43 protein-coding genes and 2 tRNA genes (1 of these 45 running past the window's edge) are annotated in these 57,671 nt (G+C 56.3%); 27 read left to right on the forward strand and 18 right to left on the reverse strand.

Going from position 1 to position 57,671, the window contains the following annotated elements; genetic code table 11:
* Positions 1 to 277: 277 nt before the first annotated feature.
* The 8 genes from QRX41_RS07865 to ptsP are packed head-to-tail and all read left to right on the forward strand — an operon-like array spanning position 278 to position 6,905.
* Positions 278 to 1,780 carry a BglG family transcription antiterminator gene (locus QRX41_RS07865; protein ID WP_313839825.1) on the forward strand — a complete coding sequence of 501 codons (1,503 nt, stop codon included), beginning with the start codon at positions 278 to 280 and terminating at the stop codon, positions 1,778 to 1,780.
* A complete protein-coding gene (locus QRX41_RS07870; RefSeq protein ID WP_313839827.1) occupies positions 1,777 to 2,277 on the forward strand; it encodes a PTS sugar transporter subunit IIA in 501 nt (166 codons plus the stop codon). The genes QRX41_RS07865 and QRX41_RS07870 overlap by 4 nt, the downstream gene beginning before the upstream one ends.
* Positions 2,277 to 2,741, forward strand: coding sequence for a PTS sugar transporter subunit IIA (locus tag QRX41_RS07875; RefSeq protein ID WP_313839829.1), 465 nt, complete (start codon positions 2,277 to 2,279; stop codon positions 2,739 to 2,741). The genes QRX41_RS07870 and QRX41_RS07875 overlap by 1 nt, the downstream gene beginning before the upstream one ends.
* A 39-nt stretch (positions 2,742 to 2,780) precedes the next feature.
* Positions 2,781 to 3,092 carry a PTS fructose transporter subunit IIB gene (locus QRX41_RS07880; RefSeq protein ID WP_121913850.1) on the forward strand — a complete coding sequence of 104 codons (312 nt, stop codon included), beginning with the start codon at positions 2,781 to 2,783 and terminating at the stop codon, positions 3,090 to 3,092.
* Positions 3,093 to 3,129: 37 nt separating this feature from the next.
* Positions 3,130 to 4,248 carry a PTS fructose transporter subunit IIC gene (locus QRX41_RS07885; RefSeq protein ID WP_313837654.1) on the forward strand — a complete coding sequence of 373 codons (1,119 nt, stop codon included), beginning with the start codon at positions 3,130 to 3,132 and terminating at the stop codon, positions 4,246 to 4,248.
* 26 nt (positions 4,249 to 4,274) lie between these two features.
* On the forward strand, positions 4,275 to 5,024 hold the full coding sequence (gene alsE, locus QRX41_RS07890; RefSeq protein ID WP_313839832.1) for a D-allulose 6-phosphate 3-epimerase: 750 nt from the start codon (positions 4,275 to 4,277) through the stop codon (positions 5,022 to 5,024).
* 10 nt (positions 5,025 to 5,034) lie between these two features.
* Positions 5,035 to 5,295 (forward strand): HPr family phosphocarrier protein, encoded by a 261-nt coding sequence (locus tag QRX41_RS07895; RefSeq protein WP_313837651.1) that lies wholly within the window; start codon positions 5,035 to 5,037, stop codon positions 5,293 to 5,295.
* Positions 5,292 to 6,905 (forward strand): phosphoenolpyruvate--protein phosphotransferase, encoded by a 1,614-nt coding sequence (ptsP, locus tag QRX41_RS07900; RefSeq protein ID WP_313837649.1) that lies wholly within the window; start codon positions 5,292 to 5,294, stop codon positions 6,903 to 6,905. The genes QRX41_RS07895 and ptsP overlap by 4 nt, the downstream gene beginning before the upstream one ends.
* Positions 6,906 to 6,986: 81 nt before the next feature.
* On the opposite strand, the gene QRX41_RS07905 is transcribed toward ptsP, so the two are convergent.
* The gene (locus tag QRX41_RS07905) at positions 6,987 to 7,157 is read right to left on the reverse strand and encodes a hypothetical protein (protein WP_313839835.1); all 171 of its coding nucleotides are present in this window, start codon (positions 7,155 to 7,157) and stop codon (positions 6,987 to 6,989) included.
* A 602-nt stretch (positions 7,158 to 7,759) separates the two neighbouring features.
* On the opposite strand from QRX41_RS07905, the gene QRX41_RS07910 reads away from it, so the two are divergent.
* The 5 genes from QRX41_RS07910 to QRX41_RS07930 all read left to right on the forward strand — a co-directional run bounded on the left by QRX41_RS07910 (position 7,760) and on the right by QRX41_RS07930 (position 14,612).
* The gene (locus QRX41_RS07910; RefSeq protein ID WP_313839837.1) at positions 7,760 to 9,964 is read left to right on the forward strand and encodes a glycoside hydrolase family 36 protein; all 2,205 of its coding nucleotides are present in this window, start codon (positions 7,760 to 7,762) and stop codon (positions 9,962 to 9,964) included.
* Positions 9,965 to 10,052: 88 nt separating this feature from the next.
* Positions 10,053 to 11,432, forward strand: coding sequence for an ABC transporter substrate-binding protein (locus QRX41_RS07915; RefSeq protein ID WP_313839839.1), 1,380 nt, complete (start codon positions 10,053 to 10,055; stop codon positions 11,430 to 11,432).
* 190 nt (positions 11,433 to 11,622) lie between these two features.
* Positions 11,623 to 12,489: a carbohydrate ABC transporter permease gene (locus tag QRX41_RS07920; RefSeq protein WP_396176806.1), complete on the forward strand. Its 867-nt coding sequence runs from the start codon at positions 11,623 to 11,625 to the stop codon at positions 12,487 to 12,489.
* Positions 12,486 to 13,370: a carbohydrate ABC transporter permease gene (locus QRX41_RS07925; RefSeq protein ID WP_313837639.1), complete on the forward strand. Its 885-nt coding sequence runs from the start codon at positions 12,486 to 12,488 to the stop codon at positions 13,368 to 13,370. The genes QRX41_RS07920 and QRX41_RS07925 overlap by 4 nt, the downstream gene beginning before the upstream one ends.
* Positions 13,371 to 13,505: 135 nt before the next feature.
* A complete protein-coding gene (locus tag QRX41_RS07930) occupies positions 13,506 to 14,612 on the forward strand; it encodes a LacI family DNA-binding transcriptional regulator (RefSeq protein ID WP_313839843.1) in 1,107 nt (368 codons plus the stop codon).
* A 35-nt stretch (positions 14,613 to 14,647) separates the two neighbouring features.
* Here the strand turns inward: QRX41_RS07930 and QRX41_RS07935 are convergent, their stop codons facing one another.
* The 7 genes from QRX41_RS07935 to QRX41_RS07965 form a co-directional block, all read right to left on the reverse strand.
* Positions 14,648 to 15,490, reverse strand: coding sequence for a formate/nitrite transporter family protein (locus tag QRX41_RS07935; protein ID WP_045923830.1), 843 nt, complete (start codon positions 15,488 to 15,490; stop codon positions 14,648 to 14,650).
* Positions 15,491 to 15,611: 121 nt separating this feature from the next.
* The gene (locus QRX41_RS07940; protein WP_313839844.1) at positions 15,612 to 18,449 is read right to left on the reverse strand and encodes an ABC transporter ATP-binding protein/permease; all 2,838 of its coding nucleotides are present in this window, start codon (positions 18,447 to 18,449) and stop codon (positions 15,612 to 15,614) included.
* Between the two features lie 95 nt (positions 18,450 to 18,544).
* A complete protein-coding gene (locus QRX41_RS07945; protein ID WP_313839845.1) occupies positions 18,545 to 22,003 on the reverse strand; it encodes an FtsX-like permease family protein in 3,459 nt (1,152 codons plus the stop codon).
* Positions 22,004 to 22,005: 2 nt separating this feature from the next.
* Positions 22,006 to 22,707, reverse strand: a complete 702-nt coding sequence (locus QRX41_RS07950; RefSeq protein ID WP_313839890.1) for an ABC transporter ATP-binding protein — start codon at positions 22,705 to 22,707, stop codon at positions 22,006 to 22,008.
* A 155-nt stretch (positions 22,708 to 22,862) separates the two neighbouring features.
* The gene (locus tag QRX41_RS07955) at positions 22,863 to 24,314 is read right to left on the reverse strand and encodes an ABC transporter ATP-binding protein (protein ID WP_313839846.1); all 1,452 of its coding nucleotides are present in this window, start codon (positions 24,312 to 24,314) and stop codon (positions 22,863 to 22,865) included.
* Positions 24,292 to 24,990, reverse strand: coding sequence for an energy-coupling factor transporter transmembrane component T (locus QRX41_RS07960; protein WP_313839847.1), 699 nt, complete (start codon positions 24,988 to 24,990; stop codon positions 24,292 to 24,294). Before QRX41_RS07960 ends, QRX41_RS07955 begins: the two co-directional genes overlap by 23 nt.
* A complete protein-coding gene (locus tag QRX41_RS07965; protein WP_198216721.1) occupies positions 24,987 to 25,595 on the reverse strand; it encodes an MptD family putative ECF transporter S component in 609 nt (202 codons plus the stop codon). The genes QRX41_RS07960 and QRX41_RS07965 overlap by 4 nt, the downstream gene beginning before the upstream one ends.
* A 219-nt stretch (positions 25,596 to 25,814) precedes the next feature.
* Between QRX41_RS07965 and QRX41_RS07970 the strand changes: the two genes are divergently transcribed.
* From QRX41_RS07970 to QRX41_RS08010, 9 genes are all read left to right on the forward strand, one after another.
* Positions 25,815 to 27,695 carry an ABC transporter ATP-binding protein/permease gene (locus QRX41_RS07970; protein ID WP_313839853.1) on the forward strand — a complete coding sequence of 627 codons (1,881 nt, stop codon included), beginning with the start codon at positions 25,815 to 25,817 and terminating at the stop codon, positions 27,693 to 27,695.
* Positions 27,679 to 29,427, forward strand: a complete 1,749-nt coding sequence (locus tag QRX41_RS07975; protein ID WP_313839855.1) for an amino acid ABC transporter ATP-binding/permease protein — start codon at positions 27,679 to 27,681, stop codon at positions 29,425 to 29,427. The genes QRX41_RS07970 and QRX41_RS07975 overlap by 17 nt, the downstream gene beginning before the upstream one ends.
* A gap of 751 nt (positions 29,428 to 30,178) precedes the next feature.
* Complete coding sequence (locus tag QRX41_RS07980; protein WP_313839857.1) at positions 30,179 to 31,003, forward strand: helix-turn-helix transcriptional regulator; 825 nt, start codon at positions 30,179 to 30,181, stop codon at positions 31,001 to 31,003.
* Between the two features lie 101 nt (positions 31,004 to 31,104).
* Positions 31,105 to 32,289, forward strand: coding sequence for a MalY/PatB family protein (locus QRX41_RS07985; RefSeq protein WP_313839859.1), 1,185 nt, complete (start codon positions 31,105 to 31,107; stop codon positions 32,287 to 32,289).
* Positions 32,286 to 33,767 carry a Na+/H+ antiporter NhaC gene (gene nhaC / locus QRX41_RS07990; protein ID WP_313839860.1) on the forward strand — a complete coding sequence of 494 codons (1,482 nt, stop codon included), beginning with the start codon at positions 32,286 to 32,288 and terminating at the stop codon, positions 33,765 to 33,767. Before QRX41_RS07985 ends, nhaC begins: the two co-directional genes overlap by 4 nt.
* 1,571 nt (positions 33,768 to 35,338) lie before the next feature.
* Complete coding sequence (locus QRX41_RS07995; RefSeq protein WP_313839862.1) at positions 35,339 to 37,186, forward strand: site-specific DNA-methyltransferase; 1,848 nt, start codon at positions 35,339 to 35,341, stop codon at positions 37,184 to 37,186.
* Positions 37,186 to 39,783, forward strand: coding sequence for a DEAD/DEAH box helicase (locus tag QRX41_RS08000; RefSeq protein WP_313839863.1), 2,598 nt, complete (start codon positions 37,186 to 37,188; stop codon positions 39,781 to 39,783). Before QRX41_RS07995 ends, QRX41_RS08000 begins: the two co-directional genes overlap by 1 nt.
* Positions 39,784 to 40,197: 414 nt before the next feature.
* Entirely contained in the window at positions 40,198 to 42,198 is a 2,001-nt protein-coding gene (locus QRX41_RS08005; RefSeq protein WP_313839865.1) for a site-specific DNA-methyltransferase, read from the forward strand.
* Positions 42,199 to 42,909: 711 nt separating this feature from the next.
* Positions 42,910 to 43,230 (forward strand): ABC transporter ATP-binding protein, encoded by a 321-nt coding sequence (locus QRX41_RS08010; protein WP_313839867.1) that lies wholly within the window; start codon positions 42,910 to 42,912, stop codon positions 43,228 to 43,230.
* Between the two features lie 97 nt (positions 43,231 to 43,327).
* Here the strand turns inward: QRX41_RS08010 and QRX41_RS08015 are convergent, their stop codons facing one another.
* The 6 genes from QRX41_RS08015 to QRX41_RS08035 form a co-directional block, all read right to left on the reverse strand.
* A complete protein-coding gene (locus QRX41_RS08015; protein WP_313839892.1) occupies positions 43,328 to 44,083 on the reverse strand; it encodes a GmrSD restriction endonuclease domain-containing protein in 756 nt (251 codons plus the stop codon).
* Positions 43,975 to 44,502: a hypothetical protein gene (locus QRX41_RS08020; RefSeq protein ID WP_313839869.1), complete on the reverse strand. Its 528-nt coding sequence runs from the start codon at positions 44,500 to 44,502 to the stop codon at positions 43,975 to 43,977. The genes QRX41_RS08015 and QRX41_RS08020 overlap by 109 nt, the downstream gene beginning before the upstream one ends.
* 764 nt (positions 44,503 to 45,266) lie before the next feature.
* The gene (locus QRX41_RS08510; protein ID WP_396176804.1) at positions 45,267 to 45,551 is read right to left on the reverse strand and encodes a DUF262 domain-containing protein; all 285 of its coding nucleotides are present in this window, start codon (positions 45,549 to 45,551) and stop codon (positions 45,267 to 45,269) included.
* A complete protein-coding gene (locus QRX41_RS08025) occupies positions 45,479 to 45,766 on the reverse strand; it encodes a hypothetical protein (protein ID WP_313839871.1) in 288 nt (95 codons plus the stop codon). The genes QRX41_RS08510 and QRX41_RS08025 overlap by 73 nt, the downstream gene beginning before the upstream one ends.
* A gap of 1,338 nt (positions 45,767 to 47,104) precedes the next feature.
* Positions 47,105 to 47,177: transfer RNA gene (locus QRX41_RS08030), tRNA-Ala, on the reverse strand.
* 38 nt (positions 47,178 to 47,215) lie between these two features.
* A tRNA-Ile gene (locus QRX41_RS08035) sits at positions 47,216 to 47,289 on the reverse strand.
* A 104-nt stretch (positions 47,290 to 47,393) separates the two neighbouring features.
* Between QRX41_RS08035 and QRX41_RS08040 the strand changes: the two genes are divergently transcribed.
* Together QRX41_RS08040 and QRX41_RS08045 are read left to right on the forward strand one after the other, a co-directional pair.
* Entirely contained in the window at positions 47,394 to 48,002 is a 609-nt protein-coding gene (locus QRX41_RS08040) for a M48 family metallopeptidase (RefSeq protein ID WP_313839872.1), read from the forward strand.
* 497 nt (positions 48,003 to 48,499) lie between these two features.
* Positions 48,500 to 49,267, forward strand: a complete 768-nt coding sequence (locus QRX41_RS08045; RefSeq protein WP_313839874.1) for an SDR family oxidoreductase — start codon at positions 48,500 to 48,502, stop codon at positions 49,265 to 49,267.
* A 107-nt stretch (positions 49,268 to 49,374) separates the two neighbouring features.
* On the opposite strand, the gene QRX41_RS08050 is transcribed toward QRX41_RS08045, so the two are convergent.
* The 3 genes from QRX41_RS08050 to QRX41_RS08060 all read right to left on the reverse strand — a co-directional run bounded on the left by QRX41_RS08050 (position 49,375) and on the right by QRX41_RS08060 (position 53,366).
* On the reverse strand, positions 49,375 to 51,021 hold the full coding sequence (locus QRX41_RS08050) for a Na+/H+ antiporter NhaA (protein ID WP_313839876.1): 1,647 nt from the start codon (positions 51,019 to 51,021) through the stop codon (positions 49,375 to 49,377).
* A 233-nt stretch (positions 51,022 to 51,254) separates the two neighbouring features.
* Positions 51,255 to 51,734, reverse strand: a complete 480-nt coding sequence (locus tag QRX41_RS08055; protein WP_015021094.1) for a Dps family protein — start codon at positions 51,732 to 51,734, stop codon at positions 51,255 to 51,257.
* Between the two features lie 261 nt (positions 51,735 to 51,995).
* Positions 51,996 to 53,366 (reverse strand): hemolysin family protein, encoded by a 1,371-nt coding sequence (locus QRX41_RS08060; protein WP_313839877.1) that lies wholly within the window; start codon positions 53,364 to 53,366, stop codon positions 51,996 to 51,998.
* 156 nt (positions 53,367 to 53,522) lie between these two features.
* Between QRX41_RS08060 and QRX41_RS08065 the strand changes: the two genes are divergently transcribed.
* Together QRX41_RS08065 and QRX41_RS08070 are read left to right on the forward strand one after the other, a co-directional pair.
* Positions 53,523 to 54,086 (forward strand): peroxiredoxin, encoded by a 564-nt coding sequence (locus QRX41_RS08065; RefSeq protein WP_015021096.1) that lies wholly within the window; start codon positions 53,523 to 53,525, stop codon positions 54,084 to 54,086.
* 121 nt (positions 54,087 to 54,207) lie between these two features.
* Positions 54,208 to 55,959: an FAD-dependent oxidoreductase gene (locus QRX41_RS08070; protein ID WP_313839879.1), complete on the forward strand. Its 1,752-nt coding sequence runs from the start codon at positions 54,208 to 54,210 to the stop codon at positions 55,957 to 55,959.
* Positions 55,960 to 56,107: 148 nt separating this feature from the next.
* Here the strand turns inward: QRX41_RS08070 and QRX41_RS08075 are convergent, their stop codons facing one another.
* Entirely contained in the window at positions 56,108 to 57,121 is a 1,014-nt protein-coding gene (locus QRX41_RS08075; RefSeq protein ID WP_313839881.1) for a LacI family DNA-binding transcriptional regulator, read from the reverse strand.
* Between the two features lie 325 nt (positions 57,122 to 57,446).
* Here QRX41_RS08075 and QRX41_RS08080 point away from each other — a divergent pair, with 325 nt between their 5' ends.
* Positions 57,447 to 57,671 carry the 5' portion of an ABC transporter substrate-binding protein gene (locus tag QRX41_RS08080; RefSeq protein WP_313839882.1) on the forward strand. The gene runs 1,038 nt beyond the window's last position, so the window shows 225 of its 1,263 coding nt (coding positions 1–225); it begins with the start codon at positions 57,447 to 57,449; its stop codon lies beyond the right edge, outside the window.

Here is a 57,671-nt window from a genome sequence, read left to right on the forward strand (position 1 = left end):
CACGGCAATGGTACTGCACCCGGAAGAGTGTGGGAGAGTAGCACACCGCCGCCACAACACTTTGAAAGGCCTCTGATGACATCAGTCATCAGAGGCCTTTTCTTTTCTCAAATCATCGATGACGACGCATCTCATCAGCCTCTCAGACTCTTTTGGTCTTATAGGTTTCCTGACACTCAGTGCATAGTCCGCAGACAAGGGACAATGCTGAATACTACACACCGTCCGATGCCGAAAGTGGCCACATTACCCTAAACATAAAGGAGGTTCAAGGGCAATGGAGACCGGGTTCAAGAAGTCGTTGATCGGCTATCTGCTCAACAGGCGCGATTATGTGCGCGGTTCCGAATTGTCCGATGCACTCAAAGTCTCGACCAAAACGATTACCAGAGCGGTCCAGCAGATCAACGAGCAATATCGGCCCGTGACCATTATCGAATCCAAGAGAGGGCGCGGGTATCGGCTTAAAAACCCTGAGACGATGTCGTTCGGGGATTCAGGATTTGTAATCGGCCGGGCCAACGTCGATGTCAGTCGTCTGACATCTATAGAGCGGCGGGATGAGATCGTCAAGCGCCTGTTGTTTACGGCGCCACAGCGGTACAGAGTGACCGAGCTTTGGGGCAAATACTTCATCGGTGACTCTGCCGTGGCGACCGATCTTCGTTCCCTGAGGCTAATGCTGGGCCGCTTCCAGCTTTCCATCGAACATGTCAGCGGGTTCGTTTGGATCGACGGTGAGGAGGCAGACATCCGCCGGGCGATCAGCAGCTTGTTTGTCGATGAAGGCCAGCCTGGCAACCGACGGTTCATGCAGCCTGACCAGGACATTGAGCAGCGTGACGCGGCTTTTGTTGACAAACAGCTGGATCTGATCGAGGAACTGCTTCATACCGAAATCCCCTATCCATACCGGGTCAACATCTTCACCCATTTGTACATCCTCATCGAACGGTTCCGCAGCGTCGGTGCCCTCATGGAGGATAGAGCCGGCGAGCAGCAGGCCACTATTGCCGATGAAGGCTCCAAGGTCATGAGTGTCTGCCGAGCTGTCATAGCCGACGTGAACATGTATTTGGATGCGCAGCTGCCCGATGCTGAAGTTTACGATCTCTACCAATATCTGGCCTCCTCAAGGATCGAGGATGATCTTCCGGCCGCCAACGACATGCCTGGTCCGGTTCGGCGGGCCACGCGCTATCTGATCGACCAGGTTGCTCTGAACCCTCGTTACGCGCAAATCGATCAGTCCGAGCTCTTTGCCAGGCTCTCCAAGCATATGAAGCCCCTGCTTAACAGACTGAAAAACGGCATCAGAGTCAACAACAACCTTCTTGAGCAGATCAGGCTCGAGTATCCAAATCTGTTTAGCACGGTGAAAGAGGCCACGCGCCAGCTCGAGGAGCACGAGCATCTCCCCATCATCGACGATGAGGAAATCGGCTTCATCACTGTGTATTTCGCTCAGGCTGTGGAAAATCTCAGCAGGCCCTTGAACATCCTGCTGGTCTGCACGACCGGGCTGGGCACGGCGCAGCTGCTGAAATCAAAGATTGAACGGCGGTTCTCCGATATGGACGTCATAGGGACCGTGGCTGCCCGAGATGTAGAGAAGGCCTTGGAGCGGTATCCGATGACTGATCTTGTGGTCTCTACAGTTGCCCTGTCCGAAGAGATGAAGCGGCCGACGCTGGTGGTCAGCGCCATGCTGACCATTGAGGATCAGGAGAGGCTGGAACGGATGGCCGACCATATCCATAACGGGGAGGTCGGACGATGAAAATCCTGATTGAGCAGGAGCCTTCTGGCGGCTTCGGAATCCAGGACTCAGCAATCTTGCCTCATCACACCGCCACTGCAGCAGCAATGCCTTCGCGCAAAAATCCAGTGCATGCCCTGTTCGTCTGTATATGCACTTATTTACAGTCCAAGGGCGTCATCAGGTCTGCCGATCTCCTGGTCAAGGACCTGCTTGCCCGTGAGGCGTCGGGCAGCACAGTCATTGCAGACCAGCTGGCCAATCCGCATGCACAGGGACCTTTCGTTGATGAATGCCTGCTCCTCTACTTGAAGCTCTCACGACCCATGCCACAGTGGGACGGATCGCATGACGTATCCAGACTCTTGCTGATCCTTATCCCGCAGGACCCTTCGATGAAGGATCTACGGTACCTGCGTGATCTTTATCGGCGAATGGGTGACGAGAAGGTTTTGGGCCTGCTGGGAACAGGCTCGATCACGGATGTTCGACAGATATTGACGACAGAAGGGAAATGATGGTGGACGCAGCATCACTTGGCGCGGCGATCGATAAGAGCACCGTGGTGACAGGGCTCAAAGCGAAGACCAAGGACGAGGTCTTCACTGAGCTCACCCGCAGGCTTCATGACGCAGGCTACATCGATTCGCCGGAGGTCTTCATGAAAGCCCTGTACGAGCGTGAAGGCCAGGGTGCGACGGGCATCGGCGAACATGTGGCCATCCCTCATGGCCGCAGCGACACTGTTCGCAGGAACGGCATCGCCATAGCCGTGCTGGACCATGAAATCCCCTGGGAATCCCTGGACGACACCGGAGCGAAAGTTGTGGTGCTGTTTGCCGTCGGTGCCGATGATGAGGGATCCAAGCAGCACCTGCAGCTGCTTTCGGAATTTGCTAGGAAGCTGGCCAAGGCCGATGTGGTGCACGATCTCCTTCAGGCCGAGAACACCGACCAGGTCGTGGCTGCTCTGACCAGATGATTTGTCACTTAACCGAATAACGACAAAGGAGAAGCAATCATGAAAATCGTAGGAGTGACTGCCTGCACCATTGGCATCGCACACACTTATCTGGCCCAGCAGAAGCTGGAGGATGCGGCCAAGGCGGCCGGAGACGATATCAAGATCGAAACCCAGGGCACCATCGGCATCGAGAATGCCCTGACCGAGGAGGATATCAAGCAGGCAGACGTGGTCATTCTGGCCATTGACATCAAGATAGCCGATGAAGAGCGGTTCAAGGGCAAGAAGACCGTCAAGGTCTCCACCGAGACGGCGATCAAGTCTCCCAACAAACTGATCGCCAAACTGCACGAAATCGTCGGCAAGTAGTAACCATGCAATCAACCATGCGGACAAGGAAGTCATCATGAAACAATTTTGGAAGCAAGCCAATTTCAAGGGCCATCTGCTGACGGCCATCTCCTATATGATCCCCATCGTCTGCGGTGCGGGCTTCATTATCGCTATCGGCATGGCCTTCGGCGGCAAGGCCCAGGACACCTTGGTCATGGGGAAGTTCGACTTCTTCCAGGCCCTGGCCACCTTGGGCGGCAAAGCACTGGGGCTGCTCCCGGTCATCATCGCCACCGGCATCGCCTTCTCGATTGCGGGCAAGCCCGGGATCGCGCCCGGCTTCGTGACCGGCCTGGCGGCCGTAGCCATCAGCGCCGGCTTCATCGGCGGCATCATAGGCGGATATATCGGCGGCTGGCTGGCCTACGCGGTACTGCGCTACGTCAAAGTTCCCAGCTGGGCCAAGGGGCTTATGCCCACCTTGATCGTGCCTTTCCTTGCCTCCCTGGCCAGCGGGCTGATTATGGTCTACATCATCGGCACCCCGGTGGCCTGGTTCACCACCTGGCTGACCAACCTGCTGACAAGCATGAATGGGGCCTCCAACCTCATCTTCGGCGCCGTACTGGGAGCGTTGAGCATCGTCGACTTCGGCGGCCCCATCAACAAGACCGCCTTCGCCTTTGCGCTGACGCTGCAGGCCCAGGGCATCAACGGTCCTGTCACCGCCTTGCAGCTGACCAACACGGCCACCCCCATCGGCTTTGGCTTCGCCTATCTGGTCGCCAAGCTCCTGCGCAAGCGGATCTACACCCGTGAGGAGGTGGAGACCCTCAAGTCCGCAGTGCCCATGGGCGTTGTGAACATTGTCGAGGGATCAATCCCCATCGTCATGAACGATCTGGTGAGGGGAATCGTCGCCGCTGGTCTGGGCGGCATGTGCGAGGGCGCCATCCTGATGAGCCTTTCCAACGGCAAGGGTGCCACCGTGCCTTTCGGCGGCTTCCTGATGCTCCCCACCATGGGTGCCAAGTGGTGGGTGGGACTGTTGGCCATCGCCGCCAACGTCCTAGTGACCGGCGTTGTCTATGCGCTGATCAAGAAGTCAATTCCTGAAGACGCCGCCGAGCCTGCTGCAGCAGCAACAGACGACGAAGAGGACCTTGACCTGGACGATATCCAGGTCATCTAAACCAACAGAAGGACAATCATTCCACAATGACAGCAACAAGCACACCAACGTTGACTAAACGCCCGCGGCAAATCCAGCTGGCCCCCTCGCTGATGACCATGGATCTGGACCAGTTCAAGGAGCAGATCAGCTTCCTGAACGAGAGAGCCAACCTCTACCACATCGACATCATGGACGGCCATTTCGTGCCCAACATCACCCTGTCGCCTTGGTTTATCGAGCAGACGCGCAAGATCTCCGACCTGCCCATGTCGGCCCACCTTATGGTGACCGACGCCCCCTTCTGGGTCCAGCAGCTGATCGACATCAAGTGCGAGATGATCTGCATGCCAGCAGAGGTGTCCAACGGGGTTGCCTTCCGATTGATCGATCAGATCCACGATGCGGGCCTTAAGGCGGGCATGGTGCTCAATCCGGAGACGCCGGTTGACACCATCCTTCCCTACATCGATCTGCTGGACAAGGTCACCATCATGACCATCGATCCGGGCTTCGCCGGCCAGCGTTTCCTGTCGGTCTGCCTGGACAAGATCGTCCATCTGCGCAAGCTGCGCGATGAGCACGGCTATGGCTATCAGATCGAGATGGACGGATCCACCAATCTGGCTCACTGGAAGCTAATCTCAGATGCCGATCCTGACATCTATGTGATTGGCCGTTCCGGGCTATTCGGACTGACCGACAGGATCGAGGATTCCTGGGACCAGATGGTTCACGAGTATGAACAGTCCACTGGATACCGGTTCGACAACGGCCGTTACATCAGCAAGGACTGAGGAGGCAGCTATGGCAAGCGCATTCACCGTCACTATTTCCGACCCTGAGGGCATGCATGCAAGACCTGCAGGCAGGCTTGTCGAGCAGGCGCAGAAGTATCAGTCCGCCATCACCCTCGACGACAAGGGCAACAAGGCGGATGCCAAACGCATCTTCGCGGTCATGGGCCTGGGAGCCAAGCAGGGCGACACGATCACTGTGAACGTGGATGGCCCGGACCAAGACAAGGCCGTCGAGGAGCTGCAGAGCTTCTTCAAGGAGAATCTATGAGGGAGCTGAGAGGCACCGGCGTCTCGGCAGGCATTGCCATAGGGCCCGTTAAGGTCCTGGAAGAGGCCAGGCAGGCGGTGCGGCGCACCGTTGATGATCCTCGTGCCGAGATCGATCGCTTCCGCCAGGCCCAGCAGGTCTCTATGGACCAGCTGGCCAAGCTCAGGGAGGATACCGCTGCTAGGCTCGGCGAGGACAAGGCCGAGCTATTCGACACCCACCGGCTCATGCTCAAAGACCCGGACTATGTGGAAGGGGTCGAAGGGCTGATCCAATCGGACAAGGTCAACGCCGAGTACGCGGTGGATGCCACCGCACAGAGATTCGCCGCCATGTTCGCTGGCATGGACTCCCCTTATATGCAGGCGCGGGCTGCCGATGTGCAGGATGTTTCCCGGCGTCTGATCGACAACCTTGGCTCGGGTGCACAGGCGGGCCAGGATGGTCGGCCGGCCATCGTCATGGCCTCCGACCTGGCTCCCAGCCAGACAGCTCAGATGGATCCCACACAAGTGCTGGGCTTCGCCACCAGCCAGGGATCGGCCAATTCCCATACGGCTATATTGGCCAGGACCATGGGGCTGCCTGCCGTCATCGGTCTTGGTCAGGATCCCAGACCGGAGGACCAGGGCCTGACAGCCATCGTGGATGGCAGCCAGGGCCTGGTGCTGATCGATCCGGACCAGAAGACCCTTGAGTCCTATAAAATCCGCCAGCGGGAGTTCCGGGAACGTGTGCAGCTGCTCCAGGAACTCAAGGGCAAGCCCACCAAAACCAAGGAAGGCCAGGAGGTTCATCTCTATGCCAATATCGGCAGGCCTTCGGACTTGGATGCGGTCGAAGCCAACGATGCTGAAGGGATCGGACTCTTCCGCAGCGAGTTCCTCTACCTGGAGAGCGAGGACTTCCCCACCGAGGAGTCGCAATTCCAGGCCTACAAAGAGGTCGCCCAGAGAATGGGCGGCAAGCCGGTCATCATCCGGACTTTGGATATCGGGGCTGACAAGCAGGTCGGCTACTTCGGTCTGGAGCATGAGGCCAATCCCGCCTTGGGATACCGGGCCATCCGTATCTGCCTGACCAGGCCGGAGGTCTTCAAGGTGCAGCTCAGGGCCATCCTGCGAGCATCAGCCTTTGGGAACATCTCCATCATGCTGCCCATGATCACCTCCACCAAAGAGGTTGATCAGGCCAGGGCCATCATCGACCAGGTCATGGAAGAGCTCCGTGGCAGGGGCGAGGACTTCAAGGAGGACATCCAGGTGGGCATCATGGTCGAAACTCCGGCCTCGGTTGTCATGGCGCCGGAGTTGGCCCGGAAGGTGGACTTCTTCTCCATCGGAACCAATGACCTGACCCAGTACACTTTGGCCTGCGACCGACAGAACCCCAACCTGGGACAGTTCGCTGACCCTCATTCGCCTGCCGTCCTACGCATGATTCGCATGGCCGTTGATGCCGCCCACCAGGCTGGCATCTGGTGCGGGATCTGCGGCGAGCTGGGTGCCGACAGGGATCTTACGGCCACCTTCCTGGATTACGGCCTGGATGAGCTTTCGGTCTCGCCTGCGAGCGTGCTGCCGGTCAGAGAGGCCATTCGCGCTCGCTGAAGCCTCCTGGTTCTCTTGTTGTTGGACCAGGTCAGGCAGCAAGAGAACCCCGGCCCGGTCGGTGGCGAGATTGGGTAAGGGTCAGAAGAGACCGTTGCCGTTGCAGGACTGTACATCTTCCACATTGTGCTCGACGATGTCCCGGTACTCAGCCAGCTGACCGTCCTGCAGCCGGTGGATGTCACAGACTTTGTTGACATGGCTGTTCTTCAGCGTGCACTTGAAGAAGACATAGACTACGTCGTCCGGCATGAACCTGTCAATGTTGCTGGTATCTCCTCGGCTGAAGACCTGATCGTAGAACTCCTATACCAGCGACTGACTGGCTGCCGTTTCAGCCTCGCTTATCATGAACTTCCGCTGTCTGCCTGTTCATAGGCTCCGGGTTTCTTCATGATAGGTAGTGTCCGATCAGTCTCGTAAGCGCGTCCACTGCCATGATGTCCAGTGTCTGGTGGAAAGAGATGCAAGATGCGCTGATCAGCTCACATTACTGAGTGTAGCCAATGATGAAGGTCGCTCCTAGATAATTATTTAGCACGCGGTGATCTCCACGGAAATTGATGTGAGATCTTGAAGGGTTCATGCGTACAGAGCTCTTGAAGTCCAGGAAAAGGCCTATTCGTCTATCGAGTGATTGGTTCACATGGGGTAAGAACAGACACGAATTTTGATTGCGACTTGCATTGGGAACGGTACCAGTTATACTGAGAGAGTCGGTTCGTTAAGCAATGTCGCTGTTAGGAGATTCAATGCAGAGCGAGGATGGTTCTGAGATCTTTGAATTGGTAACGATACCAAAAGGAGATTCAACTATATCTTCACCCTTACGATGGGGGAACGATTGTATACAAATGGAGTTCGATGTCGGGGAGGATGGGCCTGTTGCTCTAGTCTCTATGACCTTTAGCCCGCGCCACGAGGTGTATTCATCCCTGCCACAATCAGCCGGGACATCGTCCAATCGTGTGCCTGCTGACCCCACCGAGTCGAAGACACAACGCATCACTTTTCTGGGTCGGTTGCCCATGGTGCAGATAGAAGCCTCTGGTCGCGGTACGGGTCATACGATTTGTGGTCGTAGGCTTATTGAGACATCACTTGGCCAGGCCCTGCGATTCGCATCTTGGAAAACGTGGCATACGAATGGAGTCAGCAACCTGGAAATACGCCAGGAGAGCCAAGAGCATGGGATTGAATGCAGCCAGTTGTTCCAGGTAGCTGACGGTGACCTGATGTTCAAGGTCACGACAAGCATTAAAAACACCTTGGAAGATGACCTGGTCCTTGAATCTCTCCCTACGTATTGTCAGCTTTTCGGGCAAACGGATGGTCCTGGCGAGCCTAAGGACGGGCTGGAAGATTGGCGGCTGGCTGAATGTCGGAATGACTGGCTAGGCGAGGGGCGTTGGTCTTGGAAATCGCTTCGTGAAATATGTCCCCTGCTCAAGAACGATATGGTGGGCCGAACCCCACAAGGTGCATACTCCTGTATATCGGAGGGAACCTTCTCCACAGGGCAAGCCCTGCCGATGAGTGTGCTGGCTTCGCCGACGCAGGGCATCACCTGGCTCTTTCAGATCGAGCACAACGGACCATGGCGCTGGGAAGTGGGCGAAAGCGAAAAAAGCGAGGGTTACTTTGCGCTCAGTGGGCCGACTTACAAAAATCATGATTGGTCTGTGGTGCTTCATAAGGATCAGCAATTCACCTCAGTACCTGTTTCGGTGACTCCTGCCAGCAATTTTGATCAGGCCGTTGAATCTGTTACGAACTATAGGCGACACTGGCATCTTGCGACGGACAAGTTGAAGACTCCAGAGATCATATTCAACGATTATATGAATACTCTCAATGGCGACCCAAGCACAGACCGCTTGCTGCCTTTGATCAAGGCAGCCGGCAGCATAGGTGCTGAAATATTCTGTATAGATGCCGGTTGGTATGACGACACCGGTGATTGGTGGCCATCAGTCGGGGAGTGGAAGCCATCTACGACCCGATTTCCCGGAGGCCTGGGTGAGGTCATGGATGCCATTAAGCGTGAGCACATGATACCAGGTTTGTGGCTTGAGCCAGAGGTTGTGGGAATCAAAAGTCCCTTGGCCAAGAAACTGCCGGATTCCGCCTTCTTCCAGCATGCAGGGCATCGTGTAGTGGAGCATAATAGGTATCTGCTTGATTTCAGAAACCCTCAAACCATAAGGCATATGGACGAAGTAATTGACAGGCTTGTTGGCGATTTTGAAGTCGGCTATTTTAAATTCGACTATAATGTCATGCCTGGTCCAGGCACCACATATCGCTCGGATAGCCCTGGTGAGGGTCTTCTCGGCCATAACCGGGCCTATCGGGAATGGATCAAGGGGCTGTATCGTCGTCATCCTAACCTGATCATCGAAAACTGTTCGTCCGGAGGTATGCGGACGGATTTCGCGCAGTCGTCCATATTCCATCTCCTCTCTACATCGGATCAGCAGGACTTCGGCCGGTATGCGAGCATAAGTGCCACGGCGCCCATGGCCATGCTTCCCGAGCAGGCTGGCAATTGGGCGTATCCGGCTGCCGATATGGATGACGAGAGCTTTTGCTTTGCTTTGACCAACACCCTCCTGGGGCACTTCTTCCTGTCGGGGTACCTGAATCGGTTCTCCGGGCATCAATTGAAGATGGTCCGAGATGCGATCGATGTCTATCGTCGCGTCATTGGCGACCGGGTAGCTAAGGGTGTGCCGTTCTGGCCATTGGGACTGCCTGGTTGGTATGACGACAAGCTTGCGCTTGGCATCAGAAGTGTACGCGACCAAGGAGCAGATGGGATCAGAGACGGCATTCTGATCACTGTTTGGGCCAGGTGCACGTCGGATGGTCATCTCGATCTGCCTCTGCCTATGTTCACAAACAGAGATTGCAGGGTGCAAGTTCTCTATCCGCGTTTTACGGACCTTGATGGTGAGTCGGATTCTTGGCGTTATGTCTGGCACAAAGGAAGGGGGAGTCTAGAAGTTCATATGCCCGAAGAAGGGTATACGGCCAGGACCCTCTTAATCAGGGAGTGATTGGTCGTCAGTCTGAAAAGACGTGAGTGATGTGAAAGTCCCTGCCATCCTGCCATCTGCGGGTGGCAGGGGCGGAAAGGGATAAACAATGAAGTTGATCCAGTGGAAGATCGATTCATCACGAAAGACCGTTCGAGCTTTGGCTGGTCTGGTGATTGCTGCGGGTTTGTGCGTGGGCACTTTAGCCGGATGCGGCAATCCGACTGCTAGCAGTGATGATACTGACACCAAGGCGTCCGGCTACTGGCCGGAGGCGAGTGCCAGGCTGGACGGTGTGACCTTGAAGTTCTGGAGCTCGCCCCAAGCTAACAATATTCCGGTTCAGGTGGTCAAGGATTTCCGGAAAGCTACGGGTGCCAAGGTTGATGTAGTTACCATTCCGGAAGTCTATGAAAACAACTCACAGACCAAGATCACGACTGGCGATACTCCTGACCTGGCTTTTTGGCAGCCGACCAGATCCATGTTGACCGGTCTGGTTTCCCAAGGCAAGCTGCAGAAACTCGACAATGCCCCCTTTGAGAAGAATTACAAGAAGGGGATAGACGACGAGGCTGGACTCTACAAGAACAACAGATATGCGATTATGGTGAGCGCCCCTGCGACTATGGGCGTCTATTACAACAAGGATGTCTTCAAGGCTGCAGGGCTTGAGGCGGTACCCAAGAACTGGAACGAATTGGTGGCGGCTGCCCAGAAAATCAAGGATGCCAATATCCCCGGCGTGGATTCGCCACTCTTCGAAATGGGCGGTTCCCAATGGGGTACGCAGTGGGCTGTCCAGGTCCAATTGGCCGAAGCTGCAAAAGGGGGTCTATGGGACCGTGTGAACCAGGGCAAGGATAAATTCACCGGCAAGGACATCATGGAAGCGATAACCAACTACCAGGACCTCTTCAAGAAGGGGCTCTACAATGCAGATGCCGGCTCAGCCAAGGACACCGCCCAGGAGAAGGCCCTGTGGGACGGGAAGACCGGGATGATCTTCGGTAATGCCAGTCAATTCTTCGCCGTAGCAGCTTTGGCCAACCACGACAAGAGCGCTCTGGATAAGAAGATCGGGTACTTCCCCGTGTCGAAGGATGGCAACTATACCACTGTTATTCCTGATGGCTCCAACGCAGTTGTGGCCTTCAAAAGCGGGGACAGCAAGCGTGAGGCAGCATCCAGACAGTTCCTCAATTTCTGGATGACTGATGGCTACAAGGCTTTCATCAAGCAGCAGAACATCATTTCGGTTCTGAAGAACGTCGATTCGCCGAACACTGTGCCTCAGGCCACTCTGGACGCGGCACAGTCCATTCAGCACAGCGTCGGTTCCATGCAGCTCCTAGCTCTGGCAAATCCTGATCTCTATGTCAACCTGGCCAGCATGGTCAATGGAACCATGACGCCGGAACAGGTCGCTCAGACCACACAGGATCAGTTCGCACAGGTAGCCAAGGCCCAGGGAGTGAAGGGCTTCTAAGGAAAGCAGCGGCCGGGGGATGGGTAATTCCTCCGGCCGTTCTTTCTGGATTTCATACGCATGAATTTAATAATCACATCGGAAGAAAGGACCTCTTATGTCTGATGCGCTCGCTGCGGGTCCTGCTGCAAAAGGCCGGAAACGCTTGGGTAGGAACCGATCCCTTGGTTCCCATAGCCAAACCGCGGTTATGAAAAAGAATTACCCGCTTCGGTTCCTGGTTCCAGCAGGTGCTGTTCTGCTGGTTTTCTTCTTCGTTCCTACGGTTCTGAATTTCATCTATGCCTTTACTGACTGGTCTGCCTTTAAGACGACCATTTCCTTCAACGGTTTCGACAACTTCATGAGCCTCTTTAAAAACGGGATACTGCTCCGGGATTTGCGAACCACAATGGTTTTCGCTCTCTGCGTCGCCTTTTTCCAGAATACGTTTGGTCTGATTCTGGCTGTTTTTCTTGAAAAAGACACGACTGAAAACCGCATCGCCCGGGTGCTTTTCTTCATTCCTGTGCTCATGTCGGCCCTCGCTGTGGGATATGTCTGGCAGGCCGTCCTTCAGGCCAATGGCGCCTTGGACCAGATACTGAGCTTTGTTGCCGGGAGGACTATTAGCACAGCCTGGCTGGGAAGCACCACCTGGTCAATTGTCATAGTGTCCGCAATCCAGGGTTGGAAATGGGCCGGCCTGGCCATGCTCATTTACCTGTCCGGGCTCAAAACCATCAATGAAGATGTCCTTGAGGCAGCAGAAATCGATGGAGCCAATTCCTGGCAGATTTTCTGGAAGATCAAATTCCCGCTCCTGGCTCCGGCCGTGACTTTCAATGTGGCCACCTCCCTCCTTGGCTCAATGAATGGGTTCGACACCGTGCAGGCTACAACAGCAGGTGGCCCTGGCGGCTCCACTGAGATCCTCAACCTCTTCGTCTGGAGAACCTTCGGCCAGGGTCTGTATTCACAGTCGACGATGATGAGCCTCCTGCTCTTTGTCGTCGTGATGATTATTGCCATTCCTTTGATTTGGTACCTTCGCAGAAGAGAGGCCAAGATACTATGAGCAATGCGAGTTTTGAACCCGTCGCCACCAACTCTGGCGTGCATGCTGCCGGACACAAGGGAGCTCTGGGCAAGAGGGTGCTTCACACCGTCCTCCTGGTCTTTTTGGTTGTAGTCTGCCTAGGGGTGCCTTTCTACCTGCTGGTCATAACAGCGGGCAAGGATCAGGCTGAGGCCCTAAGACTGTCTCTGGCGTTGCCAACCAAGTGGCATCTCTTCGAAAACTTCGGCATTGTCCTGTCGCAAGGCAAGATGATTCCGGCATTCTTCGGTTCCCTTCTGGTGACGCTCCCCTCTGTGGTGGTGGCCCTGATATTCGGCTCCATGGCCTCATGGATTTTGGCTCGACGAGCTACCAAGGCTATGGCTCTGGTATATGCCCTATGCATATCTGGACTGATTCTGCCGCCGGCCGTGGTTACGGTCATGCTTCTTTTGAAGATGATTGGTCTGGCGGGAACTGCCATTGGCATGATTTGCGTCTATGTGGGAATTTACCTTTCGACGGTCATCTTCTTCGTCACCGGGTTCATTCGCACCATCCCGATCTCCTTAGAGGAAGCCGCTCGAATCGACGGAGCCAAGCCTATGAGAGTCTTCTTTACCATTGTTCTGCCCCTCTTAGGGCCTACAATGGCTTCGGCGACCATCCTGCTCATTCTGTATATATGGAATGATGTCTTCTATGCCCTCTTTATCCTCTCGGGCAAGATGGACACCCTCCCGCTGAACCTCTACAACGTGGCTAATGCTGGACTCTATCTGAATAATTGGCATTACATCTTTGCTTACATTATTCTGATGAGCCTGCCCTTGCTGATTATCTTCGCCGTGGCGCAGAAGAAGATCATCTCAGGGATAACTGGCGGGGCAGTGAAGTGAAGTAGCTCGATCTATGTAAGGACCATACCTTCCTATTGTGACACAATCAGATAGGGTGATTGATGGTTTTGCGTCGGCCGCCTGGCAGCCTGCAATGGGCTTGCCGGGCGTCTGCGTGTGGAAGGATGGTTGCATATGGCTGCGGGGAGAAAACGGGCTCCATCCATCAAGGATGTGGCAAGAAAGGCCGGTGTTTCTGTTTCCACGGTTTCCCGGTATCTCAATGGTGGCCGCAACCTGAGCGAGGGCAAACGCAAGGTCATAGCTGAGGCTGTCGAGGATTTGAATTACCGACCCAATACCATTGCCAGAGCCCTGGTGTCCAATGAATTTCAGTCCATCGCGGTTATCGCTACGGATATATCCCTATACGGATCCATGCAGTTGTTGCAGGGGATCGAACTGGCTGCACGCCGACGGCATTATCTGGTCACAGTGACTCTGGTCGGCAATGGTCATGAGAAGGTCAAGGAGACCGTAGACCAGCTCATCCAGAACAGACCGGTCGGATGCATCATCCTGGACGTGGAGCGTTCCAGTCTCTTGCACTCTTTCGCCGGATATATTGCACAGTCGCTCCCCACCGTGATTGTGGATGAAGCTGACCTGGCTTCGGGGAGCCTGCGGGTAGGCGCCTATGAAGGCGGATACCAGATCACCAAGTACCTACTGAGACTGGGGCATAAAACCGTTTTCCATGTGTCCATTCCCGAAGACGACAAAAAATTTACGCGATGCTTGGGTTGGCGACGTGCTCTGGAGGAGGCGGGAGCCCCTATTGAGGAGCCCTTGCCCTGCACCTGGGATTTCCGGAAGGCGGAGCAGATTGGGCGCTACCTGTGCTCCTTTCCGGAGATTACAGCAATTTTCGCCGGCAACGATGAGGTGGCCGCAGGTGTCATACGAGGCATTCTTCTCGAGGGCAAGAAGGTTCCCGAAGACGTCAGCGTTGCCGGCTTCGATGGCAACCCCATCGGTGAAGTGACCGTCCCAAGCATTACGACCTGGCGGCAAAACTTCCAGGGAATAGGAGCCAAGGCTGTTGAGCGCTTGGCTCATTGGCCTGACAGTGATGACCAGCCGGAGACCAAGGGGGTTGACGGGACCCACAAGGCGAGTGAAGAGGAGGAGCTAGACCTTGATCAGCTGCAACAGAGCCGCGCGATGGGGGATGAGCAGATCTCGTCGCGACTGATCATTCGGGAGTCCACGGCTCCACCACAGTCAGGACACGGCCGGTGAAAATCGGCTGTAGCAACTGTATGTGGCAGTTTCGATCAGGCCTTGAACCGGCGCTCATCGTTCATGGTGGCGAAGTTCAGGCCGATCAGAATGCCGCCGCCTATGTAGTTGCCCAGCATGGCTACTAGGACCACCAAGATCGCCTTCCAGGCGTTGACCCGCCCGAAGACGCCCAGGATGAGGAAGAGGGCCGAATCCGCTATCGAGTGCTCGAACCCGCAGAAGGCGAAGACGAAGACGGCCACGACCATGATGATGCACTTGGTGAAGTCGTTGGAAAGCTTGCCGTTATAGACCATGAGCATGGCGATGTTGATGCAGAAGTTGCACAGGATGCCGCGCACGAACAGGTCAGCGAAGCCCATGGGACCGCCGGAGACGTAGCCGGTCTTGGTCGCCGCGGCCGCCAGCATCTGGTCCAGGGTCGGACCGCTGACGATGGATGAGAAGCGCAGGATGACGGCCACGATCAGGGCTCCGGCCAGGTTGCCCAGAAGGCAGAGGACCAGGATCCGCAGGGAGGCCAGCCAGCCCAGGCGCTTGTGATAGGCGCCTATGGTGACCACCATCATGTTGGAGGTCAGCAGCTCGGAGTTGGTGTAGTAGATCAGGACCAGGGCCCAGCCGAAGGTGGTCGCTGCCAGGACCCGGCCCGCCAGGATCAGCCCGTGGTCTGCGGGGTTCTGGCCGGCCTGGCCCATGATGACGAAGAAGGCCGTGAAGAAGATACCCACAAAGAGGCCGGCCATGGTGGCTCGCTGCATGTACTTGCCGGTCAGGGCGCCGCTCATGGTCTTCTTGCTCTCGACCACGTCCAGGACGGTGCTGATGAAGGCCCGCCCGGGGAAGAGGGGCTGCCGTTTCTGTTGATCTGTCATCTGATTGGATTGCTCATTCACGGGGTTCATTATGGCATTCCCGAGTAAAGAGGGACCGCCCCCAAGGCCCGACTGTGCGGGAATTCACTTCTTTGCCAGTGTCACCCAGTGTCGCTCAGCCTCACTCGGTGCGCAGGGCGGTGGCGGGATCCTGCTTGGCTGCCTTCCGTGAGGGGATCAGGCCGCCGATCAGGGTCAGGACCACGCTCAGGATGACCAGGGCCACGCCGCCCGATGCAGGCAGGGCCGCGTTCACCTCGGTGGTCCCCATGAAGTGGTGCATGATGCTGTTGGCCGGAATGATCAGCAGCAGGGTGATGCCCACTCCCAGCAGACCTGCCAGAAGTCCGATGAGGCCGGTCTCGGCGTTGAAGACGTTGGAGACGTTCCGCTTGGAGGCGCCCATGGCGCGCAGGATGCCGATCTCCTTGGTCCGCTCCAGAACCGATATGTAGGTGATGATGCCGATCATGATGGAGGAGACCACCAGCGAGACCCCGACGAAGGCTATCAGCACGTAGGTGATGACGTTGATGATGGTGGTGACTGAATTCATCATCAGGCCCACGTAGTCGGTATAGACGATCCTGTTCTTCTCCGCGGCCTTGTCGTTGTAGTGCTTGATGGAGTCACCCACGGAATTCTTGTTCTCGAAGCTGTCCGTGTAGATGCTGATGCGGGAGGGGGCGTCCCGGGAGATCAGGCCGAAGTCGCTCAGGTTGTCGGCGTAGGTGCCGGTGGAGACATACTGGTTGTAGATGGCGACCAGGGCGTCCTGCGGGGCGGTGGCGATGTACTGGTCGAAGGCCTGGGCCGTCTGCTGTTCGGCAGAGGCCCCCGTGGGGATCCCCGCAGAACCTTGGGCTCTCGCAGCGGCTCCGGCCCGGCCCTGACCCAGACCTTGGGCATCCTGGCCGGCCATGGCTGCCGAGCCCTTCATGATCTCCTGGGCCATGCTGGCCTTCTGGCTGACGCCCAGAGATGCGATATAGGCCTTGGCGTCGTTGGCCTTGGCAGCATCGTCGGCAGGGGCGAAGGCCATCCCGTTGAGGACGCTGTGGCCCTGGTCAGCCTCCTGGTCGGTGACGATGGGGCTGGTCTTGGCCTGGTCAATCAGGTAGTCGGTCAGCTGGCGGGTATACCCGACGCCGACCTTGAGTGGCGTGGCCTTGGCCCCCTGGTTGGGGCGGACGATGCCGACGATGTGCAGCTGCAGGCCCTGGTCGGCGGCCTTGGTCATCTGGTCGGTGTTGTCGCCGATGTAGTGGTAGTGGCCGTCGGTCCCCTTGGCATACTGGTCAGCAGCGGGCACCAGGGAGAGTTTCTGGTCCATGGCCTTGGCGTATTCGATGGGCTTGGTGTCTACCTTGACCTCCTGGCCGCTGTTGAGCTTGTTCATCATGTCGGTGTACTGGCTGGAGGGGAGGATGCCCAGCTTGTAGAGGCTGGTGACGGGCATCTGGTTGTTCTTGTCCAGCACCAGGACCACCTGGTCCTTGGCCTTGGGCCAGGTGCCGTTCACCACCTGGTAGTTGTCGGTCACCACCTTGCTGATGGCGGTCTTGGCATCGGCCCCCGGCATGATCTCGCCGAAGATCTCCGGGGCCTTGTTCTTCTCGGTCTTGCCGGTCAGGTAGGACATCTGCATGGACTGGATATCGCCCATGTCGCTGTCGGTGTTGGCTGTGGCCATCTGGCTGGCGGTGGAGCTGGCATCGTCCTGCCCGCCCATGGTCACCTTATCCGCAGAGACCAGCTTGCCGTCCGGATCGTGCCCGAAGACCGAGAACTTGGTGGCGTAGGAGTATTGGATGCCCACGGACCCTACGTACTGGTGGATTTCACTCTTGGGATTGTCCAAGTATTTTTTGAAGTCTGTCAGGTTGTTCTGGGTGATGCTGCTGGTCAGGCTGGAGGCCCCCTTGACGCTGGAGTCGTCCGGCTGAATGGCCTTGAGATCCTTGTGGGCCTTGGCTTCCTTCTGGGTTTCCTGGGCAGAGTCCACTATTTTGTTCAGGTCGAAGGACTGCTCCTGAATGGTGATGGGGTAGGAGGTCATGGTCTCCCGCTGTATTCTGTCGATGTAGCGGTTGACTCCGGTGGACACCGACAGGATCAGGGCGATGCCGATGATGCCGATGGATCCGGCGAAGGATGTCAGGGCAGTCCGGGCCTTCTTGGTCCGAAGATTGTTGAAGCTCAGCGACAGGGAGGTCAGCAGCCCCATGGAGGCCTTGCCGAAGGTGCGGTGGCGGGCCCGGCGGATGGGCACCTGGTCGTCGGGCAGGGGGTCGGAGTCGCTGATGACCGAACCGTCGTGCAGCTCCACGATCCTGGTGGCGTACTGGTGGGCCAGCTCGGGGTTGTGGGTGACCATGACCACCAGCCGGTCCTGGGCCACCTCCTTGAGCAGGTCCATGATCTGGATGGAGGTCTCCGAGTCCAGAGCTCCGGTGGGCTCGTCGGCCAGGAGGATGCGAGGGTTGTTGACCAGGGCCCTGGCGATGGCCACCCGCTGCATCTGCCCGCCCGAGAGCTGGTTGGGCCGCTTGTTCACGTGCTGGCCCAGTCCCACCTGCTCCAGGGCCTGCCTGGCCCGTTCGTGCCGCTCCTGCCGATGCACGCCCGAGATGGTCAGGGCCAGCTCCACGTTGGACAGGATGCTCTGGTGGGGGATCAGGTTGTAGCTCTGGAAGACGAATCCCACGGTGTGGTTGCGATAGGAGTCCCAGTCCCTGTCCTTGTATTTCTTTGTGGAGGTGCCGTTGATGATCAGGTCGCCCTGGTCATAGCGGTCCAGCCCGCCGATGATGTTGAGCAGGGTGGTCTTGCCGGAGCCGGAGGGGCCCAGGATGGCCACGAACTCGTTGTCGCGCAGGTTGACGCTGACATCATTCAAGGCCTGCTGGACGAAGTCCCCCGTTTTGTACTGTTTGGAGATGTGTTCGATCTGCAGCACCGTCGTCCTCCGCTTTCTGGATTCTCAATGGCATGGACTTATGGACTCTTGGAGTGCCAGCTTACGCCATCAGAATGTGCAAATGCCGATATGGCCTAGTCCACCGACTTGAGGGCCTCCAGCATGTCCACATGCTTGAGCTTGTTGTTGACCATCCAGCCCAGTCCGGCCGTGATGACCGTGATCATGACCAGGGGCACGACGAAGGCCACCCAGCTGATGGATGGGTCAAAGAGGACGTTGTCCGGCGGGACGGTGGTGATGATGTAGTGGTGCAGCCAGGCTCCGAACCCGTACCCGGCCAGGACGCCGATAGCTGAAAGAAGGATGGTTTCCCGGTAGATGTACATGGTCATCTCGCGGTCGTAGAAGCCCAGCACCTTGATGGTGCTCAGCTCGCGGATCCGCTCCTCCACGTTCAGGTTGGTCAGGTTGTAGAGGATGACCAGGGCCAGCAGGGTGGCCACGATGATCAGCACCTGCATGATCATGTTCAGGGACCTGACCACGGTGTCGATCTGGCTCATCAGGGTCGTGTTCTGCACCACCCCCTGGATCCCGTCGATCCGCATGAAGGAGGCGGCCTGCCTTCTGGTGTTCTCCGTGCTGGAGTCCTTGAAGGTGACCAGATGGGCGTTGGGCGAGAAGTCCTGGTGGAAGACGGTCCTGTAGGCCGACGGGCTCATGAAGACGAAGTGCCCCAGATACATCTCGCAGATGCCGTCCACCCGCATGGCCCTGTTCCTGCCGCCTGAATCCTGCAGGGTGATCCTGTCGCCGACCTTGGTTCCCGTCAGCTGGGCGATCCTTTCGGAGAGGATCACGCCGTCGCCCTTGAGGCTCAGGGGCTTGTGCCCGGACCGGGTGTCCATGCGGATGAAGTCGTCCAGGTGCTCGGCGCTGGCCGGCGCGATCATGGTGATGGACTGCTTGTCGGCGTTGTGGCCGGCTGTCTTGCTCATCTCCTCGTAGCGCACGTTCAGGGAGCGGCTCACATCGGGCTTTTCCAGCCGTTTTTTGATGGATTGACGCTGGTCGGATGTGGCCTGGCTGTTCTCGGCGGCAATCAGGTCGTAGCGAATGACTTGGCCGAACTGGTGCTCGTTGATGGCGGAGATGGACCCCTGCACGCCGAAACCGGCCATCAGGAGGGCCACCGAACCGCAGACCCCGAAGATGGTCATCAGCATCCGTTGCTTGTAGCGGAAGATGTTCCGGGCGGTGACCTTGTGGGTGAAGCTGAGCCGGTTCCAGATCAGGGGTATGCGCTCCAGGAAGATCTTCGATCCGGCGCTGGGCGGCTTGGGCAGGAGGAGTGCCGACGGCTTCTCGCGCAGCTCCCGCCAAGCGCTCAGGAAGGCGGGGACCACGGCGCTCAGGAAGGCCAGCAGGCAGGCCAGAAGGGTGATGGGCAGGTGGAAGCCGTAGTGGATGGGCGGCATGTCGAAGGCGTGGACATAGGCCTGGTAGACGATCCAGGGCAGCAGGGTGTGGCCGGCGATGATGCCCAGGAGGGCGCCCAGGGCCGAAGCCGCTCCGCCGTAGACCAGGAACTTGGCCATGACATCCCGGTCCCTGTAGCCCAGGGCCTTGAGCGTTCCGGCGTTGATCCGCTCCTCGTCCACAAAGCGCGTCATGGTCGTGAAGGTGACCAGGGCTGCCACCAGATACATGAAGTAGGGGAAGACCTTGGCCAGCGAGTCCACGATGAATGAGACGGAGGCGTAGACCTTGTAGCCCTCCGAACCGGGCGTCTCACGACGAGAGTCCAGGGCGTAGACCGGCTTTTCCAGCCGGCTCAGCTGGTCGGCCGCCTTGTTCAGCTTCTTCTGGGAGTCGTCGATCCTCTTCTGGGCGTCCGGGCTCTCCCTCTTGAACTTGTCCAGTTTGGTCCGGTATTCAGCTGTTTTCTGATCCAGGGTGGCCTGGGCCTGGTCGATCTGCCCCTGGGCCGAGGCGCGGCTGCCGGCCAGCTGCTGCCGGGCCTGGACTAGTTTGGCCCTGCCCTGGGCCAGCTGTGCTGAGCCTTGGTCGAGTTTGGCCTTGCCCTGGGCCAGTTGGCGCTCGCCTTCCTCCACTTTGGCTCTTGCCTGGGTCAGTTCTCGGTGCTTTGCGTCCAGGGTCTGCTGGTTGGCTGCCACCTGGACCATGCCGGGGGTGTACTGGCTGGTCATGAAGGCATCGCGGCCTGCCTTGGCCTTGGCCGCCAGGGCATCGATCTGCATCGACTGCCGGTTGAGCTCGGCCAGTTGGGCCTGGAGCCCGGTCTTTCGGCGGTTGAGCTCCTCCTGCTGCTGGGGGGTCAGCCCGGGGGCGGCCAGCTGGGCATCGATGGCCTGAATGAGGCCGGTGACCTGTGCAATGCCCTGTCTGCATTGCTTCTGCGCTGCCTGGGCCTGGGCTACAGCCTGGTCGGCCTGGGCCTTGCCGCCCTCCAGCTGCTGGCGGGAACCATCAAGCTTGGCCTGTCCCTGGTCGATGGCCTGCTGCCCCTGGTCGGCCTGCTGCCTGCCCTGGGCCACCTGGTTGACGGAGGACTGGTACTGCTTCTGCTTTCGGGCCAGCTCAGCCGAGCTCAGATCCACCTCCTGCTGTCCCTGGTCGATGGCCGCCTGGGCCTGCACCGTCTTGGCGGCCAGTTGGTTCTTGGCGGACTGGATGCCCTGGGCGCCCTGGTCCAGATCCTTCCTGGCCTGGTCCAGCTGCTGCCGGTTCCCCTCGAGTTCCGCTCTGGACTGATCCACCTGGTCCTGCCCCTGGTCCAGCTTCTGCTTCAGGGGAGCCTTAATGGCGTTCAGTCTTGCTGTGGGGCGGCCTGACAGGATCCTGTTCAGGTCGTCCTTGTGGGTCTGCAGGGCCTGGATGTACCGGTCGGAATAGTGGTCCCTGATCCGGTCCAGGTCCTTGAAGGTCAGGCGGGCGATCATGTACTCGTCCGAGTCGAAGGCCCCGGGCGTGGTCACGGCGTAGGAGTCCAGGGAACCGGATCCGGCTGTGGAGGGGCCCATGTTGACCTTGCTCAGGATCTCGGTCGACCTGACCGTGCCCACCACGCGCAGCTTATGATGCCTCAAGACCTTCCTGCCCAGCTGGTCGGCCTTCTCATCCACCTGGATGCTGCTGCCGATGGGGTGGCTCCCGGCCAGGGCCGTGTCGACCGCTATCTGGTCGGGTCTGGTCGGCATGGATCCATCAACCAGCTCATAGGTGGAGATCCTGTCGGGGGCGGAGTAGATGCGCAGGCTCTTGTTGGTGCCCTTGAGCACCACATCCTTCAGATATCCGTATTCGATTCCCGAGTTGCCGGGGGCGGTGTCGATGGCATCCTGATCCTCCTGGTCCAGCCCGTAGCTGCTGATGACCATCAGGTCGGCCAGATGGTGGTCGGATAGGTAGGCGTTGCCGGCCTGCCGCATGTCCGGCCCGGTCACGCTCAGCCCGACCAGGGCGAAGGAGCCCAGCGCCACCAGGCATACGATGGAGACGAACCGTCCCAGGGACTTGCGCAGGGAGACCCGGATGTCGTGCCAGAGCACCCTCCTGACAGGCTGCATCCTCACCACTCCACGTTTTCGATGTCTTCGGGGATGTCATTGGTCTGCACGGCCTGGACCCGGGCGTCGTGCATGCGGATGACCCTGTCGGCGATGGGGGCGATGGCCGCATTGTGGGTGACGATGACCACGGTGGCGCCATTCTTGCGGCACTGGTCTTGGAGGATGCGCAGCACCTGCTTGCCGGTCCGGTAGTCCAAGGCTCCGGTGGGTTCGTCACAGAGCAGGATCTTGGGGTTCTTGGCCACGGCCCGGGCGATGGCCACCCGCTGTTGCTCCCCGCCGGAAAGCTGAGCGGGGAAGTTGTCGATCCGGTCGCCCAGGCCCACGTCGACCAGGGTCTGGACCGGGTCGGCAGCGTCGTCCACGATCTCCGAGGCCAGCTCCACGTTCTCCCTGGCGGTCAGGTTGGCCACTAGGTTGTAGAACTGGAAGACGAAGCCCACGTCGTAGCGGCGGTAGGTGGTCAGCTGCCGGGCGTCGTAGCCGGCGATGTCCTTCCCGTCCACGATCACCTGGCCCTTGTTGCAGGTGTCCATGCCGCCCAGAATGTTCAGCACGGTCGATTTGCCAGCCCCCGAGGCGCCGAGGATGACCACCAGCTCGCCCTTCTCGATGGAGAAGGTGACCTCATTGTTGGCCACGATGGTCGTCTCGCCGGTCACATACCGTTTCGTCTCTCCGATGACGTCGATATAGCCCATCATGCCCTCTCGTAACCCTGGCTGTGCGGCGGGGCCGTCCGACGCGAGGGACGCCCCCTGATGCTCTTTTCCCCACTACTGTATACGTTCGCGGGGTCCGGAGCACAGGGGAACCGCCTGCCGGGAGGCGTCATGTTCACCGACCCTGCAAGGGTTCAGAGGGCTTGCAGGAGGTTGCCCAGTTTCCGGCTGTCCCTGACCGGTCTGCCTTGGCGGAAGGTGATGAACCGCTGGCAGGTCTGGGCCAGGAACTCCTGGTCGTGCGAGATGACGACCACCATGACCCCCAGGGAGCGCATGTAGCGGATCATCCCGGTCACCTGATTCATATGGAGCAGGTCCAGGCCGCTGGTGGGCTCGTCCAGAACCACCAGGCGCTTGCCCGACAGTATGGCGGCCGCGATGGCCACCCGTTGCTTTTCCCCGCCGGAGAGGGTGTTGGGGTGTCGGCCCAGGAGCCGCTCCAGGTCCAGCTTTCGTGCCACCTCCTCAAAGAGGTCGGTCCGTTTGGCTCCAAGGAGCATCTCGCCCTCCACGGTCTCGCTGAAGAGCTGGTAGTTGACATCCTGAAAGACCATGTAGGAGTCCTCGACGCGCTCCTTGGCGGTCTGTTTCGTCCCATTCAGGCTGATTGCCGACCTGTCGCCAGGCTTGAGCAGTCCGGTCAGGACCGAGGCGAAGGTGCTCTTGCCGGCACCGTTGCGGCCGATGATGCCGGTGATGTCATCGCTGGACAGGGTCAGGTCGTCCACATCCAAGGCAGGAGGCTGGTCGCGATGGTAGGCATAGGTCAGGTTCCTGACCCGGAGCAGGTCGGGGGTCTTGTCATCGATGACCCTGGCATGGGCGCACGCATTCTCGGTCGCATCCAGGTCCAGGGCCCGCAGCCCCATAGCCTGGCGACTCGGACCATCCAGCCCCCTCATGGCGGCCGGGGTCAGGTGCTCTGTCAGCCTGCCGTCCTTCATGACCAGGAAGTCGTCGGCCAGGCCGTCCAGGTAGTAGAGGCGATGCTCGATCAGGACCATGGTCAGGCCCCGGTCCTTCAAGCGGCCCAAAATCTGCGCCAGGCTGGCCACCGCTTCGACGTCCAAGTTGCCCGAAGGCTCGTCCAGGACCAGGATCTGCGGGTCCATCATGCAGGAGGAGGCGATGGCGATCATCTGCTTCTCGCCTCCAGACAGGGAGAAAATGTCCCGGTCCATAAGCGGGGCGATGCCGAAGAGATCGGCCACCTGGTCTATGCGCTCCCGGATGGCCTCCGGCTGGACACCGGTGTTCTCCAGGGGAAAGGCCAGCTCGCTGCGGACGTCGGTGGTGAAGAACTGGGTCTTGGGATTCTGGAAGACCGACCCCACCTGTTCCGAAAGCCGGTAGATGGGCCGGGCCGTGGTGGGCTCGCCCCCGATCAGGCACTCTCCCTCCAGCTTGCCCTCGTAGAGTTCGGGAATCAGGCCGTTGATGACCCTGGACAGGGTGGTCTTGCCGCAACCGCTCGGCCCGGTGACCACGGTCAGCCGTCCCTGGCCCATTCGGCAGGAGACTTGCTTGAGGGATGGCTGGCTGGCGCCTTCGTAGGTGAAGTTAAGCCTGGAACATTGCAACATAGGCTCCACATCCCATAAGGACCAGACCCAGGGCGCACATGAGCGCATCCAGTCCGGTGAAGGCAATCCGTTGGATGGAGGTCTTGGGCCCGGGGTCGCCGATCCCCCTGGTCAGGGCGGCCGAGGTCAGGTCGGAGGCCACATTGGTGGCGTTATTGAGCAGGGGGACGTAGATGTATTCCATGGTTCGCATCGGATGCCGGACCATGTCGCCGGTGGTGACCGCGATCCCCCTGAACTTCATGGCTCGTCTGATCTGGGCGTAGTCGTGCCTGACGGTCGGGAAGAAGCGGAAGAGGACGCTGACGGGGATGACCAGCCACTGGGGGGCGTGGATCTTGCGCAGCAGGTAGACCAGCTCCGAGACCTTGGTGGTGCCCATCATAAAGGCCGCCACCAGCACCAGGGGGAGGATCCTGCCCACGCCGACGAAGAGGAAGAGCAGGTAATGTCCTGGCAGGTTCTCGGGAAAGACCATGGCCAGGGAGGCGCCCAGGGTGAAGACCAGACAGACCAGAAGCCAGGCCTGGCCCTTCCTGACCCTGCCCACGATGACCTGGAAGCTGCAGAAGTAGATGTTGATGGCCAGGACCAGCGGAGTGGGGAGAGTGACGAAGATCAGGGCGTTGGCGAAGATGACCAGCAGGAATCTGGTGTAGATGGAGATGGGCCTCATTGCTTGGCGGGTATCCGGTTGAAATGCCTGTCGACGATCTTGGCGCCTATCCATGCCCCAAGCAGGGCGCCGACCAGGGTGGCCAGAATGCAGACCAGGAAGGTGGCTCCGGTGATGGGCGCGAAGACCCCGTCGATGTACTCCTGGCTCTTGCCGCGGCGGACCAGGCTGGCCACATAGGCGTCCTTCATGAACCAGAGGGGCAGGACGGGGCCGGTGCAGCCGAAAGTGAGGATGACGTAGCTCAGGTAGCGGGCCAGGTTGGGACGGCTCTCCCTGAGCGAGGACTGAACCAGATCAGCCAGCAGGCCGCAGAAAGCATAGGGGATGAATGAGAGGGCGAAGTGACCGAAGACCAGCAGGAAGAGGCCCATGATGACGCCGACGATGGTGATGGCCCCGAACCTGGGCACCCGGCGGATCATCAGCATGTAGACCGGGCCGGAGACCAGCCCCACCACAGCGGGGATGAAGAGGGAGGACAGGCCGGGCATAACCAGGCCAGCCAGGAAGACGGTGATGAAGTTGCCCACCGCCATGCTGACGAAGTAGAGGGCCGTGAAAATGCCGACGTTGACCAGGTCTTTTGTCTTCAGTGCTTTCATAAAGGATCGCTCCCATCTGGGTGGCGGTCGCTCGGCCCTAGGCCATATCCGCCGATTTCAGGTTGTGCCGTCAAGTTTAGGAGGGCCGGGAGGGAAAGTAAATGATATTTTTTTATGTCTCTTGCCAGTGCTTCACAATAAGAGTATTGCCTGCCGCGCGAGGATTTTGTTAGTGTCCACTGAGAGAGGCGTATCAGAAAGGCGGCACGGAGGACAGGCATGATCAGCAAGCGACTACTTCATCTACCGGGAGCCAGGATGGGCGCCAGCCTCCTGCTGGCCCTCCTGCAGACGATCGGCGCGTTGGCGGAGGTCCTCCTCCTGCCGGTGGCAATCGCGGCCGTGGGCCGTTCCCTTGGCCTGCCTGTCCCCCATGCCCTTGCCTGGGTGCCCGGTCGGCCCGGACCCTTGGCGGCGCTGATAGGCGGGCTGATCCTGGTTCGGCTCCTGGCCCAGGCGGTCGCCAAGTCCGTCAGCGCCCGGCTGGCTGATGGGATGGGCAAAGCGCTCTCCCAGGCCCTGTATCTATCTGTGTTCGACCCCAATGCGCAGAAGGACGACCTGGGCGTTCCGGCGCAGACCCTGGCCAGGCTTTCGACCGAGGGGGTCAAGTCGGTCGTCTCATATTTTACGGCCTACATTCCGGCCCTGGTCCAGACCGCCTTGATGCTGGTCGTGACCCTGGCCGTCCTCCTGCCCGTCAGCCCCTTGGCTGCGGTGATCGTTGTGATCGGCATGGTGGCCCTGCCCCTGGCTTCCAAGCCCACCATGGGCGAGAACATCAAGGTACAGCTGGGTCAACTACGCAAGTACGACAAGGTCGGCGTCCACTTCGAGCATGCCCTGAGGGGGCTCAACACCTTGAAGATCTTCGGGGCAGACCAGCGGCAGGCCGACGATCTGGCCGAGGAGTCCGAGGGATTCCGCCGGATAACCATGGGGGTCCTTGGCGGGCAGCTGCGCTCGCTGATCAAGGCCGACGTGGTCATCTACGCCAGCCTCATTCTGGCGGTTGCGGCCACAGTCCTGATTGGGCAGGACGGGCCCTCTCGAGTGCTGTCCTGTTTGGTTGTTGCTTTGGCTGGGGTCCGGCTCTTTGCACCTGAGCGCCAGCTGGTCTACATGATGCATTCCGGCATGGTCGCCATCAAGCAGGGCAAGGCTATCGACGATATTCTCCAAGCGCGGCAGGAGGATGACGGGAAGTCGGCGGCTCCAGGGACGACTCCTGAGTCACGCGAGAGTACGGGTTCGGAGACGGCTCCGGAAGCGAGTCTCGAAACATCTGAGGAAGCAATTCGGGAGTCTGACTTGGAATCCGCTTCGAAGCAGGCGGATCAGGCGGATATGTCTGGCGATGATTCGCTAGGCATCAGCGCTCGCAATCTGACCTACACCTATCCTGACGGCTTCCAGGCCCTGACTGACCTGAACTTCGATCTGCCTGCCAAGGGGCATGTGGGTTTGGTCGGTGCTTCGGGCTCCGGCAAGAGCACCTTGGCAGGCTTGCTGTCTGGGCGCCTTCAGGGATATACCGGAGAGCTGACCATTGGCGGGCGCCAGATCAGCGACCTGTCGCGCGAGGATCTGGTCGGCCTGCAGACTGTGGTTCGGGGAACCGACCACCTCTTCACCGGAACCATCAGGTCGAATCTGGACCCGGCCGGACTGGGCTACTCGGATTGGGAGCTGCAGGATGCGCTGGATCAGGTCGGCCTGACCGGTCTTGTCCAAAGCAAGGGTGGACTGGACGCTCCTATCGACCCCGAGGGAGGCAACCTATCCGGAGGGCAGCGGCAGCGCCTGTCCATTGCCCGGGGGCTCCTGCGGCGTTCCCCCGTCTATATCTTCGATGAGGCCACCAGCGCCGTGGACCGCGAGCATGACGCTACACTGGCAGCCCTGATGGACGCGCTGGGCAAGGAGTCCCTGGTCCTGACCATCACCCACCGCCTGGCCGGGGTCCGCAATGCCGATTCCATTCTCTTCTTGCAGGGGGGCCGTCTGGCGGAGAGCGGCGGCTTCCGTGAGCTGTTGGATGCCGGGGGCGGATTCGCGGCCCAGTGGAAGGAGCAGGCTCAGTATGAGGACGGGGAGTGAAGACATGCAGCAGATGACCGGCAATCTGGCAATGATGCGCCGCATGGCCCGGCTGATGAAGCCTCTGGCCGGCACGGAGGGCAAGGCCATCCTCTGCGGCAGTCTGGGCCATCTCTTCGCGGTCTGGAGCATGATGGCAGCCGCAGCGGCCCTGATCGGTCTGGTCATGGACTGGCCGCCGCTGAATGGCCAGTGGGTCGTATGGGCCCTGGTGGCGGTTCTGACTGCTCTTAGCCGTGGGGTCATGGCTTATGGGGAGCAGTACTACAACCACGAGATGGCCTTCAGCATGCTCCGGGACATCCGCACGACGGTCTTCGACAAGATGCGGTCCCTGGCCCCGGCCGGTTTGCGAGACCAAGCGCGCGGAGACATGGTGACAGTGATCACCAACGACATCGAGCTGCTCGAGATCTTCTACGCCCATACGCTTTCGCCCATCGCCATCGCCCTGGTGACCTCTCTGGCCAATTTGGCCCTGCTCACCTGGCTCTCACCCTGGATGGGACTTGCCGCCCTGGTCTCCTACCTGATCGTCGGCCTGTTCATCCCCATCCTGAGCGCCAGGCCCACTTTCAAGGTGGCCATGCAGGAGCGGACGGCCCAGGCCAGCCTGCATTCCCTGCTTCTGGAGACCCTGCAGGGCCGCACCGAGCTGGCTGGATTGGGGGCTCTTGGCAATACCCGCCATCGAGTGGGAGCCGCCACCGACCAGATGTTGGATGCCAGGGGACGTACCTCTGGGCGGACCATTGCCAACGATATGGTCACCAATGTGGTCACTCTGATCTGCGCCGGAGCCTTCACGCTGATGGCCTGTTGGCTTGGCTCTGAGGGGTTGGTGGATCCTGCCCGGGGGATGATCGGACTGATCGGCTTCCTTTCCTCCTTCGCTCCCTTGATACCTGTGGCCCGGCTAGGCGCCGGCCTGCAGCCTACGCTGGCGGCTGCCCGGCGGGTTTTCTCGCTTCTGGACAAGGAGCCGCCTGTGCGCGAGGTGGAGTCCGATCATGGGAATTCGTTGACAGAATTCACAGGAGAGGAGGCTAGGGCGGTCTCCTTCTCCTACTCGGGCAAGACTGACTCGGGTAAGGATGACTCAGGTGAACATGGCGGCCGGACTTCGGTTTTGGAGGGTCTGGATCTTTCCATCAAGCCTGGCGAACTGATCGGCATCCAGGGGGCCAACGGGGTTGGCAAGTCCACTCTGATCGACCTGCTGATGAGGTTCCAAGAGCGCAGTGGCGGGGACCTGACCGTCTCTGGCCTGCCTATCGAGACCATCCGCACCGCCGATCTGCGTGCTCAGCAGACTCTGGTGAGCCAGGACACCTATATATTCAGTCTCACCTTGGCTGACAATATCGCCCTGGCCCGGCCTGATGCCAACAGGGAGGGTATTGAGCAGGCAGCCCATGATGCCTGCCTGGACGATCTGATCGACCAGCTGCCCGACGGCTTGGATCATCTGCTTGCCGATAATGGCTCGGACCTGTCCGAGGGGCAGCGGCAGCGGGTGGCCTTGGCTCGTGCCTTTTTGAGCTCGGCGCCATTCATGCTTTTGGATGAGCCCACCAGTAATATGGATGCTCTCTTGGAGGGTCGGGTTCTGACCAGGCTGATCGAGCGGAAAGGCGACCGCACCTGCCTGATCGTCTCCCACAGGCCCTCGGTCCTTGCCTGGGTTGACCGTCTGCTGACACTGCAGGACGGAAGACTAGTCTCTGCCTGAACATCCGTATAAAGAATGAGATGTAATTGATAGTGCCGGGTCGAATTGCTGCTCGCAGCTATGATGCTGTCGACACAATTCAAACCTGGCACATTTCAATGAAAGATTCTGGGCGCGAATTCTTTCTGCCGACTCCGCAAATGGGGAGCGTAGTTGGAGTCAGTTCGGAGAAAAGTGGCTCAGCAAAACAGGTGTCTACTCTCACCCGGGGTGGTGATATCTCCGTAAGCTTCCCCCACAAGCGTGGTTCATGGACTCTATCTGTCTTAGAACAGTTGAAAAAAGGAAGGCTCCTTTCGGCAGAGTTGAGGTAATTCAGTCCATCAGCACAGTTGTCGCTTTACTGATTTGCTTTGTTGATTAATAGGCGGGAGCCAGTTTTTCCGGTCAGATTGGCATGGGCGCCAGCAGCCAAGGACATAGCCTTAGGCAACTTACTTGGCCGAACCTGTGATTCGTGGATTCCCGGCAGAGCGTTGCCTTTTCGATATCTTGAAGCTCCTATCAACGGTCTAGCTGGCCACTTTGCTTCCTTATCTGCGAATTATGGATGTCTGCCGCCTTGCGTTCAACATTATGTGTTTCGTGGTTAAACAGCCGGATTTTCAACGATTTGAACGGATGAATATCCCCTATGAAGATCGTGAATTCGGAAGAGCGACAGGAAAAATAAACAAATAATAGAAACGCTCAACAAAATGTTTATTAAATGGTTATACTATCTTTAGATACCTCACGAAAGAGATGATGTATGAGCAACGATGCACAATCGGCACGCGACCTTAAGGCGCAGGACAGCGCAGAACGTGCCCTGATAATCCAATCCTTGGCCCAGCTGGTGGAACCGCTGGCATCGCTTATGGCGGATTGTGAGGTTGTGGTGCATGACCTTTCACAAGTGCCTAACACCATCGTCGCTATTGCAGGTGGTTTGACCGGTCGCAAGGTCGGCGATCCGGCGACCGATGTCCTGCTCAAGCAGATGGCTGAGGGTCGAGTGCGCACCATGGTCAACTACAGCTCTGTTCTGCCTGACGGGCGTCGGATTCGTTGTGCCACTATCGCCGTCAAGGATAGCCAAGGGAATCCGGTCGCCGCCTTATGCATCAACAGCAGTGTCGAGATTTGGTCCGGGCTTCTGAAAATATGCCATCAAATGCTCTACGGCAGTGTAGACGCAAGCTCTGAACCAAAGTCGGAAGCTGATCTTGATGAAGACCTGGATCAGAACCAACGGTATGGCGCCGAGAAGGCTGGATCCGAGACAGGGCAGATAGGTCAGGGAACAGGATCGGCCGAAGCGAACTCCACGGGTGAAGCCTTTGTCCACAACCTTGATGACTTGGCAAATATCGTGCTTGATCGTGCTGTTGCCAGCCAGGGTATACCGGTCGAGCTGATGACGAAAAACCATAAGAAGGAGGTGATACGACAAGCCAAAGAACAGGGCTTTTTCTTCCTGCGAGACGCGGCCGAGACCTTGGCCGACCGCTTGCAGATTTCACGGTTCACCGTCTACAACTATCTCAAAGAAATAGACGAGACGACCTCCGTTAAAGATAAGAAAAAGCAATAAGCGGGGGAGGCAGTATCGAGGCCATGGCGGCCTCAGAGGATCACGTTGCTAATGAAGGCAAGGTATCCGGCATAGTTGTAAAGAAGGGAACAGACGTAATCATGGGTCTTCTACATCCCGTTTCAACCCAGGATCTGGGGAGAATACACAGTATCCGCTGGGATGACGCACATCGCATCTGCGGTGACGATGCCATATCCCTATCGGTGGCAGACATGGATTTCAAAGCCCCGGACCCGTTGGTCCAAGCTGTGGTCGAGCGTGCTCAGGTGGGCGATTTCTGCTACACCTACCTGGACCCCTCATATAGACAGTCGGTGTGCGACTGGTTCAAAAGACGCCACGGCTGGCAGATCAGTCCGGCCAGTCTGGTGCCGGTAGGAAGAATGGTGGAATCCTTGCCGGCTATACTCAGGGAGGCTCTGCCGCCCGCCTGCTCGGTAATCGTTCCCTATCCTGCATATTCGCCCACTCCAACGGCGATCAAGGCCGCAGGATGCAAGGTTCTTCCGTGGGTGCTGAAGATCGACGGCCAGGGAAAATACCGGTTCGACTTCGATGCGCTTGAAGACCTGCTTGACCAGGCCAGTGCGATGGTAATCACCAATCCGCATAACCCCACCGGTCGCGTATGGACCCGTGACGAACTGGCCAAGGTGGCCAAGGCTGCCGCCAAGCATGATGTTCTGGTCATCTCAGATGAGTTCCATGCCGATCTGATCCATTCAGGATATCGATTTCAGCCCTATCTGACCTCGTCGCCCGAAGCGGCCGGAGGCATCTCCTTTACCTCCCCGGGGAAAACCTTCAACATCGCTGGGCTCGAAACGGCCAACATCGTCGTTCCTGATACTGATCTGCGGCACAAGGTGGAGAAGGCCATCGATGATGCCGGCTGCCATAATCCCCGCTATTTTGCACAAGTTGCTACTCAGGCAGGATACGACCATTGCGCAGACTGGCTGAACGAGCTTCTGACCGAGATTGAGAGGCACGTTGATCTTTTGCGAGACTGCGTTGCCGGAATGGATGGTGTGAAGCTGATCGAGCCTGAAGGCACCTACCTGGCCTGGATAGATATGAGAGGGCTGGGACTCGAGGATGAGCAAATCGAAAAGCGGCTGGCTGAGCAGGGCCTGATGTTGGATCCGGGGACTGACTTCGGACTGGGCGGCAGCGGCTTTGTGCGCATCAACCTGGCAACAACTACGCCGATTCTGACCGAGGCACTGTGGCGCATGAATCGGGCGCTTGGCACTTCAAGGGGAAAGGCGACCCTGCAATGACGAAGGAAAAGAAACAAAGGGAGCAGCGTTCCCCCTCCCTGCTCTTGGCGCTGACACCGATTATCGCCATGGCGGTGTTCATGGGAGTTGGAGCCATTTGGCTGGAGCTTCCCGCTGAGCCGATGCTTATCCTGGCTGCCGTGGTGGCAGCGATCATCGCCTACATGCTCGGCCACGGATACGATGAGATGCTCAACACCATAGCCGAGAAGATCGCCGGGATCATGCCTGCCATGCTGATTCTGATAGTGGTGGGCATGCTTATCGGGTCCTGGATGATCGGCGGGACCATTCCCATGATGGTCTACTTCGGCCTCAAGATCGTATCGCCCAAGTACCTCTATCTGACCGCTCTGCTGGTCACGGCCATCACTTCGGTCTGCACGGGAACCTCCTGGGGCTCCGCGGGTACCATTGGCGTGGCCTTCATGGGAGTGGCGCTGGGCATGGATGGCATCAATCCCGCCATCGTCGCTGGTGCAGTGGTCAGTGGCGCCTATTTCGGAGACAAGCTTTCCCCTCTGTCCGGAGACACCAACCTGGCTGCGGCCATCACCCATGTGAATGTGTTCACGCATATGAAGCACCTGTTGTGGACCACCTTCCCCTCCTTGTTGGTGGCAGCGATAGTCATGTTCGTGGCGGGCCGTGGGGTCCAGTCCACAGGTGGCCGCGGCTTTGACAAGGTCGCCGAGATGAACAACACGCTTTCGCAGGCCTTCACCTGGAACGTGGTCATGCTGCTTATACCCCTCCTGATTATCCTGATCGGGTCGGCGTGGAAGAAGCCGACCATACCGGTCATGCTGCTCTCGTCGGCGGTGGCTATGTTCAATGCCGTCGTCATCCAGCACTTCTCTGTCACCAATGCATTCAACGCCATCGTCAACGGGTTCGACACCTCTATGCTTCCCAAGGGCTTCAACTTGGGCCCAGCAGCCAAGGACATCACCAGTCTGCTGAACCGAGGCGGCATGGAAAGCATGATGAGCACCCTCCTGATTGCGTTCTGTGCCCTCTCCTTCGCAGGGGTGCTTTCGGCCTCCGGGGCTTTGAACAAGATCGTGGAATCCCTGCTCAAGATCAGCAAGAGCACCGGCTCATTGATTGTCGTCACCCTGCTGACCGGCATCCTGACCATATCCACTACCTGCAACGGCCAGGTCTCCCTCCTGCTGCCTGGCGAGCTGCTGAGGCCTGCATACATTCGCCGAGGTCTGCATCCCTGCAATCTTGGGCGAAGCATAGAGGATTCCGGCACCATATTCGAGCCGATCCTGCCCTGGACAGCCGCTGGCGCCTATATGGCGGCCACATTGGGCGTGCCCACGCTCTCCTATATGCCTTGGGCAACCCTCTGCTGGACCGGCGTGATTTTCGCCACCATCTGGGGATACACCGGAATCGGCATCCGCAAGCTGACACCGGATGAGCAGAAGACCATGCTCGCCGAGCTGGATAAGGAGAAGGAAGCGTAGAGTAATTTCCCCTGCTATAGCTAATCAGCGCTGCAACCGGGCAAATCGTGTTGTGGCGCTTTTCTTGTCAACTGGAAAGATAGGAATTGAGTGCTTATAAACCGTTAAAAAGCAAGGATTGAATTGGCGCGGTGACGATCGACTTTGAGGTGATTAATACCTCTATTTGTTCTCTCGTTTAATGCAGTTTTGAAATCTGTGATGTTGTAAACCTGCAAATGCGGGATAGACATATCAGTAAGAGCGCAAATTGAGCCATATTGAATAATTGCAAGGATCAGTTCTATACTAAAGGCCTATCGGGTTTTGTAGGGCATATAAAAAGTGAATTGACACCTTAACGTTTGATTTTCGCGAATTCGAATTCAGCGTTAACTGTTGTGAGCAATGGACTTGTCGGCGGCCCAGTTTCTTTGTCGACTCCAACCGCGAGTTTGATTATTTATCTGCGTACCGGGAATGCAGCTTATCCATATCGGCGTGCGTTCAGGACGGATGCGAATTTAGGTCATAAAGTTTAATGCACGGCTCTTTTCTCCATGCGGATCTGGGATTAGTAGACTGATGTTGCTGCAACAAAGGGTCAAGTAAGGGATGGTAAGCAGGTTACTGAATCATATGCTGGTCCCTTTATAAGGGAACTTTTGTTAAGAATTGCATTGATGCGGGAGGATCATATAGTGAGCGTAGCTGGTCATGAATGCCGGCTCGAACTGGCGTGCATCTAGATACCAGTAGCACCTCTTAAATTCGTGACTACTGCTTTCAGAATACCGTTGTATCTGATGGGCAGTCAGTAGATCACTGGTGCGATCACGGTTGTCATAAGGCGCAGGGCAGGCGTCAGGCCTGTTTATTGACATCTGGATTACAGATGGGTATAGGTAAGGCTACTTGTCCATGCGCTATTGCTCTGTTTTGATGCCGATTCTGGGACCGGTTTGGTAATATAGACGCCCGTCTTAACGCTTGGCTTAAGCTTCAGTTTACGCCGCTTCTCAATTTTTGTCATTCTCCACAGTGTGCATGATATGCTCAACTACTTTATACTTAAAAAGTCGTACCTTTAGGGGAATTGATTTACTTTCACTGCAATAACAGTATCAGGTGTATTGAACATGACTTTAGGGAGCAGAAACGGGGTAGGGAACTGTCTGTGCATAGTTCTTTTTGTGCTCTGCTTAGAAGATTAAGATTAATGGTCTTCACCTTATAGAACACAAGCCGGGTCAAAACCTCAACCTTACCGATGCAACCGGGGCTATTGATTTTACTGAGAGTAAGGTGTGTCCGCTGCGAATATCGGAATGATGCACACAGTGTTGCAGAAAATGAATAACGCTGACTTATCGCTTGACCACTGGAAGTATCTGTAAGCTAATATAGGTATTGTGAATGTATAAGGACCTTCAAAAACAGGATTGATGGAAGATGACTAGTCTATCGATACCGCCATTGCCCAGCTTGGTCGAGATGATGGCTGCTTTTACTGAAGTTTGTGAAACATTTACCTGCGATACCGCTAGCAATGTGCATTTGTGCTCACTGGTTTGAAGGGGGAGACCAAATAGATGACGGCGCAACGTCTACAACTTACTTGGTACAACAAGGACAAAGCACTTATCTCCTCTGAGACTGGCAAGTACAGTTACTTATGGGTCGACCCTTCCGATCCTCGCTATTGCGAGACGCATACTCTCGTATACGACAATTTTGTACGCGGCCAACAGCTTCCGAAGTCAGCAGAGTTTGAGTACTCAAAACGGGCTGATCAGGAGCCTCAGGATGACAATCTACTCATTTTAGGAGAATCCGGTGATGTCCTCGAAGCTCTTACTCGTGTGCCTGAGTTAGCCGAGAAGTACGTTGGCAAGGTAAAACTTATTTATATTGACCCGCCATTTAATACCTCGCAGGCTTTCGCTGATTACGAAGACAACCTTGAGCATTCTGTGTGGCTTACCATGATGCGGGATAGGTTATCCTATATGAGGAAGCTACTAAGTTCTGATGGGTCAATCTGGGTTCATCTCGACGATGTAGAAGTTCATCGTATGCGAGTTCTCCTTGATGAGATCTTCGGTGCAGGCAACTTCATCTGCGATGTGATTTGGGAAAAACGAACAACTCGTGAAAATCGATCTGTGATGTCTGTTTCAACAGATTTTATTCTTGTTTATGCAAAGAAAAGTAGTTGTTGGGCAAAAGTCCGTAATCTTCTTCCAAGGGATAACTTGTCGGGTTATTCAAATCCTGACAGGGATCCGCGTGGTCCGTGGACTTCTGTACCGTTTACGGCTCAGTTTAATCCGGCAGAGAATGAGCGACGGTCACAAAGGTATACGCTTACGACTCCCGGCGGTGCACATTTGAAACCGCCACCGGGATCAGTTTGGAGATTCACTGAGTCTAGGTACAACGAATTGAAGGCTGACAACAGGATTTGGTTTGGTGCAGATGGTAAAGCCGGTCCCCGGTTGAAGAAGTTCGCTTCAGAAGTCCAGGAAGGGCTAGTTCCACATACACTATGGTCGGCATCGGAGGTAGGCACAACTGATACTTCAAAACGTGAAATTCAGGCATTATTCCCGGGTTTAGCGGCATTTTCTACTCCTAAACCGGAACGACTCCTCGAAAGAATTATTCATATCGGCTCTAACCCTGGGGACATTGTTCTGGATGCCTTTGCCGGGTCAGGTACTACTGCTGCGGTTGCGCAAAAGATGGGTCGAAGGTGGGTGACATGCGAACTGGTGAAGGACACATTCGAGCGGTTCACGAAAGCACGCCTCGAGAAGGTAGTAGATGACAAAGATCAAGGTGGAGTAAGTCGTAAAAGGGGAAGCCGAATTGCAGCTGATGGTGTAGAATTGCCAGAAGGGATTAGTGCAGAGGACGCAGCGAAATTTACAAACGTGCTGAACAAGCTTACAGCTGGTGATTCGGAAGCCAAAAAGGATCCCCGAATCAAAGCGCTGAAGTCCGCTTCGAAGACTGAGTATGCAAAGGAAGTTGTCAACTGGCGCGGCGGTGGCGGATTCCAGGTCGCTCACCTGTCCCCAGCATGTTTCGATTATGATCCAGAATTGGATAGAGTTCTGCTCACGCCAGAGGCTACGGGTCAGACCTTGGTCGAGTCAGTGGCGGCTAATCTAGGGTTTACCCTGTTGCGCGCCGATGAAGATTACGTCTTTGATGCCCGTCGTGGCAATGCCTTGCTCAAGGTCGTTGAAGGTGTTGCTACGGTTGAGCTTGTGGATTCGTTATTACCCAATGTTCATCCGGGTGAGACAATTGTGCTCGCGGCCACGGCTGTTATGGACGGTGTACGCCAGTACCTGCGTAATATAGTAAAAGGTTCACGTGTGATAGCTTTGCCAGATGATATGTTCCAGTATTGCAAAGGCGATGATTTGTGATGACCACCAAGCTAAATATCCGTTTCGACTCTGAAATGCTTGAGGAGATCAGTTCTGAGTTTGATCTGCGTGCGCCTAATAAGGAAGCGCTTCGAGCGTTAATCTTTACCCTTGATGGGGATTATGACCCATCCGTGATGCAGGTGCTCGATCTCGCTACCGGCGTGGGTAAAACCTATCTGATGGCCGCTTTTATGGAGTATCTGCGACGTCAGGGAATCGGTAACGTCGTGATTGTGACGCCGGGCAAGACAGTGCAGTCTAAGACGGTTCAGAATTTTACCCCGGGTTCACCACGCTACATCAAGGGATCAGCGGTCCCTCCTGATGTGGTTACTCCACAGGACTATTCTGCATGGGTTGCCCGGCTGGATGGACCTAAACAGCTCACATTCGGGCAGGAAGTACCGATGTTGGCTTTTATCTTTAATATCCAACAATTGATCGCTCCCAAGGATGCTGACGGCAGCACCCACGGAACTACGCAAGACGCTATACGTCGAAAGCCTCGAAGATTTGATGAAAATGCCGGTGTGCTGTTCGACTACCTGAAGAGCCTTGACGATCTTGTCGTGATTGCTGATGAGTCCCACTTGTATGGTTCAACCGCGGTTGCGTTCAATTCTGCCCTTAAGGAGCTTGATCCGGCGGCAGCGATCGGCTTGACAGCTTCAGCAGATAAGAAGACCGACCACGTTATCTACGAGTATCCGCTTTACCGCGCTATAGAGGACAAATACGTCAAGGCGCCGGTGCTGGCATTTCGTAAGGGTGGGTACGGTACTGATAAAACATCTGAAGAGCAGCAGCTGCGTGACGCGTTACAGTTGCGCGCTTTCAAGCAGGAGTACTACGACTCATATACGAACAGCCATCATTTGAATCATGTCAATGCCGTTGTATTTGTGGTCTGTTCTGATGTTGAGCATGCCACTCAAGTTGCGGACCTGCTACGCACCCCTGAATACCTCGGTAAGAGAGAGACGGTTTTACAGGTGGATTCCAAACATGAGGATGAGCTGACACAGCGTCGTCTTGATGAACTTGACCGCCCGCAATCACCTGTACTTGCTGTCGTAAGTGTTAACAAACTTAAAGAGGGATGGGATGTGAAGAACATCGCAGTCATTGTTACCTTGAGGGCAATGGCTTCGGAGGTGTTGACCCAGCAAACGATGGGGCGAGGTCTTCGCTTGCCATTTGGCAAGTACACGGATGTGTGGCAAATTGACCAGCTTGACATCATTGCACATCAGTCCTTCAAAGAGTTGCTCACTGCTGAAAATGTGCTCCAGCAGTTCGGGCTGGAAGAAGCTGTTGCTGAACCGGACCAGGCTCATATTGAAGATGCAATTCAAAAGGCTGTTGAAATATCAAGTAGGTCTGGTTCGAATAGTGCAGTGTCCAGTACCAATAGCAATTTAACTTCGGAGGGAGCTTCTCATAAATTTGTCGATAATGGTATAGATGGTCCTGATCTGCGATCGGGTACGGTACTGGTTAGTAAAGGTAACGGCAATAGACTGCCTGGTGTTGGAATCCGAACGATAACCGATGCAGCACATGACTCCGAGCTGGAATGGCAGACTATTTCAATTATACGCAATCCGCGTTTCGCTGACGTGTCTTACCTGTTTCCGGTGACCACGATGAAGATGCAACAGCCACCTATTGAGTTATCCGAGATAAGTGATACAGATATCGAGCAAGCAGCTCGTCGTGTTACGTCGACTGGCGACGTACTATTCCGCAAAGAGATTGTCGCCGTTCTAGGAAAGGAACTTCGGGCTGAAGATCGTGAAAGCGCTGAGGTCGATTCAGTACATGTCAATGATGAAGATGCGCGTGACGCGCTGGTCAAGCTGGTAATGGACATGTCACTGGTGCCTAAGTGTGAGCCCACCGCTCGCTACGTGAAAACGTTCATGGTGCCTAAATTCATGAATGAAGTCACATTCACAGGCTGGACGGTTAAATCTCTGGGCTCTGCGCGGAATGAGTTGCTTAGTCTCGTTCAGAGCTACGTTGCTGAGACCTTACGCGCAACACGAGAAGTGCCAACTATTCATCCCAAGCAGATGCCAGGTGAAGGGTATATGCTCCCGCTTGGTGAGAAGGTATACCCTCAGATTGAGACTCGCGCACAGTTCATACGTGGTCGAGTATACAGTGGTTGGTTCAAATCCTTGTTTGAGAATGAGTCATTCGATTCCTTCACTGGAGAGTATCAACTCGCTCGACTTCTGAATACATCGCCGAGTATCAAATGGTGGCAGCGATTGCATCCCCAGGATGGGGCTTTCGTATATTACACCGCCAAGGACCGCTATTTTCCTGACTTCGTAGCCCAAGACACCAGTGATGTGTATTGGATAATTGAAGGCAAAGACGAGCGAGGTCGTGATGATACCAGGGTTCAGGCTAAGCGTAGGGCTGCTGAGACGTTGGTGCGTCGTCTTGTTGCTGAAGACGCTTATGCACATCAACACTGGGGCTATTTGATCGCGTATGAACAGGATACGGCTCATGCAGACTCATGGGAAGATCTCAAGACTTTGGCACAACCTGTCAGTAACGTTCTGAAACCGGAACATTAGTGACTTTACGTTCAGTTCAAGCTTGAGGAGTCCGAGTGTGGACTGTTTCGCCAGCCTTATCCCATGGGTAAAGCTGATTGTTGGAACACGTCTCCAAAGTCCTTGGGAAACTGACGATTCTATTCTGTTGTGGTTTTCGACCTTAAAATGCAGTTGAGCTAGCCAATCGCAATTCTGACCTCGTTGAAGTTATCGGTTATTGTGTAACAAGAGGAATGTTGCCAAGATGAGCCGTATAGAAGGCTATTTTAGACATGTGAAATTGCATTCTTGAGAGGAGAACATAGAAGAAGCCTGCGAAATCAGCAATAAAGTGAAAGTAAGTATAATTAACCAGTGTGTAAACTCGAAAAGGCAACTATACACTATGGACATCTATAAAGTTATTGCTGATTTAAAGGAAGGGCTGGATAGATGACCGCTCAGTATTTGCGGCTCACTTGGTATAATAAAGACAAGGTACTTATCCCAACAGAGACCGGCAAGTACGGCTATAAGTGGGTGGACCCTTCTGATCCTCGTTACTGTGAAACTCACACACTGATTTACGACGATTTCGTGTGCGGTGAGCAAACTCCGAAGTCGGATGATTTTGAGTATTCTAGACAAGCAGATTTCAAACCAGAGGTTGATAATTTACTAATACTCGGCGAATCAGGTGAGGTCCTTGAGACATTGACTCGTGTCCCAGAACTGGCCGAGAAATATGTTCGCAAGGTCAAACTGATTTACATTGATCCACCTTTTAATACGGCACAAACCTTTGCATCATATGAAGATAATTTAGAGCACTCAATCTGGTTGACTATGATGAGAGACCGGCTCTTAAATTTGAAGAAGCTTCTCTCTGATGATGGCTCGATTTGGGTGCATTTAGACTATTCCGAAAATCATCGGATGCGTCTGCTGCTAGATGAGGTGTTTGGAGCGTCGAATTTCGTAGCAGAGTTTGTATGGCAAAAGGCCGACTCCCCCAGAGGCGATGCTCAACGTGTCTCTGTGGACCAAGACGTCATTCTTTGCTATGCGGCTAGCGACTCTACACGGTTCAATCGTATGGATAGAACCGCTGCTGACAATGCACGTTTTAGTAACCCCGATGAAGATCGCGAAGGAGTGTGGTGGGCAGCTGATCGGACAGCACCACATTCAACCGATAACCGAGGTTTCCAAGTTCCGGCCGTTTATGCAATAACGCACCCAATCACAGGTATACGTATGTATCCAGCAGTTGGGAGACAGTGGGCTTTTAAAAAAGAACGTATACTATCCGCATTAAATAACTATACGACGTTTGTTGAAGTTCGCCCGAACCTTCAAGAGCGTTCGGAGCAAATGGACATCCCTATTGCAAATCTGCGTTCGGACGTTCTTGATTTAGCGCCAGCAGATTTGAGCAAGTCGGCCTTAGAAACACGTAAACGAATGTCCGAGGGGAACTGGCCGGAGTTTTTTGTAACCGAAAATAGTTTTGGAAGAAAGTTATATCCGCCCAAGCAAGGACAACCAGCCCGTACCTGGTGGTCTAACGATCAGGTCGGACACAATCGTACTGCCAAATCAGAAATCAAAGCGCTATTTCCAGGATCTACCCCTTTCTCCACACCCAAACCTGAACGGTTGCTCGAACGTATTATTCATATCGGTTCTAATCCTGGTGACATTGTTATGGACGTATTTGCAGGTTCTGGAACGACTGCTGCTGTGGCTCAGAAGATGGGGCGTCGTTGGGTAACTTGTGAACTCTTAGACTCAACGTTTAAGACATTCACGCGTCCGCGGCTGGAGAAGGTGGTCAGAAACCAAGACCCAGGCGGAGTTACGTGTACTAAGGGTGAGCGAGTAGCCGCTGATGGTACTGAGCTGCCCGAGGGTATCAGTCCTGAAGATGCCGCAAAGTTTTCAAGTGTGTTGAACAAGCTTATTGCGGATGACTCAGAAGCAAAGAAGAATCCTTTGGTGAAAGCGATGAAGAAGGCGACTAAGACTAAAAGATCTAAGGATATTGTAAATTGGCGGGGTGGAGGTGGTTTCCAAGTCGCGCATCTATCGCCTGCTTGTTTCGACTATGATCCAAAATTAAAACGCGTTATGCTCACCGATGCGGCAACTGGTCAAACGTTAATAAACTCAGTGGCTGCAAATCTTGGTTTTACTCTGTTGAATCCTGAGGATGACTACATTTTTGATGCACGTCGGGGTAATTCCAGGCTCAAGGTCATCGAAGGCACAGCAACTATACAAATTATTGACTGGTTATCTGAGCAGGTTGAGACAGGTGAGATAATTGTGCTCGCGGCCACGAGTGTGTTGGATGGTGCGAGGCAGCATCTACGGCATAAGGTAAAGGGATCGAGGATCATAGCTATCCCAGATGATTTGTTTCATTATAGAGGAAGCAATTATCAGGAGTGACAAAAATTCGAGTTCAATATAATTCTGTAGGTCTTGATGCCATTAGATGAGAGCTTTACCTGTTTACACCTACTAGACAGATTTGCGGAAACTGATTCTCGCGTTTGAGAGTAGCTATAACCCGAACATCATGTGAGTGCTTATTTTGGTTACTTATGCTGGTGAGGTTTATCTGATGGTAGCCTTTATAGATTATTTTAGTTGTCAGAGGATTGCCACAGTTCTGATTTGTTGCGTTAAGTAAGGCGGGATAAGCATAAATGGCGCGTAATTTTACGCCAGACTTACCTCGCTCGTTATCCTGTTTGGCCTCCGGTTCTAACAATTATGTGGAGTCGATGAACTACTGAGAGCACCTGAGGTTGGTCGGGCTTGGCTTTGATGCGGTAGTATAGTTTCAATCATATTGTCCATCTTCAATATCTAACATCCGACCGCTTTCTCAAGATGATGAAGGCAATTTTGATTAGTAAAGCTATGATTTGGTATGGCTTAATACTTGTCAATACAAAATTATATTAGTTAGCCTAATAGGCCAGGGGCTATCTGCTGCAGAGGTCTGGGATGTGTTTGGGCAGCAGTTCGGTCAATTCATCGTCGAGTTCCTGGGCGACAGCGAGGATGCTGCGCAGCCTGGCGGGTGGTAGGGGAGCAACCGAGTCGGCAAGTCCAGTCTGATTGACTTCTGATGCGGTTCTGCGGTTCCGAGAGGTGAGCGGTGGGGATCTGAAGGTTTCCGGCCTGCCTATCGAGATGATTCGTACTGCAGACCTGCGTGCCCAGCAGACTCTGGTGAGCCAGGACACCTATATATTCAGTCTCACGCTGGCAGACAATATCGCTCTGGCTCGGCCCGATGCCAGTAGGGAGGACATTGAGCAGGCAGCCCATGGTGCTTGCTTGGATCATCTGCTTGCTGATAATGGTTCGGACCTGTCCGAGGGACAGCGGCAAAGAGTGGCTCTGGCTCGCGCCTTTTTGAGCCCGGCGCCATTCGCGCTTTTGGATGACCCCACCAGCAGAATCATTTAAAACGGTGTCAGCTTCTGATTCTGAAGCCGACACCGTCCATCTTTGTGAGATTAATGCATCAAAGAAACACGCTCTAACGAACGTTAACTACATACTCTCAAGATTCGAGATAATTCCTATAGCACTTCAGCATTTTAATAATATATTTCCCAATGTTGTCTCCGGACTGACTCCCTTTCTCGGCACGGCTGAATGTGTAATTATTGCTAAGCTGAGTATCTACATAATTTAATAAAATATCGATTTGATCAATGCCTGAATTTCCCTTCAGCGTGATAAATGGGAGACCAAATGATGTAGATTTTGGATACTGCACTAAATGCTTTTTGCCGTCTTTTCCAAGAGACTCACATATGTAATCAGAAGAAAAAGAATGATACCAGTGATTTTTGCATATTTCATATTGAAACCCCTTGCCCTCGGTGCTAATGAAGTGCTCGAAATTGTCATGATAGTGAGGTTCCGCTCGTGGCTTGGAGATTTCTTTCCCGGAAGCATCCTTAGTTGTCTGTTTCTTCACCACATCTTTATACAAACTATACAGAATATCTTCTGAGCGACGCTCAATTGCAGCACATTGTTCACGTTTACTGCCATTCAAACTCGTGAAGAAGTCATCCAATTCGGCTATTTCCGGATTAGAAACTTTCCTTCGATAAATCTTCAGTTTGTCCGGAATGCTTTTATTTTTACACTCATCATTCGTTGCTTTGTCGATCCACAATAGATTCCCCAATTGGTGGGTCATGGAATCTTCTTCTTTGCTGTCTGGCAGAATATGTTCAACATTCCATGTGGAAGCAGCTTCCGTTCCGGCGCCCTGGTTTTTTGCGTCAATATCATTCGATAGCAGCGTATGCGTAGGAGATACCGTACTTGTGCATGAGCTTTTTCGTCACCGGTATGATTACTGTATTCAAAATCGGTGTTGTCATGCAGCATTTCTTTAATTGTCCTTCTTGGTACATCTCCAATTACGTCAGAAAGCTCATCTTCGAGGTTTCGAATATACCAGGCTGTCATTTTATTCTTTATATCATCATTCAAATACCCATCTCGAACAGCGCTAGCTAAACAGTGGGCCGTGTCTTGCAATATGCTTGTATACTTACTCCCTCTAATGTCCCTAAGAAATAGGAAGGCAACAGCAAGATAATCGATGAGTTCTATGAAAGGAGAAGGCTTCAGAGTATTTTTCCGACATGCGTGTAAAGCACTGGCAAGAAGTGGAAAGCTTTGCCGGGCCACTTGCACCTTGACCAGATAGTGCAAGCCTTCCTTTGCATGATCTAAGTAATCTTGATATATATATATTTTCTGTTGCGAGAGTTTGTTTGCAATACAAGGCAGACACATCCGGCACAAAATCAAGAGCGCGCTCAAGAAAGCCGATCAACTCTGACTCATCTGCCTGTTTATAAGCTTTTATGTAACTGCGATATAAGCTATTGCGTGATCCTTTAGTACCTTCGATGGCCATCCAATACAGTGAGAAAAACTGTTCCAGGTTAATCCAAGGACTGGCGGCCCCTTAGATTTTTGTCGTTCGGACAATCCATCTTTGATTTTTCCCCAATACTCGTGTGCCCTATTCAGGGGATTTAGTGTGAGGCGTTCAAATAAATTGTTCTTTATCAGATCAACCTGCTCGAGCCCCTTCCCTTTGGAATTGAGGGATTCGAATACTTCATTGCTTTTCTGATTGCATACTCAAAATGGCCACGGAAGGATTACACAGCTGCTCAAAAATACCGTATAGGATTGTTGAGTAATTCGAGTATTTACGATATAGGCCCTAACTTGAAACAGGCTGGCTGTCCCAGTCTTCAGACAATTCAAGATATTTAGCAAATTTGGGGAATGCGGCTAGTGATTGGATGCTAAAGTTGTAGTATCTGTATTGTTAGGTATCAATTAAGTTTTTTCCCGCTTGGCACTTTGGCAAGATAGATTTATTGTCTTCGTTCTTGTCAAAGATTAATGCCCCCATAACGTCTGCTCCGGTTTCAATTTCCAGCCGGAGCCTTGTGCCTCTCTCATAAGGTTTTTGGTGTCCGTAGGCGGTTATTCTTAATTGCATCGCCGTACAGACTATACGTTTTAATTAGATCTTCACATTTTTCTGTGAAGTTTGCGGATTTGCTGTCGATCTTATTTTTATTAGCAATTAGATCTGGCGTTTCACTAAAGCGGTTACTGAGCGTGCCAAGAAATAGGTATGTGGTAGTTAGTCTTTGTTGCCCATCGATTACTTCCATCGAACCGGAATTCTTATCCAGATGCCTTTGAATATCATTGTACCGGCAAAGTAAAATTGGCATATTGGACGTAATTCATCATTAGTGTCATCCAATTTTATACGAGAGATGATATCCTCAAAGAAGTGTTGTGGCTGCTTTTCTGTAAGGTTCCAACTGTAGTCTCGCTGATATTGAGGAATATTAAAAATTTTGTCAACACCTGGCAAGAATAGATTACCTAGTGTTTCTAGGGATGGTTCAATTTGATCATCAGCAACGGCAGTGTTTGCGGCCATGATATTTCCCCTTTGGATATTTATCTTACTGACGTGCCACTATTGCACGATCAAGGTCAAATCTAAGCCAATTCTGTTTACATCGTGTGACTGTCAACTCAGACTAATTAAATGCAAAAAAGCTATGTAAGCTACTGTCAAGTGAAGGCAAGAAGATCGGTTACTTTTACACGGTTTGTTCCATTTTCCTGCCTGCAGGAGATTTGCAATTGCTCTATCCTGGCAGAGATGAAGATTACGATCAAGCCCATTGAAGTTGTAAACTTGCAAATGTGCACAGTCATAAGAGATCACAAAGAGATATCTGAATGTTATTTTCCTTAAAAAGGAAGGTCTCTGATATTTAAATGCAGAATGTAGTTTCAAAGCTGAGAATTTGATATTTAATATGGTTGGATTGCAAGTTAGTTTGTGTATCTAGCAACGTCAGCTCATGATAATCATGGTGCTTGTCCGATTAGTGTCTTTTAGATGGTAACAGCATAGTGTGTACATATTGGAAGGTTCTATATCAAATGCCGACTGGCTTTGAGATTGCTATATGTGTGATATCCGACTAAGGCAATGATGCCACGATCGTCCGGGCAATAGACGTAAACGCGTAGACCATCAAGTCAGCCACCAGCAAACTGACAGATATAAGTACAACTCTCTCGAAGAGGACACATGCACAGGCGAATTAACAAAGGCGAGTGAAAGCCTGACCGTTCAATTTCGGAAATGAGGTCGAAGGTGAGGGTCCTCAAGGCTGATGCGCTAGCCGCCAGTGTTTCCGATGCTCATAAGTAATTCTTTGACGTGATAGGAAACTGAGACAGGGCTTCGGCGGATTCTAACGTTAAAGTATCGGCTAGAGACTAGACCAGTCGTGACTCGACTCAGGCCCTGGAACCAGCTAATGGGACGGAGCAATTCGTTATCGGGACTTTTCTTGATACCAAGGCCGCCCTTATCTTAGTTCCAGGATTGAGGCGGGGATGTTGCCATTTTTGGCAAGACTCGGTCCGGCACGAAGGCTACTGAGGGCGCTGTGCAGACTCAGGTCGCCGCAAGCTGCTCCTTCGTATGGATGTGATAACAGTGATCGTGCTCCTACCCAGGGAGCCAACGCCTCAGCTATCACGGAAGGGAAAGGGGCGGTAATGGCAGTTGACACCTTAAATAGTGCCGGAGCAAAAGACGGCTCTCCCGTTACAGGCCACTGGGTAAGGTGATCATTTTATTTGTAAACAAGAATCTGGATCTTCCTTGGGGAGTATTAGGATTCTCTCGCTGATTATTGATGTTAAACGGGAAAATGCTGTTAGAAGATCTTCAAAAGACTTCAAAATCTACCTGTGGAGCTAGCCGGATTCGAACCGGCGACCCTCTGCTTGCAAAGCAGATGCGCTACCAGCTGCGCCATAGCCCCGTGAATGTGTAAAGAACTTCAACCGCGCAAGAAATGCGTGGGCCTGGGAGGACTTGAACCTCCGACCTCATCCTTATCAGGGATGCGCTCTAACCAGCTGAGCTACAGGCCCATGCCGTGTGACCGAAGAATCACACAAATGGATAGCTTACCATAGTGTCCTCTCAAGTCAATCTCGGCGGCGTCGCGTCGCGTCTTGGCGGAAGAATGGTGGCCATGAGGCGGAAACGGCGTGCGGAACCAGTCCGATCGGAGCAGTTCGAGGTCGGTGGCGAGACTGTTCTGGTCATCAGGAAGCGGATCGCCAACGTCTATCTGCGGGTCAAGCCGCCTGACGGCCATCTGGAAGTGACGGCCCCTCTGGCCCTGAGCGACGACCGGATTCGTGCCTTTATCGACGGCAAGCGCCGCTGGATCGCAACCACTAGAGAACGTCTGGCCCGCTCGCGCGATGTCTACGCCCAACCCGGAGCCGATGGTCAGCTGTCGCCGGACCGGTCCGAGGCCGAAGCCAGGAGAATTCTCCAGGAGAGGCTGCCGACTCTGCTGGATCGGTGGGTCCCTGTGGTGGGTCGCCGACCCGAGCGCATCAGTCTGCGGAAGATGAAAACCCGCTGGGGGTCCTGCACCCCCGCCACTGCCAGCATCCGGCTCAACACCGACTTGGCCTGGCTGGATCCTGACCTGCTGGAGTACGTGCTGGTTCACGAGCTGACTCACCTCTACGAGCACGGTCACGGCTCGGGCTTCCGTGCGCGAATGGATCGCTATATGCCCGACTGGACCGAGCGCCGTCGTCGACTCAACTGCTATCTGGCTTTGTGACCCCAGAAGCTTAGACATCTGAAGCTATGACTCCCAGAGCCATGATTTCCGGAGCCATCAACTCCGCGTGATTTCTGAACTTGTGCAATGCGCGCTTGTGAAGTATGAACCTAGGGCATCATCCGTGCTGGTGATTTCCGAATTCGAACCCTCGCTAGACCCTCTGATACGAAGCTGGAATGGTTTTTGATGTGTCCTGCCTATCCTGATCTAACCTGACTATGCGGCCTGATTCAGACCGATCTGACTTTGATCTGTTCTAACTCGGATCTGTTCTAACTCAACCCGATCTTGCTTTGATTCGTTCCGACCCTGCTCAAGGTTGGTTTACTCCACCACATTTGTCATCGAAGACTGACAGGAGACTGCCGCAGCCCATGTTGGTGCGCTAGCGTTGAGGAAGAGGGATGGCACTGCAGCAGCTAGGTAGGGTCCCTGAGACCCGGAGGCGCGTGTGGAGCCGATCCGGGGCAATAGATCATGAAGGAGCAGTTGAAATGACGGAATCCAAGAAGACAGTCAAGCGTGCCGTGGTGACTGGCGCCTCCAGCGGCATCGGCCAGGCCAGTGTGCGGGCCTTGGTTGACAAGGGCTGGAAAGTGGTCGGCCTGGCCCGGCGTGAGGACAATCTCAAGGCTCTGGCTGACCAGCTGGGTCAGAACTTCACCTATGAGGTCTGCGATGTGACTGACGAGGACTCCACCCAGGCGGCCGTCGATGCCGTGCTCAAAGGCGGACCGGTCAAGGCTCTGGTCAACTGCGCCGGCGCAGCCTTCGGCAAGGACCCGGTGGCTACCTCCAGCCTGGACGATTGGCGCGGCATGTACGAGCTGAATGTCATCGGCACCCTGCGGGTCATCCAGAAGCTGCTCCCGGCCCTGAAAGAGTCGGAGGGCACGGTCCTGGTCATCTCCTCGACGGCAGGCATTGAGCCCTACGAGGGCGGCGGCGGATACTGCGCTTCCAAGGCGGCTGAACGGGTCATGGCCCGCATTCTGCGGCTGGAGCTGATCGGTCAGCCGGTGCGCGTGGTCGACATCGCCCCGGGCCTGGTCCACACCGACGAGTTCTCGCTGAAGCGGTTCGGCGGGGACAGCGACCGGGCCGATGCGGTCTACGCCGGAGTGCCCGACCCGCTGACCGCCGACGACATCGCCGGATGCGTCACCTGGGCCCTGGAGCAGCCCGACACTGTGGACATCGACCAAATCGTGGTCCGTCCCCGGGCCGAGGGCTCCTACACCAAGCTCTACCGTCGCAGCTGAGTCTGGTTGGGGGCCGATTCTGTAGGAAACCGAGACTGGCAGGGGAAGATTCTGGCAGGGGAAGATTCTGGCATGGGCTGAGTCTGGCAGAGGGATGAGTCCTGTAGTCAGGATGAGACGTGCCTGGCGGAACGCAGTCTACCGGGGATAGTGCCCACGGCTACGATGAGCACGGACAGGACCGAACCTGCCAGCACGCCCAGCAGGGCTGACTCCAGGTGCGGGGATCCGGCGAAGGCCAGGTTGGCGATCAGGAAAGACATGGTGAAGCCGATTCCGCAGAGCTGGCAGAGGCCGATCATGTTCCCAGTCGTAGAGCCGGCAGGTCGCCGCAGCCCCACATGACCTGCCAGGATCAGCATGGTCATGATCCCCAGGGGCTTGCCCAAGGCCAGTCCCAGAGTGGCGCCCCAAAAGACCCGGTCCGTCAGCAGTCCGGGTCCCAGCTGATCCAGGGAGATGGACAGCGAAAAGAAGGCGAAAAGGGGCAGGACCACCAGGGCGCTCAAAGGGGTCAGGAAGTGGTCCAGCCGTTCAGCCGGTGATAGCGTCGGGTTGCGGTTTGGCTCAATCTCAGTTGGTTCAAACCCAGCTGGTTTGGTATTGGCTTGATTGGTCACTGGTGGATGGGTCTCGGTCGGCTCGGTACCGGATGGTTTTGTATCGGTTCGCCTATGCTCGGTTGGCTCAGTTAAATTCGGCGCGGTACTGGCCGAAGATTCTTCCGCTTCTGTTGCTTCCGCTTCAGCCGCCTTCGACCTAGCGACAGGAGTCAATAGGCCCATCGCCACTCCCGCCAGCACCGGGTGGATTCCAGCCTTGAAGAGGCCGTACCAGGCCAGCAGACCGCCCGCAAGGGCGCCCAACAAGCAGATAAATACCAAGGGTCGCCAGAGCCGGGCGGAACGGCTCGCCGCTCGGACCAGCAAGGCCCAGACCACTAGGCCGACCAGGCAGACAAGCAGCCAGCTCGGTTGTCCCAAGCTGGAGTAGCCCAGGGCGATCAGCAGGACGCCGATCAGGTCGTCGAAGATGGCCAGAGTCATCAAAAAGGCCTGCAGGGCGGGCCCGGCCTTGGGCAGGAGCAGTTGCAGAGCCGCCAGGGAGAAGGCTGCATCGGTGGCCGTTGGGACAGCCCAGCCGCGCAACCCGGCAGGGGAGCCCAGGTTGAACAGGCAGTAGATCAGGATCGGAACGGCCACACCGCCCAGGGCGGCCAGCGTGGGCAGCAGGACCTGCCTGTGGTCGCGCAGAGTGCCCGTGGCAGCCTCCTGGCGCAGGTCAAGGCCCATGGTCAGGAAGAATATGGTCAACAGCCCATCCTGTATCCAATCCTTCAGGGACAGGCTCAGTCCACCGGGCAGGTCCAGAGGAATCCAAGCGGCAAGAGCGTTCAGCCCCGGCCCGGTCTCTGGCAGATTGGCCAGGATCAGCCCGGCCAGGGCGCAGGCCATCATGAATAGCCCGGTGATCCGATCATTTTCAGCCAAGGATGACAGGGCGGCGAAGAAGTTTGAAGGGTGGAGTCGGTTGTGCCGGTCCCTGTCAGATCCACCCTGCCTACGCTGCGGATTTGATGGCTGGGCATTTGATGGCTTGGAATCCGACGGTCCGGAATTCGGTTGGGGGTCTGATGACCGGGAATCCGACTGCCTGGGATTGAAAGGTTTGAGATTCTGTTGCGAATTCGAATCGTCGTAATCCTGACGACGTGGATTGACAGAGAATGCTGGGAATGTAGGCGTGGGCGGCATAATGCTCCTGGTCGGGCGGATAGGGTTCGGTCTTCCTTGGCCGACCAGTCTTCCCGGCGTGAGGCGGCGCCCGGCCGTCTCCCAAGCGTCAATTCTATTCTGAAGCCCAGAGTCTATCTCGGTCAGAGAAAATGCCAGCGGCCCCGCACCTTTCACGATGCAGGGCCGCTGGCTTACCGCTTATCGGAGCTGTGACGAGCTCTCAGAACTCAGCAACTCAGCAACTCAGCAACTCAGAACAGGTGGCTGCGCATGAACCACTGGAAGTGCTCGAGCTCCTGCACGTGGTCCTGCAGAATGTTGGAGCTGACGATGTCCAGGTCGTCCAGCTCCTTGATGGCCTCGCGGTCGCGCTTGATGAAGGTGGTGTAGTAGGTGTCCAGGGCCTTCAGGTAGTCCAGGGCATCCTGGCGGCCGGTCATGGTGATGCCATCCCAGTCGCGGTTCTTCATGATGTCGTCAGGGCGCCCGGCGGGGGAGCCGCCCAGGGTGGCGATGCGCTCAGCGGTCTCGTCGGCCATGTTCAGCACCGAATCAACCTCGGGGTCCATCATCTCGTGGATGCCGATGAATTCCTTGCCCTTCATGTTCCAATGGGCGTGCTTGAGGATCAGGGCAGTCTCCTGTTCCTGGCTCAGACGGCTCTGCAGGATGGCGATGACCTTCTCGCTGGTCGCTTCGTCGAGTCCCGGTACGGTAAAGTTCAATGCCATAATCGCTCCTTAAATATGAAATTATGCCTGCGGTCGGGTCAGCCCGACCTTGTATCTCCAGACTAGAGGAAAAAGCAAGGAAACGCTTGGATTTTGCGGGAATCAACCAGTGAAATCATTCACGGACCATCGGCTACGCTGATAGTCATTTTTTCTTGACTGGCGTGGGACGGTCCCCGGCCGACTGCCAGCTGGGATTCAGTTAGACCATAGCTGGGCTCTGGTCGTAGCGTAGTCTCGGTCAGATTAGACCCGGTCGGGTCATCCTCGGTCTGCTCCCGCGATGGAATTCGACCTATCTTCGCTGGCTTCGTCATCATCGCCAGCCTGGTCCTCGGCCTCCTGCCGGCGCCTGACCTCGATGGTCTCAATGCGGCGCCCGTCCACCTTGGTTACCGCCATGTCATACCCGTCGTCGGAGTGGATCACGTCGCCCACCTGCCCCATCCGTCCGGTCTGGGCCAGGAAGTAGCCGGCCAGGGTCTCGTAGGGGCCGTCCTCCAGCTCGATCCCGGTCAGGTCCGCGAAATCCTCGATGGTCATGCCGCCGTCGACCGTGGCAACCCCGTTGACGAAGGCGGTCGCCTGGGGATGGGCCGGATTCTGCTCCTCGGGCAGGTCGTACTCGTCGCGGATGTCGCCCACCAGCTCCTCGGTCATGTCCTCCAGGGTGACGATGCCGTCGGTGCCCCCGTACTCATCGATGACCACGGCCAGGTGGATGCCCTTCTTGCGCAGCTTCTCCAGGCTGGGCAGGAGCTTGGAGGTGCCTGGCAGGGCGATGCCGGGCCTGGTCACGTCGGCCACGGTCTTGGCATGGGGGTTGCGCACGTCCATCAGGTCGCGCACGTGGACGAAGCCCAGCACGTCGTCGAAGTCGCGGCCGGTCACCGGGTAGCGCGAGTAGGGCTCGTCGTGCACGAATTCGACCGCCTCCTGCAGCGGCATGTCCCCGGCGATGAAGACCACGTCGGCCCGGGGGCGCATGACCTCGGCCACGCTGGTCTCGGAGGCATCGAAGACGTCGCCCAGGATCATCCGCTCGTCCTTGCTCAGGTTGGTGTTGGAGGAGACCAGCATCCGCAGCTCGTCGTCGCTGACCTCGGTGTCGGTCTGTTGGGGGTCGAAGCCCAGGATGCGCACGATGAGGTTGGTGTTCTTGCCGATCAGCCAGATCAGCGGCCTGCACAGGGTGGTGAAGACGTCGATGGCCGGAACGACGGCCCGGGCGATGGCCTCGGTGCGCTGCATGGCGATCCGCTTGGGCACCAGCTCGGAGATGACGATGGAGCAGTAGGAGATGATCAGAGTCAGGATCACCGTGGTCAGGGTGCCGGCCAGACCCTCGTGTACGCCCCACCCGGTCAGGACGGGCACCACGTAGGGGGCGATGGATGATGCGCCGAAGGAGGCTGAGAGGAAGCCCGTCAGCGTCACACCGATCTGTACGGCGGAAAGAAAGGTGTTGGGGTCGCGGGCGATGCGGGCCACCCGGGCGCCGCGCGCGTCCTGCTGCTCCATCTGCTCCAGCTGCGAGCCTCGCAGGGAGACCAGCGCCAGCTCAGTCCCCGAGAAGACGGAACCGAGCAGGAGGAAGAAGAGAATGAGCAGGATGTTCAGCCATAATGCCATGCCTTCAATGCTAGGGTATGGACGCCCCATGTGCCCTATGTCACACCCCAGCGGTGAACAGCCGTCTTCCCCATACAGCGCTTCCTGACTAGCATGAAATACGGAGAAAGGTTCGGCTTCAGGCCGATGTTCCCAACGCTCCCGAAAGGATTTTTCATGTCACAGCTTCAGCACGAATTGACTGAGTTCACCACGCAGGCCTACCAGGACAACAAGACCTTCCCGGTCTCCAAGAAGGATCTGCTGGGCCACTGGTCCCTGCTCTTCTTCTACCCTGCGGACTTCAGCTTCGTCTGCCCCACCGAGCTGGAGGATCTGGCCAGCAAGTACGAGGACTTCAAGAAGATCGGCTGCGAGATCTACTCCGTCTCCTGCGACACCGAGTTCGTCCACAAGGCCTGGCACGAGGCCAACGAGAAGATCGCCAAGGTCCAGTACCCCATGCTGGCCGATCCGACCGCAACCCTGGCCAAGGACCTGCAGACCTACAACGAAGCCGAGGGCAAGGCCGAGCGCGGCGACTTCATTCTGACCCCTGAGGGCAAGGTCGTGGCCTACGAGGTCATCTCCTCCAACGTGGGCCGCAACGCCGACGAGCTGCTGCGCCGCGTCCAGGCCTCCCAGTTCGTCTACGAGCACGGCGATCAGGTCTGCCCTGCCAAGTGGGAGCCCGGCGAGGACACCATCGAGCCCAGCCTGGATCTGGTCGGTCAGCTCTGATCCGCAGCTGCCAACATCGGGAACTCGCCGATCGGAAGCGACCAGGGCGGGTTCCCTTTTCTGTATTCACGACCAGCATCCAACATCAGCACATCCGTGCATTCCTTCGGAAGAGGCATTCATGACGGAAGACAAGAATCTTTATGACGTGGTCGTCATCGGCGGCGGCCCTGCAGGCCTGAGCGCAGGCCTCTACCTGGCCCGGGCGCGGTACCGCACCCTGATCCTGGAGAAGGACGACTTCGGCGGCCAGATCACCATCACGGCCGACGTGGTCAACTACCCGGGCGTGGCCAGCACCGACGGCCGCAAGCTGACCGAGACCATGCGCCAGCAGGCCCAGAACTTCGGAGCCGAGTTCATGAGCGCCGAGGCCACTGGCATCGAGGCCCAGGGCGACATCAAGGTGGTCCACACCTCCCGGGGCGACCTGCGCACCTTCGGCATCCTGATCGCCACCGGCGCCAGCCCCCGCAAGATAGGCTTCCAGGGTGAGCAGGAGTACGCGGGCCGTGGCGTGGCCTACTGCGCCACCTGCGACGGCGAGTTCTTCACCGGGCGCGAGGTCCTGGTGGTAGGCGGCGGGTTCGCGGCCGCCGAGGAGTCGGTCTTCCTGACCAAGTACGCCACCAAGGTGACCCTGCTGGTGCGCGAGGAGGACTTCACCTGCGACGCCGCCGTGGCTGACGAGGCCCGGAACAACGACAAGATCGAAATCCATTACTCCACCGAGCTCAAGGGGGTCTCCGCAGGCCCCGGCGGGCTGGTCGAGGCCTCCATCCTGGACCGCAAGAGCGGACAGACCACCACCTGGAAGCCCCAAGACGGCGGCACCTTCGGCGTCTTCGTCTTCGCCGGCTATGTGCCCCAGACCGGCATGCTCAAGGGCGTGGTGGATCTGGACGACCACGGCTATGTGCTGACCCACGGCTACCTGGAGACCTCGGTGCCCGGCATCTACGCCGCCGGGGATCTGCGGGTCAAGAACCTGCGCCAGGTCATCACCGCCACCTCCGATGGGGCTGTGGCCGCCGTGGAGCTGGAGCGCTACGCCTCCAATATGTCGGACAAGACCGGCCTGGTGCCGCCGCGACCCGACGATTCCCCCTACGCCCGCTCCGAGCGGCAGGCCGAGAACTCCGCACTGGCCTCGGGCACCTCGCCCGCGCCTGTGGCCCAGGAGCACGACCAGGCTCCGGCCAAGACCTCCGGCTTCTTCGGGCCGGACATCCGCAAGCAGCTGGACATGGTCTTCGGCAAGATGACCGGAAAGCTGGAGCTGGCCCTGGACCTGGACGGCAGCCAGGTCTCCAAGGAGCTGGAGGCCTTCGTGGACGAGCTGGTCGGGCTCTCCGACGGCAAGCTGACCTCCAGGGTGGACTCCCGCACGGATGAGGACGGCAAGGATTACGATCCCGCCGGCGACCTGCCCGATGCCCGCCCCAGCGTGCGCATCTGCCGCGTGGACGATCAGGGCGTCGCCCAGCCGACCGGGTTGGCCTTCCATGGCGTGCCCAGCGGCCACGAGTTCAACTCCTTCGTCCTGGCCCTCTACAATGCGGCGGGCCCGGGCCAGCAGGTGGATCAGCCCACCTCGGACCGGATCGATGCCATCAAGGACCAGGTGGACGTGATGATGCTGGTCTCCCTGACCTGCACCATGTGCCCGACCACGGTCCTTTCCGCCCAGCGGGTGGCGGCCCAGAACGGCAAGGTGCGCGCCGAGGCCTACGACCTGGCCCACTTCCCCGAGCTCAAGGATCAGTACCAGGTCATGAGCGTCCCCTGCATCGTGATCCGCAAAGATGGCCAGGAGACCGTGGAGTTCGGCAAGAAGTCCGTTCCTGAAATGCTGGATCTGATCGGGGCCTGACCCTGGGTCTGAGCCTGAACAGAGTCTGAGAAGGCGCTGGCGTCAATGCCCCTGTGGCGATGATGCCAGCGCCTTCTCTGATGTATGCCGCTGAATTATATTGATGAAAAACTATGGATATTATCCACGGTTTGCACTATGCGTTCTATCAGCAGCCGCAGGAGTGACGGATGACCAGATCCGCCTTGATGATCTGCACGTCGGGGACCTGGTCCGGCTCCAAGGCCGCATTCATGGCGCAGGCGGCGATCTTCTCGGTGTCCTGCTGCATGGTGGTCAGCTGAGGCCAGGTGTAGAGGGAGTCGACGGTGCCGTCGAAGGAGACGATGGCCACGTCTTCGGGGATGCGCAGCCCGCGCTCATGCAGGGCCCGAAGAGCACCCATGGCCTCCATGTCGGAACCGGCGAAAATGGCCTGGGGCGGCTTGCCGCTGTCGATCAGGTCCAAGGTGGCGCGATAGCCGCCCTCGCGTGTGAAGAAGGCCTGGCGAATCCTGCCGGCGGGCAGGTTGGCGTTCTGGTGGGCCGCGTACCAGCCCTGGATTCGCGCGTCGCCCCGGTCGTCGGGGGAGCCGCCAAAGAGCATGTCAACGCTGCAGTGCCGGTGCTCGATCAGGTGCTGGGTGGCGGTCAGGCCAGAGTGGAAGAAATCGGTCGACACGCTCTTGGCGTTGGCCACCCGGTGAGGCTGGTCCATGAAGACGAAGCGGCTCTCCTCAAGATGAGCCATGCTCAGCTGTGTGTAGCTGCGTGAGGATGAGAGGAAAATGGCGTCAACATTGCGCTCCAACAGCTGCCTGATGGACTGCTCCTCCAATTCGGGGTCGCTGCGCACGTTCATGAAGAGGACTGAGTACCCCCGTCGCATGGCCACCGTCTGCAGCTCGTCGTAGATGCCGGCGCTGAAGGGGTTGGACGAATCCGGCACGATGACGCCCAGCATCTTGGAATACCCGGTGCGCAGGGCACGCGCCGTGGGGTTGGGGTGGTAGTTCAGCAGCTTCGCCGCCTCGCGCACCCGCTTGGATGTGTCCGGAGCCACAGCCCTGGGTCCGTTGTTGAAGACGTAGCTGACCACCGCCGTGGAGACGTTAGCCAGCTTGGCCACATCCGTGCGTGTGGCCCTTCTGCGTTGTCGGAGATTCTTATCGTTTGCAGCCATCAGAGCTCGTTCCCATCTGCCTATTCACCAGTCTCAATTCATGCTACCCGGAATATAGAATCTACTCGAATTGATATTGTTTTCAAACTCCGTTCAACACCGCCATTGACCTGCCCGCACATGCCGGGCTATAGCCGGAAAATCAAGGGAAATGGCACCAAATTTCCAACCGTTGCGAAAGCCCTTGTCTTCAAAAGCAGCTGTTCAGGCAATCGGCGTCAGATATTTGACAGATGAATCTACTCGTGTATATTAAGAAACACGAATGAGTTCCTGTTCGCATGGAACGCGTTCGGCAACGAAGCAACCTACGAAGGAGTGGTTGATGAATAGGATCAAGACGGTGGCGGCGGTCGGCATCTGCTGCGCTATGGCAATAACCTCATTGGCTGCCTGCGGCTCTTCCTCCTCCGGGGGCAAGAAAACCGTGGAATTCATGACCATGCAGTCAACGGGGACCCCCCAGCTCAAGGCTCTTCAGGGCCTGGGCAAGAAGTTCGAAGAAAAGAATCCGGACATCACCATCAAGATGGTTCCGGGCACCAACAAC

It is taken from the genome of Bifidobacterium kimbladii, assembly GCF_032193675.1.
GTDB classification, from domain to species: Bacteria; Actinomycetota; Actinomycetes; order Actinomycetales; family Bifidobacteriaceae; genus Bombiscardovia; species Bombiscardovia kimbladii.

Bases quoted from the DNA above. Each gene is read 5' to 3' on its own strand.
- QRX41_RS07945 (WP_313839845.1), bottom strand. From the start codon at position 22,003: ATGCAGCCTGTCAGGAGGGTGCTCTGGCACGACATCCGGGTCTCCCTG.
- QRX41_RS07920 (WP_396176806.1), top strand. From the start codon at position 11,623: ATGAAAAAGAATTACCCGCTTCGGTTCCTGGTTCCAGCAGGTGCTGTT.
- QRX41_RS07985 (WP_313839859.1), top strand. From the start codon at position 31,105: ATGGGTCTTCTACATCCCGTTTCAACCCAGGATCTGGGGAGAATACAC.
- QRX41_RS07885 (WP_313837654.1), top strand. From the start codon at position 3,130: ATGAAACAATTTTGGAAGCAAGCCAATTTCAAGGGCCATCTGCTGACG.
- QRX41_RS07915 (WP_313839839.1), top strand. From the start codon at position 10,053: ATGAAGTTGATCCAGTGGAAGATCGATTCATCACGAAAGACCGTTCGA.
- ptsP (WP_313837649.1), top strand. From the start codon at position 5,292: ATGAGGGAGCTGAGAGGCACCGGCGTCTCGGCAGGCATTGCCATAGGG.
- QRX41_RS08000 (WP_313839863.1), top strand. From the start codon at position 37,186: ATGACCACCAAGCTAAATATCCGTTTCGACTCTGAAATGCTTGAGGAG.
- QRX41_RS07895 (WP_313837651.1), top strand. From the start codon at position 5,035: ATGGCAAGCGCATTCACCGTCACTATTTCCGACCCTGAGGGCATGCAT.
- QRX41_RS08045 (WP_313839874.1), top strand. From the start codon at position 48,500: ATGACGGAATCCAAGAAGACAGTCAAGCGTGCCGTGGTGACTGGCGCC.
- QRX41_RS07870 (WP_313839827.1), top strand. From the start codon at position 1,777: ATGAAAATCCTGATTGAGCAGGAGCCTTCTGGCGGCTTCGGAATCCAG.
- QRX41_RS07955 (WP_313839846.1), bottom strand. From the start codon at position 24,314: ATGTTGCAATGTTCCAGGCTTAACTTCACCTACGAAGGCGCCAGCCAG.
- QRX41_RS08065 (WP_015021096.1), top strand. From the start codon at position 53,523: ATGTCACAGCTTCAGCACGAATTGACTGAGTTCACCACGCAGGCCTAC.
- QRX41_RS08025 (WP_313839871.1), bottom strand. From the start codon at position 45,766: ATGGCCGCAAACACTGCCGTTGCTGATGATCAAATTGAACCATCCCTA.
- QRX41_RS07975 (WP_313839855.1), top strand. From the start codon at position 27,679: ATGAGGACGGGGAGTGAAGACATGCAGCAGATGACCGGCAATCTGGCA.
- QRX41_RS07905 (WP_313839835.1), bottom strand. From the start codon at position 7,157: ATGCCGGACGACGTAGTCTATGTCTTCTTCAAGTGCACGCTGAAGAAC.
- QRX41_RS07965 (WP_198216721.1), bottom strand. From the start codon at position 25,595: ATGAAAGCACTGAAGACAAAAGACCTGGTCAACGTCGGCATTTTCACG.
- QRX41_RS07970 (WP_313839853.1), top strand. From the start codon at position 25,815: ATGATCAGCAAGCGACTACTTCATCTACCGGGAGCCAGGATGGGCGCC.
- QRX41_RS08060 (WP_313839877.1), bottom strand. From the start codon at position 53,366: ATGGCATTATGGCTGAACATCCTGCTCATTCTCTTCTTCCTCCTGCTC.
- QRX41_RS07875 (WP_313839829.1), top strand. From the start codon at position 2,277: ATGGTGGACGCAGCATCACTTGGCGCGGCGATCGATAAGAGCACCGTG.
- QRX41_RS08075 (WP_313839881.1), bottom strand. From the start codon at position 57,121: ATGGCTGCAAACGATAAGAATCTCCGACAACGCAGAAGGGCCACACGC.
- QRX41_RS07880 (WP_121913850.1), top strand. From the start codon at position 2,781: ATGAAAATCGTAGGAGTGACTGCCTGCACCATTGGCATCGCACACACT.
- QRX41_RS08040 (WP_313839872.1), top strand. From the start codon at position 47,394: ATGAGGCGGAAACGGCGTGCGGAACCAGTCCGATCGGAGCAGTTCGAG.
- QRX41_RS07935 (WP_045923830.1), bottom strand. From the start codon at position 15,490: ATGACAGATCAACAGAAACGGCAGCCCCTCTTCCCCGGGCGGGCCTTC.
- QRX41_RS08055 (WP_015021094.1), bottom strand. From the start codon at position 51,734: ATGGCATTGAACTTTACCGTACCGGGACTCGACGAAGCGACCAGCGAG.
- QRX41_RS07865 (WP_313839825.1), top strand. From the start codon at position 278: ATGGAGACCGGGTTCAAGAAGTCGTTGATCGGCTATCTGCTCAACAGG.
- QRX41_RS07910 (WP_313839837.1), top strand. From the start codon at position 7,760: ATGGAGTTCGATGTCGGGGAGGATGGGCCTGTTGCTCTAGTCTCTATG.
- QRX41_RS07980 (WP_313839857.1), top strand. From the start codon at position 30,179: ATGAGCAACGATGCACAATCGGCACGCGACCTTAAGGCGCAGGACAGC.
- QRX41_RS07925 (WP_313837639.1), top strand. From the start codon at position 12,486: ATGAGCAATGCGAGTTTTGAACCCGTCGCCACCAACTCTGGCGTGCAT.
- alsE (WP_313839832.1), top strand. From the start codon at position 4,275: ATGACAGCAACAAGCACACCAACGTTGACTAAACGCCCGCGGCAAATC.
- QRX41_RS08510 (WP_396176804.1), bottom strand. From the start codon at position 45,551: ATGCCAATTTTACTTTGCCGGTACAATGATATTCAAAGGCATCTGGAT.
- QRX41_RS07930 (WP_313839843.1), top strand. From the start codon at position 13,506: ATGGCTGCGGGGAGAAAACGGGCTCCATCCATCAAGGATGTGGCAAGA.
- QRX41_RS07950 (WP_313839890.1), bottom strand. From the start codon at position 22,707: ATGGGCTATATCGACGTCATCGGAGAGACGAAACGGTATGTGACCGGC.
- QRX41_RS07995 (WP_313839862.1), top strand. From the start codon at position 35,339: ATGACGGCGCAACGTCTACAACTTACTTGGTACAACAAGGACAAAGCA.
- QRX41_RS07960 (WP_313839847.1), bottom strand. From the start codon at position 24,990: ATGAGGCCCATCTCCATCTACACCAGATTCCTGCTGGTCATCTTCGCC.
- QRX41_RS08070 (WP_313839879.1), top strand. From the start codon at position 54,208: ATGACGGAAGACAAGAATCTTTATGACGTGGTCGTCATCGGCGGCGGC.
- QRX41_RS08050 (WP_313839876.1), bottom strand. From the start codon at position 51,021: ATGCCGCCCACGCCTACATTCCCAGCATTCTCTGTCAATCCACGTCGT.
- nhaC (WP_313839860.1), top strand. From the start codon at position 32,286: ATGACGAAGGAAAAGAAACAAAGGGAGCAGCGTTCCCCCTCCCTGCTC.
- QRX41_RS08005 (WP_313839865.1), top strand. From the start codon at position 40,198: ATGACCGCTCAGTATTTGCGGCTCACTTGGTATAATAAAGACAAGGTA.